General features: G+C 56.9%; 47 protein-coding genes and 1 pseudogene (2 of these 48 running past the window's edge). 16 read left to right on the top strand and 32 right to left on the bottom strand.

The features are described 5' to 3' along the window. Nucleotides 1–2,311 carry the 5' portion of a bifunctional aconitate hydratase 2/2-methylisocitrate dehydratase gene (gene acnB / locus HMPREF1024_RS07125; protein ID WP_002888735.1) on the bottom strand. It extends 287 nt beyond the left edge of the window, so the window shows 2,311 of its 2,598 coding nt (coding positions 1–2,311); the start codon lies at nt 2,309–2,311; the stop codon falls past the left edge of the window. A gap of 431 nt (nt 2,312–2,742) precedes the next feature. Between acnB and HMPREF1024_RS07130 the strand changes: the two genes are divergently transcribed. Together HMPREF1024_RS07130 and HMPREF1024_RS07135 are read left to right on the top strand one after the other, a co-directional pair. Further along, nucleotides 2,743–4,350: a DUF3300 domain-containing protein gene (locus HMPREF1024_RS07130; protein WP_009309254.1), complete on the top strand. Its 1,608-nt coding sequence runs from the start codon at nt 2,743–2,745 to the stop codon at nt 4,348–4,350. A gap of 11 nt (nt 4,351–4,361) precedes the next feature. Then, nucleotides 4,362–5,168, top strand: coding sequence for a DUF2950 family protein (locus HMPREF1024_RS07135; protein WP_009309253.1), 807 nt, complete (start codon nt 4,362–4,364; stop codon nt 5,166–5,168). 44 nt (nt 5,169–5,212) lie between these two features. On the opposite strand, the gene HMPREF1024_RS07140 is transcribed toward HMPREF1024_RS07135, so the two are convergent. The 5 genes from HMPREF1024_RS07140 to pdhR all read right to left on the bottom strand — a co-directional run bounded on the left by HMPREF1024_RS07140 (nt 5,213) and on the right by pdhR (nt 12,785). Continuing rightward, the gene (locus HMPREF1024_RS07140) at nt 5,213–5,497 is read right to left on the bottom strand and encodes a hypothetical protein (RefSeq protein ID WP_004177403.1); all 285 of its coding nucleotides are present in this window, start codon (nt 5,495–5,497) and stop codon (nt 5,213–5,215) included. Between the two features lie 164 nt (nt 5,498–5,661). Beyond that, entirely contained in the window at nt 5,662–7,086 is a 1,425-nt protein-coding gene (lpdA, locus tag HMPREF1024_RS07145) for a dihydrolipoyl dehydrogenase (RefSeq protein WP_002888731.1), read from the bottom strand. Nucleotides 7,087–7,292: 206 nt separating this feature from the next. After that, nucleotides 7,293–9,191 (bottom strand): pyruvate dehydrogenase complex dihydrolipoyllysine-residue acetyltransferase, encoded by a 1,899-nt coding sequence (aceF, locus tag HMPREF1024_RS07150; protein WP_004147092.1) that lies wholly within the window; start codon nt 9,189–9,191, stop codon nt 7,293–7,295. A gap of 14 nt (nt 9,192–9,205) precedes the next feature. Next, nucleotides 9,206–11,869: a pyruvate dehydrogenase (acetyl-transferring), homodimeric type gene (gene aceE, locus HMPREF1024_RS07155; protein WP_002888700.1), complete on the bottom strand. Its 2,664-nt coding sequence runs from the start codon at nt 11,867–11,869 to the stop codon at nt 9,206–9,208. A gap of 136 nt (nt 11,870–12,005) precedes the next feature. After that, nucleotides 12,006–12,785, bottom strand: coding sequence for a pyruvate dehydrogenase complex transcriptional repressor PdhR (gene pdhR, locus HMPREF1024_RS07160; protein ID WP_002888699.1), 780 nt, complete (start codon nt 12,783–12,785; stop codon nt 12,006–12,008). A gap of 644 nt (nt 12,786–13,429) precedes the next feature. Between pdhR and aroP the strand changes: the two genes are divergently transcribed. From aroP to HMPREF1024_RS07175, 3 genes are all read left to right on the top strand, one after another. Further along, nucleotides 13,430–14,800 (top strand): aromatic amino acid transporter AroP, encoded by a 1,371-nt coding sequence (gene aroP / locus HMPREF1024_RS07165; RefSeq protein ID WP_004147090.1) that lies wholly within the window; start codon nt 13,430–13,432, stop codon nt 14,798–14,800. A 184-nt stretch (nt 14,801–14,984) separates the two neighbouring features. Continuing rightward, nucleotides 14,985–16,391, top strand: coding sequence for a glycoside-pentoside-hexuronide (GPH):cation symporter (locus HMPREF1024_RS07170; protein WP_004145929.1), 1,407 nt, complete (start codon nt 14,985–14,987; stop codon nt 16,389–16,391). Beyond that, the gene (locus HMPREF1024_RS07175) at nt 16,391–17,341 is read left to right on the top strand and encodes a family 43 glycosylhydrolase (protein ID WP_004177405.1); all 951 of its coding nucleotides are present in this window, start codon (nt 16,391–16,393) and stop codon (nt 17,339–17,341) included. Before HMPREF1024_RS07170 ends, HMPREF1024_RS07175 begins: the two co-directional genes overlap by 1 nt. A gap of 235 nt (nt 17,342–17,576) precedes the next feature. Here the strand turns inward: HMPREF1024_RS07175 and ampE are convergent, their stop codons facing one another. After that, nucleotides 17,577–18,431, bottom strand: a complete 855-nt coding sequence (gene ampE, locus HMPREF1024_RS07180) for a beta-lactamase regulator AmpE (RefSeq protein ID WP_004177406.1) — start codon at nt 18,429–18,431, stop codon at nt 17,577–17,579. Beyond that, on the bottom strand, nt 18,428–18,991 hold the full coding sequence (ampD, locus tag HMPREF1024_RS07185; protein WP_002888692.1) for a 1,6-anhydro-N-acetylmuramyl-L-alanine amidase AmpD: 564 nt from the start codon (nt 18,989–18,991) through the stop codon (nt 18,428–18,430). The genes ampE and ampD overlap by 4 nt, the downstream gene beginning before the upstream one ends. Nucleotides 18,992–19,124: 133 nt before the next feature. On the opposite strand from ampD, the gene nadC reads away from it, so the two are divergent. The 4 genes and pseudogenes from nadC (at nt 19,125) to hofC (ending at nt 23,221) form a co-directional block, all read left to right on the top strand. Beyond that, entirely contained in the window at nt 19,125–20,018 is an 894-nt protein-coding gene (nadC, locus tag HMPREF1024_RS07190; RefSeq protein ID WP_002888684.1) for a carboxylating nicotinate-nucleotide diphosphorylase, read from the top strand. 181 nt (nt 20,019–20,199) lie between these two features. After that, a complete protein-coding gene (gene ppdD, locus HMPREF1024_RS07195) occupies nt 20,200–20,631 on the top strand; it encodes a prepilin peptidase-dependent pilin (protein ID WP_009309252.1) in 432 nt (143 codons plus the stop codon). A gap of 10 nt (nt 20,632–20,641) precedes the next feature. Continuing rightward, nucleotides 20,642–22,027 carry a type II secretion system protein GspE gene (gspE, locus tag HMPREF1024_RS07200; protein ID WP_009309251.1) on the top strand — a complete coding sequence of 462 codons (1,386 nt, stop codon included), beginning with the start codon at nt 20,642–20,644 and terminating at the stop codon, nt 22,025–22,027. Further along, nucleotides 22,017–23,221, top strand: a pseudogene (gene hofC, locus HMPREF1024_RS0127120) (protein transport protein HofC). Before gspE ends, hofC begins: the two are co-directional and overlap by 11 nt. 36 nt (nt 23,222–23,257) lie before the next feature. Here the strand turns inward: hofC and HMPREF1024_RS07205 are convergent. Further along, nucleotides 23,258–24,301 (bottom strand): GMP reductase, encoded by a 1,044-nt coding sequence (locus HMPREF1024_RS07205; protein ID WP_009309248.1) that lies wholly within the window; start codon nt 24,299–24,301, stop codon nt 23,258–23,260. Between the two features lie 343 nt (nt 24,302–24,644). Here HMPREF1024_RS07205 and coaE point away from each other — a divergent pair, with 343 nt between their 5' ends. Genes coaE through yacG form a run of 3 tightly spaced genes read left to right on the top strand, consistent with a single transcriptional unit; the run spans nt 24,645 to nt 26,212 of the window. Then, nucleotides 24,645–25,265 carry a dephospho-CoA kinase gene (gene coaE, locus HMPREF1024_RS07210; protein ID WP_002888649.1) on the top strand — a complete coding sequence of 207 codons (621 nt, stop codon included), beginning with the start codon at nt 24,645–24,647 and terminating at the stop codon, nt 25,263–25,265. Next, nucleotides 25,265–26,008, top strand: coding sequence for a cell division protein ZapD (gene zapD / locus HMPREF1024_RS07215; RefSeq protein WP_004178596.1), 744 nt, complete (start codon nt 25,265–25,267; stop codon nt 26,006–26,008). The genes coaE and zapD overlap by 1 nt, the downstream gene beginning before the upstream one ends. Before the next feature lie 9 nt (nt 26,009–26,017). Beyond that, nucleotides 26,018–26,212 (top strand): DNA gyrase inhibitor YacG, encoded by a 195-nt coding sequence (yacG, locus tag HMPREF1024_RS07220; protein ID WP_002888644.1) that lies wholly within the window; start codon nt 26,018–26,020, stop codon nt 26,210–26,212. A 52-nt stretch (nt 26,213–26,264) separates the two neighbouring features. On the opposite strand, the gene mutT is transcribed toward yacG, so the two are convergent. The 23 genes from mutT to leuO form a co-directional block, all read right to left on the bottom strand. Next, nucleotides 26,265–26,657: an 8-oxo-dGTP diphosphatase MutT gene (gene mutT, locus HMPREF1024_RS07225; RefSeq protein WP_004145942.1), complete on the bottom strand. Its 393-nt coding sequence runs from the start codon at nt 26,655–26,657 to the stop codon at nt 26,265–26,267. 58 nt (nt 26,658–26,715) lie between these two features. Further along, complete coding sequence (secA, locus tag HMPREF1024_RS07230) at nt 26,716–29,421, bottom strand: preprotein translocase subunit SecA (RefSeq protein WP_002888638.1); 2,706 nt, start codon at nt 29,419–29,421, stop codon at nt 26,716–26,718. Between the two features lie 62 nt (nt 29,422–29,483). After that, nucleotides 29,484–29,981, bottom strand: a complete 498-nt coding sequence (gene secM, locus HMPREF1024_RS07235; protein ID WP_002888635.1) for a secA translation cis-regulator SecM — start codon at nt 29,979–29,981, stop codon at nt 29,484–29,486. A 322-nt stretch (nt 29,982–30,303) separates the two neighbouring features. Further along, on the bottom strand, nt 30,304–31,221 hold the full coding sequence (lpxC, locus tag HMPREF1024_RS07240; protein WP_002888632.1) for a UDP-3-O-acyl-N-acetylglucosamine deacetylase: 918 nt from the start codon (nt 31,219–31,221) through the stop codon (nt 30,304–30,306). Nucleotides 31,222–31,321: 100 nt separating this feature from the next. Continuing rightward, nucleotides 31,322–32,473 carry a cell division protein FtsZ gene (gene ftsZ, locus HMPREF1024_RS07245; RefSeq protein ID WP_002888628.1) on the bottom strand — a complete coding sequence of 384 codons (1,152 nt, stop codon included), beginning with the start codon at nt 32,471–32,473 and terminating at the stop codon, nt 31,322–31,324. 62 nt (nt 32,474–32,535) lie between these two features. Further along, the gene (gene ftsA / locus HMPREF1024_RS07250; RefSeq protein WP_002888625.1) at nt 32,536–33,798 is read right to left on the bottom strand and encodes a cell division protein FtsA; all 1,263 of its coding nucleotides are present in this window, start codon (nt 33,796–33,798) and stop codon (nt 32,536–32,538) included. Beyond that, on the bottom strand, nt 33,795–34,625 hold the full coding sequence (gene ftsQ, locus HMPREF1024_RS07255) for a cell division protein FtsQ (protein ID WP_002888624.1): 831 nt from the start codon (nt 34,623–34,625) through the stop codon (nt 33,795–33,797). Before ftsQ ends, ftsA begins: the two co-directional genes overlap by 4 nt. 1 nt (nt 34,626) lies before the next feature. Next, entirely contained in the window at nt 34,627–35,547 is a 921-nt protein-coding gene (locus tag HMPREF1024_RS07260) for a D-alanine--D-alanine ligase (protein WP_009309247.1), read from the bottom strand. Next, nucleotides 35,540–37,015, bottom strand: a complete 1,476-nt coding sequence (gene murC / locus HMPREF1024_RS07265; RefSeq protein WP_004192000.1) for a UDP-N-acetylmuramate--L-alanine ligase — start codon at nt 37,013–37,015, stop codon at nt 35,540–35,542. Before murC ends, HMPREF1024_RS07260 begins: the two co-directional genes overlap by 8 nt. A 47-nt stretch (nt 37,016–37,062) precedes the next feature. Continuing rightward, the gene (gene murG, locus HMPREF1024_RS07270; protein WP_002888566.1) at nt 37,063–38,133 is read right to left on the bottom strand and encodes an undecaprenyldiphospho-muramoylpentapeptide beta-N-acetylglucosaminyltransferase; all 1,071 of its coding nucleotides are present in this window, start codon (nt 38,131–38,133) and stop codon (nt 37,063–37,065) included. Then, the gene (gene ftsW / locus HMPREF1024_RS07275; protein WP_002888565.1) at nt 38,130–39,404 is read right to left on the bottom strand and encodes a cell division protein FtsW; all 1,275 of its coding nucleotides are present in this window, start codon (nt 39,402–39,404) and stop codon (nt 38,130–38,132) included. Before ftsW ends, murG begins: the two co-directional genes overlap by 4 nt. Then, nucleotides 39,404–40,720 (bottom strand): UDP-N-acetylmuramoyl-L-alanine--D-glutamate ligase, encoded by a 1,317-nt coding sequence (gene murD, locus HMPREF1024_RS07280; RefSeq protein WP_004151364.1) that lies wholly within the window; start codon nt 40,718–40,720, stop codon nt 39,404–39,406. The genes ftsW and murD overlap by 1 nt, the downstream gene beginning before the upstream one ends. A 2-nt stretch (nt 40,721–40,722) precedes the next feature. Beyond that, nucleotides 40,723–41,805, bottom strand: coding sequence for a phospho-N-acetylmuramoyl-pentapeptide-transferase (gene mraY, locus HMPREF1024_RS07285; protein ID WP_002888562.1), 1,083 nt, complete (start codon nt 41,803–41,805; stop codon nt 40,723–40,725). Next, complete coding sequence (gene murF / locus HMPREF1024_RS07290; RefSeq protein ID WP_004177411.1) at nt 41,799–43,157, bottom strand: UDP-N-acetylmuramoyl-tripeptide--D-alanyl-D-alanine ligase; 1,359 nt, start codon at nt 43,155–43,157, stop codon at nt 41,799–41,801. The genes mraY and murF overlap by 7 nt, the downstream gene beginning before the upstream one ends. Continuing rightward, nucleotides 43,154–44,641 carry a UDP-N-acetylmuramoyl-L-alanyl-D-glutamate--2,6-diaminopimelate ligase gene (murE, locus tag HMPREF1024_RS07295; RefSeq protein ID WP_004147071.1) on the bottom strand — a complete coding sequence of 496 codons (1,488 nt, stop codon included), beginning with the start codon at nt 44,639–44,641 and terminating at the stop codon, nt 43,154–43,156. Before murE ends, murF begins: the two co-directional genes overlap by 4 nt. Next, the gene (locus HMPREF1024_RS07300) at nt 44,628–46,394 is read right to left on the bottom strand and encodes a peptidoglycan glycosyltransferase FtsI (RefSeq protein WP_002888559.1); all 1,767 of its coding nucleotides are present in this window, start codon (nt 46,392–46,394) and stop codon (nt 44,628–44,630) included. The genes murE and HMPREF1024_RS07300 overlap by 14 nt, the downstream gene beginning before the upstream one ends. A 15-nt stretch (nt 46,395–46,409) precedes the next feature. After that, on the bottom strand, nt 46,410–46,775 hold the full coding sequence (gene ftsL / locus HMPREF1024_RS07305) for a cell division protein FtsL (protein WP_002888550.1): 366 nt from the start codon (nt 46,773–46,775) through the stop codon (nt 46,410–46,412). After that, nucleotides 46,772–47,713: a 16S rRNA (cytosine(1402)-N(4))-methyltransferase RsmH gene (gene rsmH, locus HMPREF1024_RS07310; RefSeq protein WP_002888547.1), complete on the bottom strand. Its 942-nt coding sequence runs from the start codon at nt 47,711–47,713 to the stop codon at nt 46,772–46,774. Before rsmH ends, ftsL begins: the two co-directional genes overlap by 4 nt. A gap of 2 nt (nt 47,714–47,715) precedes the next feature. Continuing rightward, nucleotides 47,716–48,174: a division/cell wall cluster transcriptional repressor MraZ gene (mraZ, locus tag HMPREF1024_RS07315; protein ID WP_002888541.1), complete on the bottom strand. Its 459-nt coding sequence runs from the start codon at nt 48,172–48,174 to the stop codon at nt 47,716–47,718. Nucleotides 48,175–48,814: 640 nt separating this feature from the next. Beyond that, nucleotides 48,815–49,819 carry a catabolite repressor/activator gene (gene cra / locus HMPREF1024_RS07320; protein ID WP_004145952.1) on the bottom strand — a complete coding sequence of 335 codons (1,005 nt, stop codon included), beginning with the start codon at nt 49,817–49,819 and terminating at the stop codon, nt 48,815–48,817. Nucleotides 49,820–49,999: 180 nt separating this feature from the next. Continuing rightward, entirely contained in the window at nt 50,000–50,491 is a 492-nt protein-coding gene (gene ilvN / locus HMPREF1024_RS07325) for an acetolactate synthase small subunit (RefSeq protein ID WP_002888536.1), read from the bottom strand. Between the two features lie 2 nt (nt 50,492–50,493). After that, nucleotides 50,494–52,218 carry an acetolactate synthase 3 large subunit gene (ilvI, locus tag HMPREF1024_RS07330; RefSeq protein ID WP_002888534.1) on the bottom strand — a complete coding sequence of 575 codons (1,725 nt, stop codon included), beginning with the start codon at nt 52,216–52,218 and terminating at the stop codon, nt 50,494–50,496. Nucleotides 52,219–52,612: 394 nt separating this feature from the next. Continuing rightward, nucleotides 52,613–53,581 (bottom strand): transcriptional regulator LeuO, encoded by a 969-nt coding sequence (gene leuO, locus HMPREF1024_RS07335; protein WP_004192013.1) that lies wholly within the window; start codon nt 53,579–53,581, stop codon nt 52,613–52,615. Nucleotides 53,582–54,194: 613 nt separating this feature from the next. On the opposite strand from leuO, the gene leuL reads away from it, so the two are divergent. The 4 genes from leuL to leuC all read left to right on the top strand — a co-directional run. Next, entirely contained in the window at nt 54,195–54,281 is an 87-nt protein-coding gene (gene leuL, locus HMPREF1024_RS29135) for a leu operon leader peptide (protein ID WP_004222662.1), read from the top strand. Nucleotides 54,282–54,376: 95 nt separating this feature from the next. Next, nucleotides 54,377–55,948, top strand: coding sequence for a 2-isopropylmalate synthase (gene leuA / locus HMPREF1024_RS07340; RefSeq protein ID WP_004178594.1), 1,572 nt, complete (start codon nt 54,377–54,379; stop codon nt 55,946–55,948). Beyond that, the gene (leuB, locus tag HMPREF1024_RS07345) at nt 55,948–57,039 is read left to right on the top strand and encodes a 3-isopropylmalate dehydrogenase (RefSeq protein WP_002888487.1); all 1,092 of its coding nucleotides are present in this window, start codon (nt 55,948–55,950) and stop codon (nt 57,037–57,039) included. Before leuA ends, leuB begins: the two co-directional genes overlap by 1 nt. A 2-nt stretch (nt 57,040–57,041) precedes the next feature. Further along, on the top strand, nt 57,042–57,671 hold the beginning of the coding sequence (gene leuC, locus HMPREF1024_RS07350) for a 3-isopropylmalate dehydratase large subunit (protein WP_004177417.1). The gene runs 771 nt beyond the window's last position; 630 of the gene's 1,401 nt are visible here — the first part of the coding sequence; the start codon lies at nt 57,042–57,044; its stop codon lies beyond the right edge, outside the window.

Raw genomic sequence — 57,671 nt, 5'->3', positions numbered from 1 at the left:
GGGAACAGCCAGGGATTTCGATACGCGCCCCGCTCTTACCAAACACGCTATAGTAGCCTTCTTCGGTCAGCTGCGCGGCATCCATACGGGTTGGCGGCGCCACCCACAGGCGAGTCGGCAGTTGGCCTTTGTGGCTGTCCAGCAGCTTACCGGCGGCACGGAAGTGGCCGATGTTGGTCATGCAGGAGCCGATGAACACTTCGTCGATCTTCTCGCCCTGCACATCAGACAGCAGGCGGGCATCGTCCGGATCGTTCGGCGCGCACAGAATCGGCTCTTTAATATCCGCCAGATCGATGTCGATCACTGCCGCGTATTCCGCGTCAGCATCGGCTTCCAGCAGCTGCGGATCCGCCAGCCATTTTTCCATGCCCTGGATACGACGCTCCAGGGTACGGCGGTCGCCGTAGCCTTCGGCGATCATCCACTTCAGCAGAACGATGTTAGAGTTCAGATACTCAACGATCGGCTCTTTATTCAGTTTGATGGTGCAGCCGGCGGCAGAACGCTCAGCCGAGGCATCGGTCAACTCGAACGCCTGCTCGACTTTCAGATCCGGCAGACCTTCGATCTCGAGGATGCGACCAGAGAAGATGTTTTTCTTACCTTTCTTCTCCACGGTCAGCAGGCCCTGCTTGATGGCGTACAGCGGGATGGCGTGGACCAGGTCACGCAGGGTGATCCCCGGCTGCATTTTACCTTTGAAACGCACCAGCACCGATTCCGGCATATCCAGCGGCATCACGCCGGTCGCGGCGGCGAAGGCCACCAGACCAGAGCCTGCCGGGAAGGAGATGCCGATTGGGAAACGGGTGTGGGAGTCACCGCCGGTACCCACGGTATCCGGCAGCAGCATGCGGTTCAGCCAGGAGTGAATCACGCCATCGCCCGGACGCAGAGAAACACCGCCGCGGTTCATGATGAAGTCCGGCAGAGTGTGGTGCGTGGTAACGTCAACCGGCTTCGGGTAGGCCGCGGTGTGGCAGAAGGACTGCATCACCAGGTCTGCAGAGAAGCCCAGGCACGCCAGGTCTTTCAGCTCATCACGGGTCATTGGACCGGTGGTGTCCTGAGAACCGACGGAGGTCATTTTCGGTTCGCAATAAGCGCCCGGACGGATACCGGCAACGCCGCAGGCGCGGCCAACCATTTTCTGCGCCAGCGAGAAGCCGCGGGTGCTTTCCGCCACGTCTTTCGCCTGACGGAAGACATCGCTGTGCGGCAGGCCCAGCGCTTCACGCGCTTTGGTGGTCAGACCACGACCGATGATCAGCGGAATACGGCCGCCGGCGCGCACTTCGTCGATCAGCACATCGGTTTTCAGCTCGAAGCTGGCCAGCAGTTCGTTGGTCTCGTGGTTACGCACTTCGCCTTTGAAGGGGTAAACGTCGATTACGTCGCCCATGTTCAGGTTAGACACATCAACTTCGATAGGCAGCGCGCCCGCATCTTCCATGGTGTTGAAGAAAATTGGCGCGATTTTACCGCCCAGACACAGGCCGCCGCCGCGCTTGTTCGGCACGTTCGGGATATCGTCGCCCATAAACCACAGCACCGAGTTGGTGGCGGATTTACGTGAAGAACCGGTCCCGACCACGTCGCCGACGTAGGCCAGCGGGTAGCCTTTCTGCTGCAGGGCTTCGATCTGTTTGATTGGGCCAACCACGCCCGGCTGATCCGGCTCAATGCCTTCGCGGGGGTTTTTGAGCATTGCCAGCGCATGCAGCGGGATATCCGGACGCGACCACGCATCCGGCGCCGGAGAGAGATCATCGGTGTTCGTTTCGCCGGTGACCTTGAAGACGGTAACAGTGATTTTTTCTGCCAGCTGCGGACGGTTCAGGAACCACTCGGCGTCAGCCCAGGATTGCATAACCTGTTTAGCATGCTCGTTACCCGCTTTGGCTTTCTCTTCCACGTCGTAGAAGTTATCGAACATCAGCAGGGTATGGGAGAGCGCTTTCGCGGCAATCGGCGCCAGTTTCGCGTCGTCCAGCGCATCGATCAGCGGATGGATATTGTAACCGCCCTGCATGGTGCCCAGCAGTTCAACGGCTTTTTCAGGGGTAACCAGGGGGGAGGTCGCTTCGCCTTTGGCGATCGCGGCAAGGAATCCAGCTTTAACATAGGCGGCTTCATCGACGCCCGGCGGTACACGGTTAATCAGCAGGTCTAACAGGAATTCTTCTTCGCCCGCAGGCGGGTTTTTCAGCAGTTCTACCAGCGCGGCCATTTGGGTTGCATCTAAGGGTTTGGCAACAATCCCCATGGCGGCACGCTCAGCTACGTGCTTACGGTATTCTTCTAGCACGACGGTTCTCCTCGCTCTCATTGTCATAATGCGGCCTACACGTCTTCAATCAATCTGCCTCTGTCCTGGCTTAGCTTGCCGCGTGACGCATCTTGAAGGATTTAGTGGCTGGGCGATTTTCTTCACGCTCCTGTGAGACAGCAGTTTGTAGGGTAAATGCCCGATACCGCGTCGGCAGCATAGCAGGATTTTTGAAAGGTGTTAATCTGTTTACAAAAAAGCAACATTAAAATTTAGCTGAATCGTTAAGGGCAGGATATTGCAGGCTTTCTGTTCAAATCCCGCGACAAAAATTCCTTTCCGCGTACAACGCCACGGGCCGATCCCAACAATAATCAATAAAAAGCCATACCGCTTACTTATACTCAGCAAACGCGCCGTTTTCGCAGATACTTTAGCGAGATGGGTTACTTTTTGGGTCAGGAGTTTCCATGTCACTGCCGTTCAAACCCCATATTATCGCCCTGCTCTGTAGCGCTGGCTTACTCGCGGCGGCAGGAACACTCTATGTGCAAAGCCGAACCCCAGCGACGATCGCTGAACCGCCTGCGCAGCAAGCTCCAGCGCCCGCAGCGTCGACGACACAGCCGGTGGCCGCCACTTACACCCAGGCGCAAATTGATCAGTGGGTCGCCCCTATCGCGCTCTACCCGGACAGCCTACTGTCGCAGGTGTTGATGGCCTCCACTTATCCCGACAACGTCCTGCAGGCGGTCCAGTGGTCCCAGGATAACCCCGCGATGAAAGGGGATGCGGCCGTGCAGGCGGTTGCCAGCCAGCCGTGGGACCCTAGCGTCAAATCTCTTGTCGCTTTCCCTGCCCTGCTGGCGATGATGGGCGAGAATCCGCCCTGGGTGGAAAATCTTGGCAATGCGTTTTTGGCCCAGCCGCATGATGTGATGGATTCAGTGCAGCGCCTGCGCGCCATTGCCCAACAAACCGGGACGCTGAAATCCACACCGCAGCAGAAAGTGATTGTCACCCCTGTCGCACCGGTTTCAGCCAGCAGCAGCACGGCAGCAACCGCAACCGCCCACACAGCGGCGCCTGCGCCCACGCAGGTCATTAAAATAGAGCCGACCAATCCACAGGTGGTCTATGTTCCCAGCTATAACCCCTCCACCGTCTATGGTACCTGGCCGAACAGCGCCTATCCGCCGGTCTATCTGCCGCCCCCTCCCGGGGAGCAATTTACCGATAGCTTCGTCAAAGGCTTCGGGTACAGCCTCGGCGTGGCCACCACCTGGGCGCTGTTCAGCAGTATCGACTGGGATGATGATGACCATCACCATCACGATGACGACTACCACCACGGCGATTACTCGCATAATGGCGATAACATCAATATTAATGTAAATAATTTCAATCATATAACAGGAGAAAACCTGCCGGGAAACCACGTTAACTGGCAGCACAATCCTGCCTATCGCGGACACACACCGTATCCCGATAATACGGTAGCTCAGCGCTTCCATCAGACCAACGTTTCCGGCGGACTGAGCGCGACCCAACATGCGCCAGTCGATCGCGAAGCGCAGCGCCAGGCAGCGATGACCCAGCTGCAGCATAACGTACCGACGGCCACAGCGGGCAATCTGGCGGCAAACAACACCTCACGCGACGCCCAGCGTCAGGCGGCCTCGGCGCAGCTGAAGCAAGCCACCCAACGCAGTAATTACCGCGGTTACGACAGTACGCCGACCCAACAGCAGCGTCGCGAGGCGGCAAAAACGCAGCTGAAAAACCCCACGCCGCAGCAACAGCAGCGTCGAGAAGCCGCCAGGAGCCACGAGCAGAACCGCACACCTCAGCAGCAGCAGCGCCGGCAGCAGTTCCAGTCCGCCACGCCAGCCCAGCGTCAGCAGACGCTCAGCCATCTGCGCGCCAACGCCCTTAGCGGCAACGAAAGCCGCGCCCCCTCCTGGCAAGCGCAGCAGGAACGAGGACTGCAGAGCCGCCAGTTTTCCGGCGTAAACCGCGAGTTACGCGATGGCGCCAGAGAACGTCTTTCCGAACACCATGAACTGCGTCGCCGCTAAGGATGAGCAGAATGAGAAACCCATTATCCGTTGCCCTGTTTACGTTAATGCTGTCGCCGCTTGCCGCCTTCGCCCAACAGCAGTTTGCCACGCCGGAACAGGCCGCAGCTGCGCTGGCCGAAGCGATCAGCCAGCCTAATGAAGCCGCGCTGAGCGAAGTACTCGGCGATAACTGGCAGCAGTTTTTACCCACGGACGGGATCGACCCTGCCGCCGTCGATCGCTTTCAACGCGACTGGCAGGTGAAACATGTCATCATCCTGCAGGGTGACAAAGCCTGGCTCGATGTCGGTAGCGAGGCATGGCGTCTGCCCGTGCCTATCGTAAAAACGTCTGAGGGATGGCGCTTTGATATGGCCGCTGGCGAAGAGGAGATCCTCACCCGCGCCATCGGCCGCAATGAGCTGTCGGCGATCGCCGCCATGCATGCCTATGTTGATGCCCAGCAGGACTATTATCATCTGAACCACCGCTGGGCGCAGAAAATCATCAGTAGCGAAGGCAAAAAAGATGGCTTGTACTGGCCAACTTCGCCGGGCGAAGCGCCAAGCCCGCTCGGTCCGGCCTTTAGCCCGACGGTGCCCGGTAGCGGCTACCATGGCTATCGCTTTCGAATTATCGCCGGTCGCGATGACCAGAGCGTCGCCTTGCTGGCCTGGCCGATAGCCTGGGGTGAAACCGGCGTGATGAGCTTTATGATCGATCAACAGGATAGGGTCTATCAGGCCAATCTCGGTGAAGAGAGCGCCGCAAAGGCACAGGAGATAACGCGCTTTACCCCCGACGCTGACGCCGGCTGGCAGGTGGCAGAACCTTAAAAAAACGCCCGGTTGCACTCACGCAACCGGGCGTTTTCATTCACTTAGCCCTGGTGAGGCATCAGAGAAGGATCGCCGGCAAAGGCTGGTTTTGTGCTGGATAATGCCGCTTCGTCAGCGCTGATGCTACCGGAATTCGCCGCCCATACCCCTTCATTGGTCTTCGTCACCTGCTGATGCTGGGCATTCAGATCTTGGCCCATCGCCGCAATGTGGGTCGTTTCCGTACCGCCGCTGTTGTCCGCCCAGGGAATGTTGGCGTCAGCGGCGTAAGCCACACCGGTAAAAAACGTTGCAGCGACCAGCGCTGTGGTTAAAAAGCGTTTCATCTCACACCTCATCGATATCGTTAACTGCCTATAAGTTTACTGAGTGACTATTTTCAAAGTATGTATGAGGTGTAGCGGTTTATGAACAGTGACATAGTTCTAAACATCAGGCATAAAAAAAGCGGCTCCCGGAGCCGCTTATGCTTTTTTCCTGAAAGAAAAAGTTACTTTTTCTTCGCTTTGGCGTTTGGCAGGTCGGTGATGCTGCCTTCGAACACTTCCGCCGCCAGGCCAACGGACTCGTGCAGAGTCGGGTGAGCGTGGATGGTCAGGGCGATGTCTTCAGCGTCACAGCCCATCTCGATAGCCAGGCCGATCTCACCCAGCAGCTCGCCGCCGTTGGTGCCGACAATCGCGCCGCCGATAACACGGTGGGTCTCTTTGTCGAAGATCAGTTTGGTCATACCGTCTGCGCAGTCAGAAGCGATAGCACGGCCGGAAGCAGCCCACGGGAAGGTGGCGGTTTCGTAGCTGATGCCTTTCTCTTTCGCTTCTTTCTCGGTCAGACCGACCCATGCCACTTCTGGTTCAGTGTAGGCGATGGATGGGATCACTTTCGGATCGAAGTAGTGTTTCAGACCGGAGATAACTTCTGCGGCAACGTGGCCTTCATGGACACCTTTGTGCGCCAGCATCGGCTGGCCGACGATATCGCCGATAGCAAAGATGTGCGGCACGTTGGTGCGCATTTGTTTGTCAACGCGGATGAAGCCGCGATCGTCAACTTCCACGCCCGCTTTACCTGCATCGAGGTTTTTACCGTTCGGGACGCGGCCGATAGCGACCAGCACTGCGTCGTAACGCTGCGCTTCCGCCGGTGCTTTTTTACCTTCCATGGAAACGTAAATACCGTCTTCTTTCGCTTCAACGGCAGTCACTTTGGTTTCCAGCATCAGGTTAAATTTCTTGCTGATGCGTTTGGTGAAGACTTTCACCACGTCTTTGTCGGCAGCCGGGATAACCTGGTCGAACATTTCTACCACGTCAATCTCTGAACCCAGCGCATGGTATACGGTACCCATTTCCAGACCGATGATACCGCCGCCCATCACCAGCATGCGTTTCGGTACAGATTTCAGTTCCAGCGCGTCGGTGGAGTCCCATACGCGCGGATCTTCATGCGGGATAAACGGCAGCTGAATCGGACGGGAACCCGCCGCGATGATGGCGTTGTCGAAGTTGATCACGGTTTTGCCGTTTTCGCCTTCCACTTCCAGGGTGTTAGCGCCGGTAAATTTACCCAGACCGTTAACCACCTTCACTTTACGACCTTTGGCCATGCCAGCCAGACCACCGGTCAGCTGAGTGATGACTTTTTCTTTCCAGGTGCGGATCTTGTCAATGTCAGTTTTCGGTTCGCCGAAAACGATGCCGTGTTCGGCCAGCGCTTTCGCTTCTTCGATAACTTTTGCCACGTGCAGCAGCGCTTTAGAAGGGATACAACCCACGTTCAGACAAACACCACCGAGGGTGCTGTAACGTTCTACGATGACGGTTTCCAGACCTAAATCAGCGCAACGGAAGGCTGCAGAGTAACCTGCGGGGCCTGCCCCAAGTACCACGACCTGAGTTTTGATTTCAGTACTCATCATGACCTCTGTAATTTATATCCGGCGGGTCTGACGCTATTATTCTTACGCCCAAGTCCACCGGGACGTTCTATCCGCGTGTATTTTACAAAATTGTTAACAATTTTTAAACAACAAACGGCAAACGATTTTGTCCTTTGTTGCTGATAATCCCCAACAGCCTGAGGTTATCAGAAAAAAGCCGGCCGTCAGGCCGGCTTTTTCGATTACATCACCAGGCGGCGAATGTCGCTCAGGGTGTTGTTAATGATGGTAATGAAGCGGGCACCATCAGCACCGTCGATGACGCGGTGGTCGAAGGACAGAGAGATCGGCAGCATCAGGCGCGGCACAAACTCTTTACCATTCCATACCGGCTCCATCGCGGACTTAGACACGCCGAGGATGGCCACTTCCGGCGCGTTAACAATCGGCGCGAAGTGGGTGGTACCCAGGCCGCCGATGCTGGAGATGGTGAAGCAACCGCCCTGCATTTCGCCAGCCGTCAGTTTGCCATCGCGCGCTTTCTTCGAGATGGTGGTCAATTCACGAGACAGCTCGGTGATGCTCTTCTTGTTCACGTCTTTGAAGACCGGAACCACCAGACCGTTCGGGGTATCCACCGCCACACCGATGTTGATGTATTTCTTCAACGTCAGGCGCTGACCATCTTCGGAGAGCGAGCTGTTGAAGCGCGGCATCTGCTCAAGCGCAGCGGCAACCGCTTTCATGATGAAGACCACTGGAGTGAATTTCACGTCCAGTTTACGCTTCTCAGCTTCGGCATTCTGCTGCTTGCGGAACGCTTCCAGATCGGTGATATCGGTTTTGTCGAAGTGGGTAACGTGTGGGATCATCACCCAGTTACGGCTCAGGTTGGCGCCAGAGATTTTCTGGATACGACCCAGCTCCACTTCTTCGACTTCGCCAAACTTGCTGAAGTCAACCTTCGGCCACGGCAGCATGCCCGGGATACCGCCGCCAGCGGCAGCCGCCGGTGCGGATTCAGCGCGTTTAACCGCGTCTTTCACGTAAGCCTGAACGTCTTCGCGCAGGATACGACCTTTACGGCCGGTGCCTTTCACTTTCGCCAGGTTAACACCGAACTCGCGCGCCAGGCGGCGAATCAGCGGGGTCGCGTGAACGTAGGCATCGTTTTCAGCGAATTCGCTTTTACCTTCTGCTTTCGCAGCCGGCGCAGCGGCAGGCTTAGCGGCCTGAGCCGGGGCAGCAGCTGGTGCCGGGGCAGCAGCCTGAGCCGGAGCGGCGGCAGGCGCAGCGCCTTCCACTTCGAAGACCATAATCAGGGAACCGGTTTTGACTTTATCGCCGGTGCTGATTTTGATCTCTTTAACGGTACCCGCGAACGGCGCCGGAACTTCCATAGAGGCTTTGTCGCCCTCTACGGTGATCAGGGACTGTTCCGCCGCGACTTTATCGCCGACTTTAACCATCACTTCGGTGACTTCAACTTCGTCGCCGCCGATGTCCGGGACGTTAACATCTTTCACGCCTGCTGCGGCAGCCGGAGCCGCAGCAGCCGGCGCGGCAGCCTGTGCCGGAGCGGCTGCAGGCGCAGCGCCCGCCACTTCGAAGATCATAATCAGGGAGCCGGTGGAAACTTTATCGCCGGTATTGATTTTGATCTCTTTGACGGTACCGGCGAACGGCGCCGGAACTTCCATAGAGGCTTTATCGCCTTCTACGGTGATCAGGGATTGCTCAGCGGCGATGGTGTCGCCCACTTTAACCATGATCTCAGTGACTTCGACTTCATCGCCGCCGATATCCGGGACGTGAACTTCTTTCGCTGCCGCGGCAGCCGCTGGAGCAGCGGCGGCCGGAGCGGCTTCTTTCTTCTCTTCCTGCGCAGGTGCAGCGGCGGCTGCACCTTCGGCGGAATCGAAAATCATAATCAGTTTGCCAGTCTCGGTTTTGTCGCCGACGGAGACTTTAATCTCTTTCACGACGCCAGCCTGCGGAGACGGGACTTCCATAGAGGCTTTGTCGCCTTCTACGGTGATCAGCGACTGTTCAGCTTCTACTTTGTCGCCAACTTTGACCAGGATCTCGGTGATTTCAACTTCATCAGCCCCGATGTCCGGTACTTTGATTTCGATAGCCATTATTCTTTTACCTCTTACGCCAGACGCGGGTTAACTTTTTCTGCATCGATGTCGAATTTCGCGATAGCGTCAGCCACCACTTTCTTATCGATTTCACCACGTTTAGCCAGTTCGCCCAGCGCTGCTACGACCACATAGGAAGCATCGACTTCGAAGTGGTGACGCAGGTTTTCACGGCTGTCGGAACGACCGAAGCCATCGGTACCCAGTACGCGGTAATCATCAGCCGGTACGTAAGTACGAACCTGCTCAGCGAACAGTTTCATATAGTCAGTGGATGCCACTGCCGGAGCGTCGTTCATTACCTGAGCGATATACGGCACGCGCGGGGTTTCCAGCGGGTGCAGCATGTTCCAGCGTTCGCAATCCTGGCCATCACGCGCCAGTTCGGTGAAGGAGGTAACGCTATACACGTCGGAACCCACGCCGTAGTCTTTCGCCAGGATCTGCGCTGCTTCACGCACGTGACGCAGGATAGAACCGGAGCCCAGCAGCTGAACTTTACCTTTGCTACCTTCGATGGTTTCGAGTTTGTAGATACCTTTACGGATACCTTCCTCGGCGCCTTCCGGCATGGCCGGCATGTGGTAGTTTTCGTTCAGCGTAGTGATGTAGTAGTAAACGTTCTCTTGCGCTTCGCCGTACATACGGACCAGACCATCATGCATGATGACAGCCACTTCATAGGCGTACGCCGGGTCGTAAGAGATACAGTTCGGGATAGTCAGCGACTGAATGTGGCTGTGACCATCTTCGTGCTGCAGACCTTCGCCGTTCAGGGTAGTACGACCGGAAGTCCCGCCAATCAGGAAGCCGCGAGCCTGCTGATCGCCAGCCGCCCAGCACAGATCGCCGATACGCTGGAAGCCGAACATCGAGTAGTAGATGTAGAACGGGATCATCGGCAGGTTGTTGGTGCTGTAAGAGGTCGCAGCAGCCAGCCAGGATGCGCCTGCGCCCAGCTCGTTGATCCCTTCCTGCAGAATCTGGCCTTTCTCGTCTTCTTTGTAGTAAGCAACCTGCTCACGGTCCTGCGGGGTATACTGCTGGCCGTTCGGGCTGTAAATACCGATCTGACGGAACAGACCTTCCATACCGAAGGTACGCGCTTCGTCGGCGATGATCGGCACCAGACGATCTTTGATCGACTTATTCTTCAGCATCACGTTAAGGGCGCGAACGAAAGCGATAGTGGTAGAGATTTCTTTGTTTTGCTCTTCCAGCAGCGCGCTGAAGTCGGCCAGGGTCGGCAGCTCGAGTTTCTCAGTGAACTTCGGCTGACGAGTCGGCAGATAGCCGTTCAGCTTCTGACGCTGAGCGTGCAGGTAAGTGTGCTCTTCGGAACCTTCCGGGAAGGTTACGTACGGCAGTTTTTCGAGATCGGCATCCGCCACCGGCACATTGAAACGATCGCGGACGTAGCGAACACCGTCCATGTTCATTTTCTTAACCTGGTGCGCGATGTTCTTACCTTCAGCGGTATCGCCCATACCATAACCTTTAATGGTATGCGCCAGGATCACGGTCGGCTGACCTTTGGTCTCCTGCGCTTTCTTCAATGCAGCGTAGACTTTCTTCGGATCGTGACCACCGCGGTTCAGAGCCCAGATCTGCTCGTCAGTCCAGTCAGCGACCAGGGCAGCGGTTTCCGGATATTTGCCGAAGAAGTGCTCACGAACGTAAGCGCCGTCTTTGGATTTGAAGGTCTGGTAGTCGCCGTCAACGGTTTCGTTCATCAGCTGAATCAGCTTACCGCTGGTGTCTTTACGCAGCAGCTCATCCCAACGGCCGCCCCAGATAACCTTGATAACGTTCCAGCCAGCACCACCGAAGATGCCTTCCAGTTCGTTAATGATTTTGCCGTTACCGGTGACCGGGCCGTCCAGACGCTGCAGGTTGCAGTTGATGACGAAGACCAGGTTGTCCAGTTTTTCACGGGTGGCGATGGTGATAGCGCCTTTTGATTCCGGCTCATCCATCTCGCCGTCGCCCAGGAAGGCGTAAACGGTTTGTTCGGAGGTGTCTTTCAGACCGCGGTGTTCCAGATATTTCAGGAATTTGGCCTGATAGATAGCGCCCAACGGCCCCAGACCCATGGATACGGTCGGGAACTGCCAGAATTCCGGCATCAGTTTCGGGTGCGGATAAGAGGACAGCCCCTTGCCGTGAACTTCCTGGCGGAAGTTGTCCATCTGCTCTTCGGTCAGACGGCCTTCCAGGAACGCACGTGCATATACGCCCGGAGAGATGTGACCCTGGAAGTACACCAGATCGCCGCCATCTTTCTCAGTGCGCGCACGGAAGAAGTGGTTGAAGCAGACTTCGTAGAAGGTCGCGGAAGACTGATAGGACGCCATGTGGCCGCCCAGTTCGAGATCTTTTTTCGACGCGCGCAGAACGGTCATGATGGCGTTCCAGCGAATCGCAGAACGAATGCGACGTTCCAGATCCAGATTGCCCGGGTATTCCGGCTCATCTTCAACGGCAATAGTGTTGACGTAGTTGCCGGCGGAAGCGCCTGCAGCAACCTTCACTCCGCCTTTACGGGCTTCAGAAAGGAGTTGGTCAATCAGATACTGAGCGCGCTCAACACCTTCTTCACGGATGACCGATTCGATCGCCTGTAGCCAGTCGCGAGTTTCGATCGGATCCACGTCATTGTGTAAACGTTCTGACATGGGGGTATTCCTTATCTATCTAATCGTTGATTAATCTGGAACCTGTCCCATTGAACTCTTCGTTCTTCACGCTGGAACAACCAAAAATTCAATAAGACAGGTTCTGCGTTTAGTTGCCGCGCTCTAAAAATGGCGCTTAAGAACCAGAGTTCTCGTCCTTTCGTTGCTGTAAACGACGCAGTGAGCGCTCTCGACGGCTCTGCTCACGACTACGATCCAGCAAAATTTCCTCAATGAACGCCAGGTGACGGTGCGACGCTTCACGCGCCTGCTCCGGCTCCCCGGCCATTATCGCCTCGAAAATGCGAGTGCGATGGTTGCTGACCAACGGGAGCATTTCCCGCCGGGCATACAGCAATTCAAAGTTCTGACGCACGTTTTGCGCCAACATCGGCTCCATACACCTTAGCAGATGAAGCAACACCACATTGTGTGCCGCCTCGGTGACGGCGATTTGATACTGGACGACGGCGCCGGACTCAGCGTCCAAATCGCCCGACTGCTGAGCGCGTTCAATAGCCTGATGCAGCTCACGGATACGGTCGCGATCCTCATCATTGCTGCGCAGCGCCGCGTAATAGGCCGCGATGCCTTCCAGCGCGTGACGGGTCTCAAGCAGATCGAATTGGGATTCAGGGTGATCGGACAGCAGCTCAACCAGCGGATCGCTGAAGCTCTGCCACAGGCGGCTCTGAACAAACGTTCCACCTCCCTGACGACGAAGCAACAAGCCCTTGGCTTCGAGGCGTTGAATCGCCTCACGCAGCGAGGGGCGGGAAACGTCGAACTGTTTAGCCAGTTCGCGTTCTGGCGGGAGTTTTTCACCGGGGCGCAAGGTCCCCTCAAGAATCAGAAACTCCAGCTGCTGCTCTATCACATCGGATAATTTTGGTTGGCGGATTTTGCTGTAGGCCATATTCCCTGTCTCTGCCATTAGCCCGGAGTCAATTGGTCTTACCAATTTAAAGTTCGTAGCGCTAAAGTAACAAAGTATTCACCTTCTGTCCATACAGGTTTTGATTGAAATCAGTAAACCCGGGACATTTTAACAACCTTACAGAAATAACATTTCAGAAATGTAACCTTGCACAAATGTTACTTTTACTCACAAAGAGGTAGCCTTAACTTAATAGAAACGAAAAATTACGCTTTCTGAACCGATTCAACGCTGCAATAAATGAATACAAAGTCATTTATATTGAATAAATAATGACAAAGCAGCATGCATCAAAATACGACAGATTGTGACTATTGATGTCTTTTTAGACACATCGTCATCATCCCTTCATAAAGCAGGTGCATTCAAACGCGCTTACCACTATTCTGCCGGAGACGAAAGGCCTTTTTTCGGAATTACCACACAGCCTTCCGTAAACAAAACAATACAGAAACGGAAGTTCCTGAATACACAAACACAACAATATGTGCGCGCCATCACTCAGGTAAAAAGTGGGCCACTTCGCCCAAATTTTCGCTAGCTATGCTTTCAGGCAGGGACAGCAGTGAAGCAGCAACCTGACGGATGACGTACACAAAAAATAACCACACACGAGGTTTCATATGGAAGGTCAACAGCACGGCGATCGGCTGAAGCGCGGCCTGAAAAACCGTCACATTCAGCTCATCGCGCTGGGCGGGGCTATCGGCACCGGCCTGTTTCTGGGGAGCGCGTCCGTCATTCAGTCCGCCGGCCCGGGTATCATTCTTGGTTACGCTATCGCCGGTTTTATCGCTTTCCTGATCATGCGTCAGCTGGGCGAAATGGTGGTGGAAGAGCCGGTGGCCGGCTCATTTAGCCACTTTGCTTACAAATACTGGGGCGGTTTTGCCGGCTTCGCCTCCGGCTGGAACTACTGGGTACTGTATGTCCTGGTGGCCATGGCGGAACTGACCGCCGTTGGCAAATATATCCAGTTCTGGTGGCCGGAAATCCCTACCTGGGCCTCGGCGGCGGTCTTCTTCATCGCCATCAACGCCATTAACCTGACCAATGTCAAAGTGTTCGGTGAAATGGAATTCTGGTTCGCGATTATCAAAGTGGTCGCCGTAGTGGCGATGATTTTGTTCGGCGGCTGGCTGCTGTTCAGCGGCAACGGCGGCCCGCAGGCGACGGTACGTAACCTGTGGGACCAGGGGGGCTTCCTGCCGCACGGCTTTTACGGGCTGGTGATGATGATGGCGATCATCATGTTCTCCTTTGGCGGCCTGGAGCTGGTGGGGATCACCGCCGCGGAAGCGGATAATCCGGAGCAAAGCATTCCTAAAGCCACCAATCAGGTTATTTACCGTATTCTGATCTTCTATGTTGGTTCGCTGGCGGTGCTGCTCTCCCTGCTGCCGTGGACCCGCGTCACCGCGGACACCAGTCCGTTCGTCCTGATCTTCCATGAACTTGGCGATACGCTGGTGGCAAATGCTCTGAACGTGGTGGTGCTGACGGCAGCGCTGTCGGTTTATAACAGCTGCGTGTACTGCAACAGCCGTATGCTGTTCGGCCTTGCTCAGCAGGGCAACGCGCCAAAAGCGCTGCTCAGCGTCGACAAACGCGGCGTGCCGGTGAATACCATTCTCGTCTCGGCCCTGGTCACTGCGCTGTGCGTGCTGATCAACTACCTGGCGCCTGAATCTGCTTTCGGTCTGCTGATGGCGCTGGTGGTCTCGGCCCTGGTCATCAACTGGGCGATGATCAGCCTCGCGCATATGAAATTCCGTCGTGCCAAAAAGCAGCAGGGCGTGGTCACGCGTTTTCCGGCCCTCTTCTATCCGCTGGGCAACTGGCTGTGCCTGCTGTTTATGGCGGCGGTGCTGGTGATTATGCTGATGACCCCGGGGATGGCGATTTCCGTCTGGCTGATCCCGGTATGGATTGCGGTGCTGGGCGTGGGCTACCTGTTTAAAGAGAAAGCCGCCGCCACCATAAAAGCACAATAATACATCTCATCAATACTTCACTTTGCTCTGCGCCCTCCCCTGAATAATGGGCGCAGAGCATTGTTATCTGCTTCACACTTTCCCCTCCATAGCTTATTTATCCATATCGTCAACGAGTTCCTGCAACGTATTTCTGCCAACCGCAGCCAATAATTCTCTCCATACTGCAACGGAGAGACCGCACATGGCAGAGAACACGCTTTCAATAAGAGAAAAGATTGGTTACGGGATGGGTGATGCCGGATGCAATATTATCTTTGGCGCCATCATGCTGTTTGTGAACTATTTTTACACTGATATATTCGGACTGGCGCCGGCGCTGGTCGGCGTACTTCTGCTCTCGGTGCGAGTCATCGATGCGGTAACCGACCCTATCATGGGCGCTCTTGCCGACCGCACCCGTAGTAAATATGGTCGCTTTCGTCCATGGCTGCTGTGGATCGCCTTCCCCTACGCCCTGTTCAGCGTCCTGATGTTCACCACTCCTGAGTGGACCTACAATAGCAAAGTCATCTATGCGTTTGTGACCTACTTTCTGCTGTCGATTACCTATACCGCGATTAATATTCCCTACTGCTCGCTGGGAACGGTGATGACCGCCGATCCGAAAGAGCGTGTTGCCTGCCAGTCTTATCGTTTCGTCATGGTGGGTATCGCCACGCTCCTGCTGTCATTGACGCTGCTGCCAATGGCCGACTGGTTCGGCGGCGCCGATAAAGCGAAGGGCTACCAGATGGCGATGACCGTGCTGGCCTTTATCGGTATGTGTATGTTCCTGTTCTGCTTCGCCACCGTGCGCGAACGTATCCGCCCGGCGGTGCAGACGAATGACGAACTGAAAAAAGATCTGAAAGACGTCTGGAAAAATGACCAGTGGGTGCGCATCCTGCTGCTCACGCTGTGCAACGTCTGTCCGGGCTTTATCCGCATGGCCGCCACCATGTACTACGTCACCTGGGTGATGGGACAAAGCACCCATTTTGCCACCCTGTTTATCAGCCTCGGCGTAGTTGGGATGATGATTGGCAGCATGCTGGCGAAAGTCCTGACCGACCGCTGGTGCAAACTGCAGGTTTTCTTCTGGACCAATATCGTGCTGGCCGTGTTCTCCTGCGCCTTCTATTTCTTTAATCCACACGCCACCACGCTGATTATGGTGCTCTACTTCCTGCTCAACATTCTGCATCAAATCCCTTCCCCGCTACACTGGTCGCTAATGTCCGACGTTGATGACTACGGCGAATGGAAAACCGGCAAGCGCATCACCGGTATCAGCTTCTCCGGTAATCTGTTCTTCCTCAAGGTCGGCCTGGCGGTCGCCGGGGCAATGGTCGGTTTCCTGCTGTCATGGTACGGCTACGACGCCGGCGCGAAAGCGCAAAGCGCCTCCGCGCTGAACGGTATCGTGCTGCTATTCTCAGTCATTCCCGGCGTCGGCTATCTGATCACCGCCGGCGTGGTGCGCCTGCTGAAGGTTGACCGTACCCTGATGCGCCAGATTCAGAGCGATCTGGAGAAGCGCCGCAGCAACTACAGCGAGCTGAACGAATACCAGGAACTGAAAACCAGTGAACACGTAAGGAAAGCCTGATGAACAACTGGCCAAACCCCTTTATTGAACAGCGTGCAGACCCCTTTATCCTGCGCCATCTTAGCCACTACTACTTTATTGCCTCGGTGCCGGAATACGACCGGCTGGAGATCCGGCGCGCGGTAACCCTTGAAGGATTACGCGATGCTGAGCCGGTCGTGGTTTGGCGCGCGCCGCAAAGCGGGCCGATGAGCCAGCTGATTTGGGCGCCGGAGCTGCATGAAATAGACGGTAAGTGGTATATCTATTTTGCCGCCACCCATACTCACGATCTGGATGCGCTGGGGATGTTCCAGCATCGCATGTTCGTTCTCGAGTGCGCTGACAGCGATCCGCTGACCGGCCGCTGGCAGGAAAAAGGCCAGGTGGTCACGCCTTTCGATACCTTCGCCCTCGATGCCACCACTTTTACCCATCAGGGGAAACGCTGGTATCTGTGGGCGCAAAAATCCCCGCATATCGAAGGCAACTCAAACCTGTATCTCGCCGAAATGGCTAACCCGTGGACGTTAAAAGGCGAGCCGGTCATGCTGAGCAAGCCGGAGTTCGACTGGGAGTGCCGGGGATTTAAGGTCAACGAAGGGCCTGCGGTACTGATGCATGGCGATAAGCTATTTATCAGCTATTCCGCCAGCGCCACCGATGAAAACTACTGCATGGGGTTGTTATGGATCGACCGGCAGGCCGATCCGCTGCAGCCGGCAAACTGGCATAAAGCTCCGCAGCCGGTGTTCCGCACCAGCTATGAAAACCGCCAGTATGGCCCAGGTCATAATAGTTTTACCCAAACGCCGGAAGGGGAAGATGTGCTGGTGTATCACGCGCGGAATTACACTGAGATAGAAGGCGACCCGCTGTATGATCCCAATCGCCATACGCGGTTAAAGCTGGTCAGCTGGCGGGAAGACGGGATGCCCGACTTCGGTATTCCACCGGCGGATACGCTGTAGCGGTTCGGAATGTTACCCGCTGGCGCGGGTTCTCCAGGCCGGGTCAGGCGAAGCCGCCACCCGGCAACATGACCAGCACGGCGTCTGATATATCGCCCGGCGGCGCTGTTGCTTGCCGGGCCTACGTGACGTGAGCCTGCGGGTGACTCGCCAGGCCGGATAAGCGCAGCGCCATCAGGCAACAAAAGCCCCGCAGGTACGTACATCGTGGCAGGCAGCGCGCGGGCTCAGGCCGTTAAACCAGGGTACCGTAAATCGTCAGCAGCGCCATAATCACCACTACCACCAGCGAAGTCTTCTTAGCCATCGATACCGCAGCCTTCGGCGTCGCTACTTTATCCACGTGCGGCTCACGGGCCAGGGAATACTGCGCCAGGCGGGTCAACACCTGATACTGCGACGAATGGCGGTCGCCCAGCGAAGCAAACCACGCCGGGAGCGCTTTTTCACCATGGCCCACCAGGGCATAGACCACCCCCACCAGACGCACCGGCAGCCAGTCCACAATATGCAGGATACCATCGATCCCGGACTGCAACCGGTGGTGCGGCGTCTGGTAGCGCGCCAGCCATGTCTGCCAGGCGCGCAGTACGCTGTAGGCGATAAGCGTCAGCGGGCCCCAGGCGCCCCCCACGACAAACCAGAAAAGCGGCGCCAGATAGTATCGATAGTTAATCCACAGCAGCGCATTTTGCAGTTCGCTAAGGTACTCACGCTCATCACAGCCCGGCGGCACGCCGTGAATAAGCGTCAGCTCGCTGGCCATGGCATCGCAGGCGCGACTGTCATTGCGCGACGCCGCTTTCAGATAGGCATGGTAGTGCAGCCGAACTTTGCCGGCGCCAATGCATAGCAGGCCCAGTAAAATCCAGAACACCAGCAGCGGTATGTTAAACAGCTGCCCCTGCAGCAGACGCTGAATGATATACACGACCGCGACAGCCACCAGCGTCATCAGCAGCGTGCCCGGTAACGAGAAATGTTTTATCCGGCGAAACGCCACCTCCAGCCGATGATCAAGCTGCCAGTGTTCGCCCAGCTTAAACAGCCGTTCGGCGATAAGCACCAACAGCGTCGTAAACAGCGTCATGAGGTCTCCTTTTCTGACGGGGCGCTGAGCAGCGCACGGTATTTTATCCAGTCAAAGGCCGGTCCTGGATCGGTTTTCCGCACGGGCGCGATATCGCTGTGGCCCGCAATGTTTTCGGCGATAGCCGGATAAAGCGCGATCAGCAGATCCGTCACCGCCGCCAGCTGCCGGTACTGCGCGTCGGTATACGCCAGAGTATCGGTGCCTTCCAGCTCTATGCCGATGGAAAAGTCATTGCAGCGTTCGCGTCCCTGATAACAGGAGACGCCCGCATGCCACGCCCGCTTATCGAAAGGCACATACTGCACGATTTCGCCATCACGGCGAATCAGACAATGCGCCGAAACGCGCAGATGAGCAATCTCGGCAAAGAAAGGATGCGCGTGCGGATCCAGGGTACCAGTGAACAGCGCATCAATCCACGGACCACCAAATTCCCCCGGTGGCAGGCTAATGTTATGCACCACCAGTAAGGAAGGGGTCTCTTCATCCGGACGGCAGTCATGGTGCGGCGAGGGAACCCGACGCGCGCCGACCAACCACCCCTCGTTCAACTGCATGCGGGATCTCCTTTCGCGAACTCATGCTTCCGGGCCACACGCCGGCCCAAAGGATGAAGTGTGTATGGTACTGAAACGTCGTTCAGGTTAGCATGTTTCCCACTTCTGAATCTTATCTATCTGGAGCTTTATCATGTCGCCTCGTCGTTACAACCCCGACCGCCGCCGTGACGTGCTGCTGGAACGTATTAATCTCGATATTACCGATGCTGTCGCACACTCCCTGCGGGAAGATCTGGGCGGCGAAGTCGACGCCAACAACGATATTAGCGCGCAATTATTGCCGCAGGATGCACGCTCCCATGCGGTGGTCATTACTCGTGAAGATGGCGTCTTCTGTGGCAAACGCTGGGTGGAAGAGGTTTTTATTCAGCTCGCCGGTGACGACGTGAATATCACCTGGCACGTGGCCGACGGCGATGCGGTCAAAGCCGACCAGCCGCTGTTCGAATTGGAAGGCCCGTCGCGTATTCTACTCACCGGCGAACGCACGGCGCTGAACTTTGTGCAAACCCTCTCCGGCGTCGCCAGCGTCGTCCGTCGCTATGTCGACCTGCTCGCCGGCACCAAAACCCAACTGCTGGATACGCGCAAAACGCTGCCAGGGCTGCGTACCGCGCTGAAATACGCGGTACTCTGCGGCGGCGGCGCCAACCATCGACTGGGCCTGTTCGACGCGTTCCTGATTAAAGAAAACCACATTATCGCCTCCGGATCGATCCGTCAGGCAGTGGAAAAGGCGTTCTGGCTGCATCCTGATGTGCCGGTGGAAGTGGAAGTGGAAACCCTGGATGAACTGGAGCAGGCGTTAAAAGCCGGGGCCGATATCATTATGCTCGATAACTTCACCACCGACCTGATGCGCGAGGCGGTGAAAATTACCGCAGGCCAGGCGGCGCTGGAGGTCTCCGGCAACGTTACCTTTGACACCATCCGCGAATTCGCCGATACCGGCGTCGACTATATTTCCGTCGGCGCCCTGACCAAACATGTGCAGGCGCTCGACCTGTCGATGCGCTTCCGCTGAGCAACAGGCCTTCACGCTTCCGGGCGTGAAGGCCTGAATTTGCGGCCCGCCTCGCAGTCGCCCGTGCTCACCATGAAATCCAGATAAAAACCCTGGAACCCGCTTTCCCGGATCGTTTTCGCCCCCTCGCCTGCGCCCCTCAATCCCTTCACAGTGCTCCTGTCACAACAAGGAGCGACTTATGGATAAACAACGAGGTTTTACCCTGATTGAACTGATGGTGGTTATCGGAATCATCGCCATTCTTAGCGCCATCGGCATCCCGGCCTACCAGAACTACCTGCGTAAAGCCGCCATCACCGACCTGCTGCAGACCTTTGTCCCTTACCGGACAGCCATCGAACTTTGTGCGCTCGATCATGGCGGCCTAACGCCATGCGACGGCGGCAGCAACGGCATTCCCTCGCCGACAACCACGCGCTACCTCTCCGCCATGAGCGTGGCCAAAGGGGTCGTCACCCTTACCGGTCAGGAGAGTCTGAACGGACTGGGGGTCACCCTGACGCCGACCTGGGACAATGCCGAGGGCGTCACCGGCTGGCAGCGCGTCTGCACCATCACCGGCAATAGCGCGCTTCAGCAGGCCTGCGAAGACGTTTTCCGGGTGAAGTGAGGGCGAATGCATGAAAACAGAACAGCTGATCCCCCTCTGCCGTCGCTACCACGCCATGCTGCTGCATAGCGATGAACAGACAATCTCTATTGCGGTGGTTAATACCCCGCCGGCGGAGTTGATGGAGGCGCTACGCTTCGCGACGCAAAAGCGGATCGACATTGAATGCTGGAGCCAGGAGCAGATGGATAAGCGTCTGCAGGCCCAGGAAAAGCAGGCGCAACTGGCGCAGAACGACGGGCCGGAAAATATCGCCGAACGGGTCAACCAGATCCTCGAACAGGCCCTGCGTCAGCGGGCGTCTGATATTCATATCGAGCCCACGGAAACGCACTTACGCATCCGCCTGCGGGTCGATGGCGTCCTACACGCCCTACCGTTGCTGGCTCCCGAACTGGCCGCACCGGTTATCGCGCGACTCAAGGTCCTGGCCAGTCTCGATATCGCCGAGCACCGTTTACCGCAGGATGGCCAGTTCGCGCTGAATCTTGCGGGACGACCGCTCTCTTTTCGCATCGCCACTCTGCCCTGCCGCTATGGCGAAAAGATTGTCCTGCGCCTTCTGCATCAGGTTGACCAGGCGCTGGATCTGGAAGCACTCGGACTCTCATCCTCCCAGCTGGCGGCCTTTCGCCAGGCGCTGAACCAGCCGCAGGGTCTGCTGCTGGTCACCGGCCCAACCGGAAGCGGGAAAACGGTGACCCTCTACAGCGCCCTGCAGGCCAGAAACCGTGAGCAAGTGAATATCTGTAGCGTGGAGGATCCACTGGAGATCCCCATCGCCGGGATGAACCAGACGCAAATCAATCCCCGCGCCGGACTCACTTTTCACAGTGTGCTGCGCGCCCTGTTACGCCAGGATCCGAATATTGTCATGGTGGGCGAGATCCGCGATGCCGAGACCGCTGAAATCGCGCTCAAAGCCGCCCAGACCGGTCATCTGGTGCTCTCCACCCTGCACACCAATTCCACCAGCGAAACCCTGACCCGCCTGCAGCAAATGGGCATCGCCCGCTGGATGATTTCCTCTGCGCTCTCGCTGGTCATCGCCCAGCGTCTGGTCCGCAAGCTGTGTCCCCACTGTCGGCGTAATGCCGGCAGCGCCGCCGACCTGCCGCACAGCCTGTGGCCCCGCCCGCTGCCACGCTGGCAGGCAGCGGGCTGCGAACATTGTTACCACGGATATTACGGCCGGCTGGCGCTGTTCGAAGTGCTGCCTGTTACCCCCGGGCTACGCCAGGGGATAGTCCAGGGACTTAACGCCATTGAGATTGAATCTCTGGCGCGAGCCGCAGGGATGATGACGCTTTTTGAAAGCGGCTGTCAGGCTATCGAACAGGGATTGACCAGCCTCGAAGAGGTGGTGCGGGTGCTGGGGATCCCCCATGGCGACTAAGCGTCTCTGGCGCTGGCGCGGTATTGATGTGCAGGGCGCCCCTTGTCAGGGGATGCTATGGCAAACCAAGCGTCTGGAGGTCCTGCAGCACCTTCAACAGCAGCGAGTTATACCGCTGGCCGTACGCCGCTGTGCGGTGAAGCAGAGCCTCTGGCACCCGCGCTACAGTTGCGAAACGATCCGCCAGCTGGCGACCCTGCTGCAGGCCGGCCTGCCGCTGGCGGAAGGGTTATCGCTGCTGGCGCAGCAGCAGTCGCATGCCCAGTGGCAGGCGCTGCTTGAGGCGCTGGGCCGCGAGCTGGCCCAGGGCGTGGCGTTCTCTGCCGCGCTGGCGCAGTGGCCCCAGGCTTTTCCGCCACTATATCTGGCGATGATTAGCACCGGCGAACTGACGGGCAAGCTCGATATCTGCTGCCTGCAGTTGGCGAATCAGCAGCAGGAGCAGCAGCGGCTCGCCAGCAAAGTTAAAAAGCGCTGCGCTACCCGCTGATCGTGCTCTCTCTGGCGCTGTTGGTGGTGCTGGGGATGCTCTATTTTGTCCTGCCCGAGTTCACCGCCATCTACCAGACGTTCAGTACGCCGTTACCGCTGTTGACGCGGATGGTCGTTGCGGCAGGCGACATGCTAAGTCGCGGCTGGCCGCTGCTGCTGGCCTTGCTGCTGAGCCCGCTGCTGCTCAACCAGCTGATCCGGCGGCGCAGCGACTGGTTGCTGCGCCGCCAGCGGTTGCTTAACGCGCTTCCTCTCATTGGCTCCCTGATCGGCGGACAACAGCTGAGCCTGATCTTCACCATCCTGGCGTTAACCCAAAGCGCCGGTATTAGCTTTCTGCAGGGGCTGCAAAGCGTTGAAGAGTCCCTGTCGTGCCCGCTATGGCGCCAGCGTCTGGCGCAGGCCCGCGCGCTGATCGTTCAGGGGGAGCCGATTTGGCAGGCGTTAAGCCGCTGCGGCGGTTTTACACCGCTGTGCCTGCAGCTCATCCGCACGGGGGAAAGCGCGGGAGCGCTGGATCAGATGCTGGAAAACCTGGCGCATCACCATCGCCAGCAAACCTATCAGCGAGCCGATAGTCTGGCTGCGCATCTTGAACCCATGATGCTGGTGATAACCGGCTCGCTGGTCGGGATTCTGGTGGTGGCAATGTATTTGCCCGTTTTTCACCTGGGCGATGCCATTGGCGGGGCGGGAGGATGAGAAACACTGGCGCCGCGCAGGCGCCAGTGCAGCCGATTACAGGCTATTGAATACCCGGTTCTCTTGTTCCTGAACGCGGATAAAGGTCGTACGCTTGGTCAGCTCTTTCAGACGCGAGGCGCCAACGTAGGTGCAGGCAGAACGCAGGCCGCCGAGAATATCACGTGCGGTATTCTCCACCGGTCCACGCAAAGGCAGCTTAACGGTTTTGCCTTCCGCCGCGCGGTATTTCGCGACACCGCCCACATGGCGGGTCATTGCCGACTCGGAGCTCATGCCGTAGAACAGCATGAATTTCTCTCCGTTCTCTTCAACGATGGTTCCGCCGCTCTCTTCATGGCCCGCCAGCATGCCGCCAAGCATCACGAAATCAGCGCCGCCGCCGATGGCTTTCGCCACATCGCCCGGCATGGTGCAACCGCCGTCGCTGATGATCTGGCCGCCAAGGCCGTGCGCCGCATCGGCACACTCAATCACGGCGGAGAGCTGCGGATAGCCGACCCCGGTCTTAACGCGGGTGGTGCAGACGGATCCCGGGCCGATGCCAACTTTGACGATATCTGCGCCGGAGAGGATCAGCTCTTCGCACATTTCACCGGTGACCACGTTCCCGGCGATGATAGTTTTTTGCGGCCAGGCTTCGCGCGCCTTCGCCACGAACTGTACAAAGTGCTCGGAGTAGCCGTTGGCGACGTCGATACACACAAAATTCAGCTGTGGGTTCTGAGAGAGGATCTGCTGGGTTTTTTCGAAATCCGCATCGGACGTGCCGGTGGAAACCATCACATGCTTGAGTACGTCTGCGGATGCGCCCTGGGTAAACGCCAGCCATTCTTCAGCGGTGTAGTGCTTATGTACCGCGGTCAGAATACCAAAAGTGGCCAGCGCTTTAGCCATGCTGAAGGTGCCGACGGTATCCATGTTAGCCGCAATAATCGGCACGCCGGACCAGGTCAGGCCTGAATGTTTAAAGGTGAATTCACGTTCCAGCTCAACATCAGAACGGCTTTTGAGGGTAGAGCGTTTCGGGCGGATAAGAACGTCTTTGAAACCAAGCTTCAGATCTTCTTCAATACGCATGTGCGAATTCCTGGGGTTAATGGCATGAATGTGAGAGCACAACTCCAGTGACGTTATCATACGCGCGAATCAGGCCCGCGCAAGACTGCGATTTTCACTTTTTTTACGCTACAATCGTATAAATTTACCTGGTGAATGGAGAAAAAGGCGCCTATGCCTTCCCCTGCCGGAGTATTGTTTTTAACCATTTGATTTGCTTGATTAAAACAAACAGTATAGCGGACGGCGATCCCGGTTGGCGCGGGGCCCTCACGACATGCTCACTGTCGCCTCCCCGGCGCGCTGCCAGTCATCGCTGTCTGCCTGCAAAAAATACGAGCAATCCGTTTCAGGGTCAGAAGATATGGGGTACACAGTCGCGTTAACAGGCGGGATCGGCAGCGGTAAAAGTACGGTCGCCGACGCCTTCGCGCAGCTTGGGGTTAAGGTTATCGATGCCGATGTTATCGCCCGTCAGGTGGTCGAGCCCGGTACCCCGGCGCTCCAGGCCATTGTCGGCCACTTTGGACCACAGATGATTGCCCCCGACGGCACGCTGAACCGCCGCCTGCTGCGGGAAAAAATTTTTGCTCACGTGGAGGAAAAAGCCTGGCTCAATGCGCTGTTGCACCCGCTGATTCAGCAGGAAACGCGCCGCCAGATGCAGGCCGCCACCTCCCCTTATCTCCTCTGGGTCGTACCTTTGCTGGTCGAAAACCGCCTGTCCGGCCAGGCCGATCGCGTACTGGTCGTCGATGTGCCGAAAGAGACGCAAATCGAACGCACCATGCTGCGCGATAAGGTCAGCCGCGAACATGCTGAACATATTCTTGCCGCCCAGGCCACGCGCCAGCAGCGCCTGGCCGTCGCGGACGATGTTATTGAAAACACTGGCACGCCGGATGCAGTGGCATCGGATGTTGCCCGCCTGCACGAAAAGTATTTAACGCTGGCATCGCAGGCCGCCTCACAGGAAAACTCGTAATGCATACCCCCGTTCTGTTTGAACATCCTCTTAATGAGAAAATGCGCACCTGGCTGCGCATCGAATTTCTGATCCAGCAGATGGCTTTCCGTCCGCAGATTGCCAGCCATGCCGATGCGCTCCATTTTTTCCGTAACGCCGGCGATCTGCTGGATGTCCTGGAGCGCGGCGAGGTGCGCACTGACCTGGTTAAAGAGCTGGAACGCCAGCAGCGTAAGCTCCAGTCATGGGCAGAAGTGCCGGGCGTCGATCAGGAGCGCATTAACGAGCTGCGCCACCAGTTGAAGCAGTCCTCCAGCACCCTGATGGCCGCGCCGCGCATTGGTCAGTTTCTGCGTGAAGATCGCCTGATTGCGCTGGTGCGTCAGCGCCTGAGTATTCCTGGCGGCTGCTGCAGCTTCGATTTACCGACCCTGCATATCTGGCTCCATATGCCACAGGCGCATCGCGATGAGCAGGTGGCCAGCTGGCTTGCCAGCCTCGATCCGCTGGTCCAGTCCCTGAGCCTGATCCTCGATCTTATCCGCAACTCCGCGCTGTTCCGCAAACAGACCAGCCTCAACGGCTTTTATCAGGATAATGGCGAAGATGCCGATCTGCTGCGCCTGCGTCTCGATCTGGCTCACCAGCTTTATCCGCAAATTTCCGGCCATAAGAGCCGTTTCGCCATCCGTTTCCTGGCGCTGGACAGTGAATATGGGATCGTGCCGGAGCGCTTTGATTTTGAACTGGCCTGCTGTTAAGGAGATAACATGTCAGAAGAGACTATCGTCAACTGCCCGACCTGCGGCAAAACTGTGGTGTGGGGCGAGCAGAGTCCGTTTCGTCCGTTCTGTAGCAAGCGCTGCCAACTGATCGATCTGGGAGAATGGGCTGCGGAAGAGAAGCGCATCCCCAGCGCGGGGGATCTCTCCGATAGCGATGACTGGAGCGAGCAGCAACCCTGATTTGATGGCAAGCTAACCCGGCGCCTGGCGGGTTAGCCTCGCGACCCGGGGCTCAGCCCTGGGCGATAAGTTTGCTGATAACCGGTTCATTCGCCGGAGGAAACGCCGCCGGATCCAACGTTGGTCCCGCCATCCACCGACCCGGCTGCCCTTCTTTACCCCACGGCTCGCCTTGCCAACTTTCCACGAGGAAAAACCACAGCGTAATATGGCGATCGGGGAACTGATACTCCAGCTTATCAAAGAGCGAAGAGGTGGTGACCGTAATCCCAACTTCCTCCTGCAGTTCGCGGATTAGCGCCTGCTCAGGCGTCTCATCAGATTCAATCTTCCCGCCCGGGAACTCCAGCTTATTCGCCATATGGGCATCGGCGGCGCGCTGGGTAATAAAGATTTCGCCTTGCGGATTGCGAATTATCCCGACGGCGATTTGCAGTTTTTTCATTGAATGCGCTCCATAAAAAAGGCGCAGAACTCTGCGCCTTTGTTTGTTTTATCAGACCTTAGCTCAGACGGCCGTGGCACTGTTTGTACTTTTTGCCGGAGCCGCACGGGCACGGATCGTTACGGCCCACTTTACGTTCGCCGGTTTGCGCCGCCAGATCCTGGGCTGCGGCTTCATCATCGCTCTGATGGCTGAGCTGCTGCATCTGCGCCAGGCGCTCGGCCTCTTCACGACGCTGCTGTTCCATCGCCTCGACTTCTTCCGGCATCCGCACCTGGACTTTGCTCAGGGTGCTGATCACTTCATACTTCAGTGACTCCAGCATCGCGGCAAACATTGAGAACGATTCGCGCTTGTACTCCTGCTTCGGATCTTTCTGCGCATAGCCGCGCAGGTGGATACCCTGGCGCAGGTAATCCATCGCCGCCAGGTGCTCTTTCCACAGCGAATCCAGAGTCTGCAGCATCACGCCTTTCTCGAAGTGGCGCATCATCTCGGCGCCGACCACTTCTTCTTTACGCTGGTAGGTTTCTACCGCGCTCTGCAGAATACGTTCGCGCAGGGTCTCTTCATGCAGCTCCGGCTCTTTATCCAGCCACTCTTTGATTGGCAGGTCGAGGTCGAAGTCGTTTTTCAGACGCTCCTGCAGACCTTCGATATCCCACATCTCCTCCAGCGACTGCGGCGGAATATGGGCATCGATCGTCGCCTTAAAGACGTCTTCGCGGATGCTGTTGATGGTTTCGCTGACGTCAGACACGTCCAGCAGCTCGTTACGCTGGGTGTAGATCGCCCGGCGCTGGTCGTTGGCCACATCATCATATTCCAGCAGCTGCTTACGGATATCGAAGTTACGGCTTTCCACTTTACGCTGGGCGTTGGCGATCGCCTTGGTGACCCACGGGTGCTCAATCGCCTCACCTGGTTTCATTCCCAGTTTACGCATCATGCCAGACACGCGATCGGAGGCGAAGATACGCATCAGGGCATCTTCCATTGACAGGTAGAAGCGGGAAGAACCGGCATCCCCCTGACGACCAGCACGGCCGCGCAGCTGGTTATCGATACGGCGAGATTCATGACGCTCGGTACCGATGATGTGCAGACCGCCTGCGGCCAGTACCGCATCGTGGCGTACCTGCCAGTCGGCTTTGATTTTCTCAATCTGCTCTGGCGTTGGGTTTTCCAGCGCAGCGACTTCCGCCTGCCAGCTACCGCCGAGCATAATATCGGTACCACGACCCGCCATGTTGGTGGCGATGGTCACCGCGGAAGGGTAGCCCGCCTGGGCGACGATATCCGCCTCGCTGGCGTGGAATTTGGCGTTCAGGACGTTGTGCTTGATGCCGGCTTTAGTCAGTTCGCGGGAAACCACTTCAGATTTTTCGATCGAGATAGTCCCCACCAGCACCGGCTGACCGGCAGCGGTACGAGTTTTGATATCTTCGATAATTGCCTGAATTTTTTCCGCTTCGGTCATATAGACCAGATCCGCCATGTCTTTACGGATCATCGGACGGTTGGTCGGTACAACCACGGTATCCAGCTTATAGATAGAGCTGAATTCAAAGGCTTCGGTATCGGCTGTACCGGTCATCCCCGCCAGCTTCTCGTACAGACGGAAGTAGTTCTGGAAGGTGATAGAGGCCAGAGTCTGGTTCTCGTTTTGGATCTCCACGCCCTCTTTGGCCTCAACGGCCTGGTGCAGACCATCGGACCAGCGGCGGCCCTGCATCGTACGGCCAGTGTGCTCATCGACGATGATAACTTCGCCATCTTTGACAATGTAGTCAACGTCGCGGGTGAACAGCGCATGGGCGCGCAGCGCGGCGGTAACGTGGTGCATCAGCATAATGTTGGTTGGAGAGTACAGGGACTCACCTTCATCCATAATGCCTTCCTGTACCAGCAGCTCTTCAATCAGCACCAGACCACGTTCGGTCAGGTTAACCTGACGCGCTTTTTCATCCACCGAGAAGTGGCCTTCGCCAGTGAAAGTATCCGAATCCTCTTTTTCCTGGCGGATCAGATGCGGGATGATTTTGTTTACCTTGCGGTACATTTCAGAGCTGTCTTCCGCCGGGCCGGAAATGATCAGCGGCGTACGCGCCTCATCGATCAGGATGGAGTCCACCTCATCCACCAGCGCATAGTGCAGTTTACGCTGAACGCGCTCTTCCGGGCTGAAGGCCATGTTGTCGCGCAGGTAGTCGAAGCCGTATTCGTTGTTGGTGCCATAGGTGATATCGGCAGCGTAAGCTTCACGCTTCGCCGGCGCCGGCAGGCCGGACATGTTGATGCCAACTGTCATGCCCAGGAATTCAAACAGCGGGCGGTTATTTTCGGCGTCACGCTGGGCCAGATAGTCGTTGACGGTCACTACGTGAACGCCTTTGCCGGTTAGCGCGTTGAGGTACGCCGGCAGGGTCGCGGTCAGGGTTTTACCTTCACCGGTACGCATCTCGGCGATGCAGCGATCGTTAAGCACCATACCGCCCAGCAGCTGGACGTCGAAGTGGCGCATGCCGAATACGCGCTTACTGGCTTCGCGAACGACGGCGAAAGCTTCAGGGATCAGGCTTTCCAGCGTTTCGCCTTTTTCCAGGCGCGCGCGGAATTCAGCGGTTTTCGCTTTCAGCTCGTCATCAGAGAGTTTTTCCATCGCCGGTTCCATGCCGTTGATGATATTGACGACTTTGCGCATACGACGCAGCGTACGGTCGTTACGGCTGCCGAAAACCTTGGTTAACATTTTGATAAGCATAATAAAATCTCAAACGCCCCGCGGTGCGGAGTCACAAAAAATAGGATGGTCCGTGGTTATTTTCAGCTGAGACGTTGAGGCCCTGCGCGGATCCCCGCCACCTGGCTTATCCAGGCGCTGACGCGGAAGGCAGAATATGAAGAAGGGATGTAACCCGCCTGGCGGATCACCACCGGCGGCGTGCTGTCCTGCGTCAGCAGCGCGCTGAGGGTGTCGAGCAGCGCCAGATGCTGAGCCTGCAGCGGGGAAGTTTCTTCCGCGACCGGCAGCGCCTGCGGCGCCATGGCGAAGGAGAGATGACGAATAACGGTGCGAATGGCGTGCTGATGCCAGTAGTCGACGGTAAAGCTGGGCCGGCGATTCGTCTCCAGCAGCGCCAGCTGAGAGAAATTAACCTTGCTCGGATTGTGATTGCTGGCGGTCGCCTTCGCTGGCGCCGCGGTCTCGTGACCGTTGCTTAGCGCAGGCAGGCCGAGGCTGGCCGCGACCATCCCCAACAGGAGATGCGGCCAAAAATACCGTCTGCCAAACTGTCGCCAGCGCGTCAGCAATCCACTCACGTTCATTACCTTTCTTTGCTAGACCCGTCGTCGTTCAGGCTGTCTCTTTATTGATGTTTTTCGCAGGACAACCTGATGTCCACGGGGTAAAGCAACCCTGAGAAATAATTTTGCGCTCAAATACTAACATTAATACCGGCCTGAGGCAGCATGAATGAAGGCGATTGCCCGGCGAAAACGCTTAATAAAGCAGCGAACGCACGCTAATTATTATCCAGGGATCGCAGCGAAAATAACTGGAGGGTGCTATAAAAGAAAAACGACTGGCTCCCTGGTCGGAGAGAGTACCAGGTTACCAGTCGAATTTACTGAATGGTCAGGCTTACGCCAGAACCATCGACGGTGCGCGGAACGCCATTGGCAGTTTTGCGTCGTCTTCGAAGGTCACATACTCCCAGGCTTCCTGTTTTGCCAGAACCGCCTGCAGCAGTTTGTTGTTCAACGCGTGACCCGATTTGTACGCCGTGAATGCGCCGATAATGTTGTGACCACACATAAACAAGTCACCGATCGCATCCAGCATTTTGTGGCGAACAAATTCGTCTTCAAAGCGCAGACCGTCTTCGTTCAGTACGCGATAATCGTCAACAACGATGGCACAATCGAAGCTGCCGCCCAGGCACAGGCCGCGGGACTGCAGATATTCGATATCGCGCATAAAACCGAAGGTACGCGCACGGCTAATCTGACGCATGAACGCATCGGCCGAGAAGTTCAGCGTATAGCGCTGGGTGCTGGCATCAATCGCTGGATGGTTAAAATCGATGGTGAAGTCCAGCGAAAAACCATTGTACGGTTTGAATTCAGCCCATTTGTCGCCATCTTCGACGCGAACCGTCTCTTTGATACGTACAAATTTCTTGGCGCAGTTCAGTTCATCAATGCCGGCGTCCAGCAACAGATAAACGAACGGAGCCGCACTGCCGTCCATAATCGGGATTTCCGGCGCATCGACTTCAACAATAATGTTGTCGATACCCAGGCCAGCCAATGCGGCGTTCAGGTGTTCAACCGTAGAAATCCGCACGTCATGCTCATTAACCAGGCAAGTACAGAGCATGGTATCACGCACAGATTTGGCATCAGCCGGAAAATCTACCGGTGGATTCAAGTCGGTGCGACGATAGATGACCCCGGTATTTGCCGGCGCAGGGCGTAACGTCAGTGTGACTTTCTTGCCGGTATGCAAACCGACGCCAGTCGCCTGAACGATACGTTTAAGAGTCCTTTGTTTGATCATCGTATAATCTCGCCAATTTACCTATCCAACCGAAGTGTACACCACTATCGGGAGGCCAGTTTAGCACAAAGAGCGCAGATGCCCAACTTCCAGTCGATTCTTAATCGGCTTGCTTACGCAGGAAGGCTGGGATATCCAGATAATCCGGCTCTTTCGCGGTTTGCGGCGTATTGTCGTTCACCACTTTGGCTGCCGGCTTCTGCTCTTGCGTCAGCGGCGACATACCATGCTGCTGGTAACGATCCATCACCGGCTGCTGAACCTGCTTGTTGGTTACCAGGGTGATTTCCGGACGCTTATCCATGCCAATACCGGTCGCCACTACGGTCACGCGCAGCTCGTCGTTCATATCCGGGTCCAGAGAGGTACCGATAACCACGGTCGCATTATCCGAGGCAAAAGCACGGATGGTGTTACCCACAGTTTCGAACTCGTCCAGACGCAGGTCGAAGCCCGCAGTAATGTTGACCAGCACGCCGCGCGCGCCTGACAGGTCGATATCTTCCAGCAGCGGAGAAGAGATAGCCATTTCAGCCGCTTCTTCCGCACGGTCTTCACCGCTCGCCACCCCGGAGCCCATCATCGCGTAGCCCATTTCAGACATCACGGTACGGACGTCCGCGAAGTCGACGTTCATCAGACCCGGACGGGTGATCAGTTCGGCGATACCCTGCACCGCGCCTTTCAGGACGTCGTTTGCCGCGCCGAATGCGTCGAGCAGGGAAATTCCACGACCCAGGACCTTCAGCAGCTTGTCGTTCGGGATGGTGATCAGTGAGTCAACGTGCTTGGACAGCTCGGTGATCCCCTGCTCAGCGAACGCCATGCGCTTCTTACCTTCAAAATTAAACGGCTTAGTGACCACCGCAACGGTGAGGATCCCCAGATCTTTCGCCACTTCCGCGACTACGGGCGCCGCGCCGGTACCGGTACCGCCGCCCATGCCTGCCGCGATGAACACCATGTCTGCGCCATCAAGGGCTGCGCGCAGCGCTTCACGGTCTTCATCAGCCGCGTTACGGCCGACTTCCGGGTTCGCGCCCGCGCCCAGACCTTTGGTAATACCGCTACCGATCTGGATAGTCTGGCCAACCGCCGTCTTACGCAGCGCCTGCGCATCGGTATTTACCGCGAAGAATTCAACACCCTCAATGCGCTCGCGCACCATGTGTTCAACGGCGTTACCGCCGCCGCCACCGACGCCGATGACTTTAATCACCGCGTCGTTGGTCAGTTCCATAGGTTCAAACATAGTTTCTCTCCGTCTTGTGCCTGTCGCCTGAGAACGCTAATTGTCTGCGTTCTCTTAAAAAATTAAAACTCTTTTCGCAGCCAGCTGTTGAGTCGCTTAATCCACGAGCCCACTGAGGCCGTCACGCGTTTTTCTACTTCCGCTTCACCACTGAGATGTGACTCTTTTCCGTAGTGCAGCAGCCCCACCGCCGTTGAATAATACGGCTCCTGGGCATAGTCGGTTAAACCGGTGATGTTCAGCGGCGCGCCAATGCGCACCTGAGTATGGAACACGCGCTGCGCACAGGCCGCCAGACCTTCAATTTGCGCCGCGCCGCCGGTTAACACAATCCCCGCCGCCAGATGATGTTTAACACCCTGCTGGCGGAGCTGTTCCTGCAGCTGCAGGATCTCTTCATTGACCAGGTTAAGCAGCTCGGTATAGCGCGGTTCAATCACCTCTGCCAACGTCTGACGCTGCAGGCTACGCGGAGGACGTCCACCGACGCTCGGTACTTCGACGTTTTCGTCTTTACCGACGATGGAACCCAATGCGCATCCGTGACGAACCTTGATGGCTTCGGCATCGCTCGGCGGCGTACCGAAGGCATAGGCGATATCGCTGGTCACCACGTTACCGGCATACGGGATCACTTTGGTGTGACGCAATGCGCCGCCGGTGTAGACGGCGATATCCATTGTACCACCGCCGATATCCACAACGCAGACGCCCAGCTCACGTTCGTCTTCTGTTAATACCGAATAACTGGCCGCTAACCCGGCGAAAATAAGTTGGTCAACTTTCAGACCACAACGTTCCACTGCTTTAACAATGTTTTTTGCCATATCGTTATGGCAGGTGATCAGATGCACCTTCGCCTGCATACGCACGCCGGACAGCCCTACCGGGTTTTTAATCCCTTCCTGGTAGTCGATAGCATATTCCTGCGGAATCACGTGCAGGACACGATGTTCATCGCGAACGCGAACCGACTTCGCGGTGTGGACCACGTTCTCGACGTCGTCCTGCGTCACTTCTTCTTCCGAAATCGGTACCATCCCGATTTCATTCTGACAGCTTATATGTTTACCCGAAAGTGCCAAATAAACTGATGAAATCTGGCAATCCGCCATCAGTTCGGCCTGGTCGATGGCGCGCTGTACGCATTTCACCACCGACTCGAGGTCGTTCACACCGCCTTTATCCATACCACGCGATGGGCAACTGCCCACGCCGATGATATTGATCATGCCGTCGGGCAGAACTTCCCCTACTAAAGCGGCCACCTTGGCGGTGCCAATCTCCAGTCCAACTACCAGTTTTCTGTCCGTCGCCTTGATCATTGTTGTTCTGCCTGTGCCTGATTCTGTTGTTGATTAGTTTCCTCTGCGGGAGCAGGTACCCAGCCCACTGCCGCACCCGAGTCATAACGCAAATCAACGTAGCTAATCCGTTTGCCGTCGGTCTGCGCCTGCTGCTGAAGAACCGGGTAGAGTTCCATAAAGCGCTGAAGCCGTTTCATGGTATCGCCACGGCCAAGGTTGAGCTTGATGTCATTATTAAGCGTCAACTGCCAGGAGCGACGGGCGGTCATCGCCGCCACTTTCAACGTGAATTTATCCTTTGCCAGCACCTGCCCCATGTCACGATACCCCTGCAGCACTTCGTTCTCGCTGCCTTCGGGACCGTATAACATCGGTAAATTCTGTTTGCTGGTGCGATCCGCCGGCACGCTGAAGGCATTTCCTTCTGCATCCACCATATGTTGATCATTCCAGCGCGCAATCGGCACATATTCAACCAGATGAATCTTCAATTCATCGGGCCACTGCTTTCGGACGCTCGCCTGCTTAATCCACGGCAGACGTTCAATCTGGCTCTGGATGATGTTCACATCCTGAGTCATAAAGGTACCCGGCGAACCCAGCGCCAGGATCGCCTGACGGATGTCATCATTGCGCGTATAGTGACGCTCGCCGGTCACCACCATCTTCGACAGCGGTAAGCGCTGCGCATCTTCCATCCAGCCAAGAACCATCCACCCGCTGACCAGCACGGTAAACAGCACCGCCAGCAGGAAAACGATCCCTGCCAGCCGCGTTCCATTACTCCGACGCGAAGAAGAAGCCTCTTCTTCATGGTTCCGCGTATTCAGCGCAGCCTGCGACATATCACCCCGCCAGGTCCAGAATTCGTACAACAAGCTGGGAGAAGCTCATTCCTGCCTGACGCGCCGCCATTGGCACAAGGCTATGGCTGGTCATGCCCGGGGAAGTATTCGCTTCCAGCAGATAAAACTGGCCATCGCTGTCCAGCATCACGTCAATACGGCCCCAGCCTTTGCAACCCAGAACATTCCAGGCTTTAAGCACCAGGTTCTGAATAGCTGACTCACGCGCGGGATCTTCAAATCCTGGGCAGAAATATTGCGTCTCATCAGAGAGATACTTCGCCTCATAATCATAGAAGGTTCCCGCGGCCTGGATACGTATTGACGGTAAAATTTCTTCACCGACTATGGCGACGGTAAATTCCGGTCCACTGAGCCATTTTTCGACCAAAACTTCATCATCATGCTGAAAAGCCAACGCCAATGCACTCGCTAAATCACAACTTTCGCTGACTTTCGACATCTCGACGCTGGAGCCTTCACGGCTCGGCTTGATGATGACCGGCAGACCCAGCGCCGCAATTTGCTGTTCGACGTCAGTAGACAGCCCGGCGGCAAACTGGGCGCGGGTCAGCGCCACCCACGGCGCGACCGGTAATCCGGCGCCCTGCCACAGCCACTTGCTGCGCAGTTTATCCATTGAAATCGCCGAAGCCATCACGCCGCTGCCGGTATAAGGCAGCTGGATTAACTCCAGCAGCCCCTGCAGAGTGCCATCTTCCCCGCCGCGGCCGTGGAGGGCAATAAACGCTTTCTTAAAGCCCTGCTTTTTTAGCTGGGTAATATCAACATCGCGCGGGTCGACCGGATGGGCGTCCACCCCGCCTTCACGCAGCCCGGCCAGCACCGCCGCGCCTGAATTCAGCGACACTTCACGTTCAGCGGAGGTTCCACCGAAAAGCACCGCGATTTTATCAGCCATGGCGCTCCTCCTCCGTTTTTTGCGGGATCAGTTTGATTTCAGCCAGGTGGCGGGCGATTTTACCGATGTTACCGGCGCCCTGCACCAGTACTAAATCGTTACCGGTCAGGACTGATGCCAGCATCTCCGCGGCCTGGGTCGAATCGGGCACCAGGATCGGATCCACTTTCCCGCGACCGCGAATGGTGCGGCACAGCGAGCGGCTGTCGGCGCCCGGGATCGGCGCTTCGCCCGCCGGATAGACGTCCAGCATCAGCAGGGCATCCACCTGGGTCAGCACGTTGGCAAAATCATCATACAGATCGCGGGTACGGGTATAACGGTGCGGCTGGAATACCATCACCAGGTTTTTATCCGGCCAGCCGGCGCGCGCTGCTTTAATGGTGGCGTCCACTTCCGTCGGGTGGTGACCGTAATCATCGATCAGCATCGCGCTGCCCGGTTTGCCGTTGACTTCGGCCAGCGGAAACTCGCCAAGAAAATCAAAGCGGCGTCCAGTTCCCTGGAAGCTCTCCAGTGCGCGCAGAATAGCCCGATCGTCAATCCCCTCTTCCGTCGCCACGGCGACGGCCGCCGCCGCGTTCAGCGCGTTATGGCGTCCCGGGGCATTGAGCGTCACCTGCAGGATCGCTTTATCCTGGCGCACCAGGCGGAAATGCCCCTGCGCCCCAACCTGACGATAGTCCTCGACGCGTACGTCGGCGTCGTCGCTAAAACCGTAGGTGGTGATCTGCCGGCCAACGCGCGGCAACAGTTCCCGGATCACCGGATCGTCCACGCACATCACCGCGCGTCCGTAGAACGGCAGGTTGTGCAGGAAGTTGATAAAGGTCTGCTTCAGATTCTCGAAGTCGCCATGGTAGGTATCCATGTGATCGGCTTCGATGTTAGTGACAATGGCCACCATCGGCTGCAGATGCAGAAACGACGCGTCGCTCTCATCCGCTTCCGCGATCAGGTAACGGCTATGGCCAAGACGGGCATGTACGCCCGCCGCTTTTACCAGTCCGCCGTTGACGAAGGTCGGGTCCAGCCCGGCCTCGGCGTAAATGCTGGATACCATCGCGGTGGTGGTGGTTTTGCCGTGGGTCCCGGCAATGGCGATCCCGTGGCGAAAGCGCATCAGCTCCGCCAGCATTTCGGCACGACGGATCACCGGGATACGCGCCTCATGCGCGGCAACGATTTCCGGGTTATCTGCCGAAATCGCGCTGGAAACGACAACCACGCTGGCATCACGCACGTTTTCCGGGCGATGGTTGAAATAAATGGTGGCGCCAAGCTGCGACAGCTGCTGGGTCACCGGATTCGGCGCCAGGTCGGAGCCGCTGATCTGGTAACCTTCGTTAGCCAACACTTCGGCAATACCGCCCATACCGGCACCGCCGATGCCGACAAAGTGAATGTGCCGAACGCGACGCATCTCGGGCACTATGGAACGCAGTTTTGCCAAATCTTGTGTATTCATTCTTTACGCCATCAACTTCTGTATTCGGGCGGTGAAAATCACCGCAATTAGCGCGCCAAAGCTACGGCGCTGACCTCTTCTGCTACCCGCTCGGTAGCGTCCGGAATCGAAGCGCCACGCGCTCGTTCCGCCATATCCAGCAAGGTTTCCCGATCCCAGCTCGCCAGGGTAGAGGCAACCGCCTCTACCGTGAACTCAGGCTGTTCAAGAATTTTCGCCGCGCCGGCTTTCTCCAGCGGCAGCGCATTCCAGTACTGCTGACGATCTTTGTGCTGGAACGGGACAAACAGCGCTGGTAAACCTGCGGCCGCGATTTCGCTAACCGTCAGCGCGCCGGAACGGCAAACCACAACATCTGCCCAGGCATACGCCGCGGCCATGTCATCAATAAATTCCGTCACTTTATGCTGCGGCTGTCCGGCGGCGGCATAGGCCTGCTGCACGGTTTGCTGGCCGCCTTTGCCGCTTTGATGCCAGATGGTCACCGTAGCGCCGAGCTTCGCCGCCACCTGCGGCATCGTCTGGTTCAGGACGCGCGCGCCCTGAGAGCCACCGACCACCAGCACGCGAATCGGTCCCTGACGGCCAACCAGACGCTGACCTGGCAGCGGTAGCGCCAGTACATCTGTGCGCACCGGGTTCCCAACGACGTCCGCATGCGGGAACGCGCCGGGAAACGCCTGCATCACTTTCTTCGCAATCTTCGCCAGCCACTTGTTAGTCAGGCCGGCAATGCCGTTTTGCTCGTGGAGGACCACCGGGATCCCCAGCGACCACGCCGCCAGACCGCCAGGCCCGGAAACATAGCCGCCCATGCCCAGCACCACGTCCGGCTGGAAACGCTTCATGATCGCCCGCGCCTGACGCCAGGCGTTAAAGATACGCACCGGCGCCAGTAGCTGCGCTTTGATACCTTTGCCACGCAGGCCGGAGATGCGGATAAAATCAATTTCGATGCCGTTTTTCGGCACTAAATCCGCTTCCATACGATCGGCGGTACCCAGCCAGCGAACCTGCCAGCCCTGGTCCATTAAATGGTGCGCGACCGCCAGTCCCGGGAACACATGCCCGCCGGTACCGCCCGCCATCACCATCAACCGCTTTTCCTGACCGCTCATCGCACACCCCGTGTAAACGCCTGGGCTTTTTCCAGACGCGTTTCATAATCAATTCGCAACAACAACATAATGGCCGTCGACATAATCAACAGACTGGAACCACCATAACTGATCAGCGGCAGCGTCAGACCTTTCGTCGGCAGCATCCCCGCCGCCGCGCCGACGTTAACTAACGCCTGGAAGCTAAACCAGATACCAATCGCACAGGCGAGGAAGCCGGAAAAGCGATGATCGATCTCCAGCGCTTTACGGCCAATCGACATGGCGCGGAAAGCGACGAAGAATACCATTAAAAGCGCCAGTACCACACCGATATAACCGAGTTCTTCGCCGATAATGGCGAAGATAAAGTCAGTGTGCGCTTCCGGTAAATACTCCAGTTTTTGCACCGAGTTGCCGAGGCCCTGCCCCCACATCTCGCCGCGGCCAAAAGCCATCAGCGACTGGGTCAGCTGGTAGCCGCTGCCGAACGGGTCTTCCCACGGGTTCCAGAAGGAGGTCACGCGGCGAATACGATATGGTTCGGCGAGGATCAGCAGGACCACCGCCGAAATACCCATGCCGATAATGGCGATGAACTGCCACAGCTTCGCGCCGGCGAGAAACAGCATCGCCAGCGTGGTGACGAACAGGACCACCACGGTACCGAGGTCAGGCTGCGCCAGCAGCAGGATGGCCAGTACGAAAATCACGCCCATCGGTTTTAAGAAGCCGCGCAGGTTGTTACGCACTTCGTCGGCTTTACGCACCAGATAGTTGGCGATGTAGCAGAACAGCGACAGCTTGGTGAACTCCGCCGGCTGAATACGCAGCGGACCAAGGGCTATCCAGCGCGATGCGCCGTTTACCGAGCTGCCTACTACCAGTACGATCAGCAGCATGACGATCGAGGCGATCAGCATCGCGGTACTGTGGCGCTGCCAGAAATCCATCGGCAGACGTAGCGTAATCATCGCCAGCGCGAAGGCCAGCACAATGTACAGGCCGTCACGCTTGGCGAAGAGGAAAGGATCGTTCGCCAGGCGCTGTCCGACCGGCATCGACGCCGAGGTCACCATAATAAAGCCGATCGCCGCCAGGCCGAAGGTCAGCCATAGCAGCATCCGGTCATACATCACCAGACTGTCGTTATCTTTCGGGCGCGAGCCCATCACCCAGCCTTTCAGCGCAGCGAATAGCCAGGCGAAAATAAACATCCCCGGCAATCGCGGCAGTCTCAGCCGAGGCAGGCTCAGCTGCGGCATTCTCAGGCGTGGGAGAGAGAAACGCATCAACCTAACTCCTTCGCCAGACGGGCAAACATCTCGCCCCGTTGTTCAAAGTTCTTAAACTGATCCAGGCTAGCGCAGGCCGGCGACAGGAGCACCATGTCCCCCGCTTTCACCAGGGGAGCAATCTGACGCATCGCCTGTTCCATAGTCTCAGTTTGTACCGCCACCTCAGGACGCAGCTCAGCGAGCTCGGCGCCATCGCGACCAAAGCAGTACAGGCGAATACGATCGCCGCCGAGGTAGCGCTTCAGCGGGGTAAAATCAGCGGACTTGCCGTCGCCGCCCAGCAGCAGATAGAGCGTGCCGTCCAGCTGCAGGCCGTTCAGTGCCGCCTCGGTGCTGCCGACGTTGGTCGCCTTCGAGTCGTTAATCCAGCGTACGCCGTTGTGATCCAGCACCAGCTGGAAACGGTGCGCCAGACCGGTAAAGGTGGTCAGCGCCTTCAGGCTGCTGGCCCGCGGCAGACCCGCGGCATCGGCCAGCGCCAGCGCCGCCAGGGCGTTGCTGTAGTTATGCTGACCGGTGAGAGGCATCTCTTTCACATTGAGGACTTTCTCACCTTTAACGCGCAGCCAGGTTTCGCCCTGCTGGCGGTTAAGGTGGTAGTCACCGACATCGACGCCAAAGCTAATGCAGCGTTCGTCCGCCCCGCGTACCGGCATGGTGAGCGCATCGTCCGCATTCACCACGCAGGTCTTCGCATTCTCGTAAATCCGCAGCTTCGCCGCGCGATACTGCTGCAGCCCCAGCGGGTAGCGGTCCATATGGTCCTCAGTCACGTTGAGGATGGTTGCCGCCACCGCCTGCAGGCTGGAGGTGGTTTCCAGCTGGAAGCTGGAGAGCTCCAGCACATACAGCTCTCGATCGGTGTCCAGCAGCATCAGCGCCGGCAGGCCGATATTGCCGCCCACGCCGACGTTAACTCCAGCGGCTTTCGCCATCTCGCCCACCAGGGTAGTAACAGTGCTTTTGCCGTTAGAACCGGTAATGGCGATAATCGGCGCCTGCGCTTCGCGGCAGAACAGTTCGATATCGCCAACGATCTCTACGCCAGCGTCGGCCGCTGCGCTGAGCGAAGGATGGGCCAGCGCAATCCCCGGACTGGCGACAATCAGGTCCGCCGCCAGCAGCCAGGTATCATTGAGTCCGCCGACATGGCATTCGACCGATTCGGGTAATTTATCCAGCCCCGGAGGCGCGACGCGGGTGTCCATCACGCGCGGGGTTACGCCGCGCGCCATGAAAAAGTCCACGCATGACAGGCCGGTCATACCCAGCCCAATAATGACGACTTTTTTACCCTGATAATCTGCCATGATTAACGTACCTTCAGCGTCGCCAGGCCAATCAGCACCAGCATCAGCGAAATAATCCAGAAGCGCACGATAACGCGCGGCTCCGGCCAGCCTTTCAGTTCATAGTGGTGGTGGATCGGCGCCATGCGGAAGATGCGCTGACCGCGCAGCTTAAAGGAGCCGACCTGCAGAATAACCGACAGCGTTTCCACCACGAAAACCCCGCCCATGATCACCAGCAGGAACTCCTGACGCAGCAGCACGGCGATAATGCCCAACGCGCCGCCGAGCGCCAGTGAACCGACGTCGCCCATAAAGACTTGCGCCGGGTAGGTGTTGAACCACAGGAAGCCCAGCCCCGCCCCGACAATCGCCGTACAGACGATCACCAGCTCGCCGGCGTGGCGCAGATACGGGATATGCAGGTAGTTGGCAAAATTCATGTTGCCGGTGGCCCATGCCACCAGCGCAAAGCCTGCCGCGACGAAAACGGTCGGCATAATCGCCAGGCCGTCGAGGCCGTCGGTCAGGTTGACGGCGTTGCCGGTACCGACGATAACGAAGTAGGCCAGCAAGATATAGAACAGCCCCAGCTGCGGCATTACGTCTTTAAAGAACGGCACCACCAGCTCGGTTGCCGGGGTATCTTTCCCCGCCAGATACAGCGCGAAGGCCACGCCCAGGGCGATCACCGACATCCAGAAATACTTCCAGCGGGCGATCAGGCCTTTGGTATCTTTGCGCACGACTTTACGGTAATCATCAACGAAACCGATGATGCCGTAGCCGATTAATACCGTCAGTACGCACCAGACGTACGGGTTAGATGGATAGGCCCACAGCAGAACGGAAACGGTGATCGCGGTGAGGATCATGATCCCGCCCATGGTCGGAGTACCGCGTTTACTGAAATGAGACTCCGGGCCGTCGTTACGTACGACCTGGCCAAAGGCGAGTTTTTGCAGACGGGCGATCATGCGCGGGCCCATCCACAACGAGATGAACAACGCGGTCAGCAGGCTGACGATGGCGCGAAACGTCAGATAAGAAAAGACGTTAAAGCCGGAATAATATTTGACCAAGTGTTCGGCCAGCCATACTAACATGTCCCAGTCTCCTGTAATGCGCGTACTACCTCTTCCATGGCGGCACTACGTGAACCCTTCACTAAAATGGTCATTATTTTGTGCTCCGCCAGCAGCTCGCGCAGGCGAGCCACCACGGCGGCTTTATCGTTAAAATGTTCGCCCACGCCGCTGGCGCGGCTGATATCCGCGCTCAAGGCGCCGACGCTGAGGACGCAATCCAGCCCCGCCGCTTTCGCCGCTTCGCCGACTTCGCGATGGCAGGCCGCGCTCTCCGCGCCAAGCTCTGCCATATCGCCGACCACCATCGTGCGAAAGCCGGGCATCTCTGACAGCACCTGCACCGCCGCGGTCATCGAACCAACGTTAGCGTTATAGGAATCATCCAGCAGCAGCTGGCTCTCGGTCAGCCGGATCGGGAACAGACGTCCCGGAACGGCCTGCAGCTGCGCCAGTCCGGCTTTCACCGCCGCCAAATCGGCGCCTACCGCCATCGCCAGCGAAGTGGCGGCCAGCGCATTAGCGATGTTGTGGCGTCCCGGCAGCGGCAGCAGTACGTCAACGTTGCCGGTTGGGGTCTGCAGCGTAAATTCGGTGCCGTGGCTGGTGATCTGCACGTTGGTCGCCGTGAAATCGCTGTTCGCCGCGTTCGGCGAGAAGCGCCACACTTTGCGATCGCCAATCACCGCCTGCCAGTTCAGCCAGTCGTTATTGTCGGCATTGAGGATGGCGATGCCATTTTCCGGCAGACCGGTATAGATTTCGCCCTTCGCCTTCGCCACGCCCGCCAGCGAACCGAAACCTTCCAGGTGCGCCGCAGCAAGGTTGTTGACCAGCGCCGCTTCCGGACGCGTCAGGCTGACGGTCCAGGCGATTTCGCCCTGGTGGTTGGCGCCGAGTTCGATCACCGCGTACTGATGCTCTTTGGTCAGCCGCAGCAGCGTCATCGGGACGCCGATATCGTTGTTCAGGTTGCCGGCGGTATACAGCGTGTTGCCGCACTGGCTGAGGATCGCCGCGGTCATCTCTTTAACCGAGGTTTTACCGGACGAGCCGGTCAGGGCGACGACGCGAGTCGGCACCTGCTGACGCACCCAGGCGGCTAACTCACCGAAAGCCTGCCGGGTATCGTTCACAATCACCTGCGGGAGATCGCAGGCCAGCGGACGACTCACCAGCAGCGCGCCGGCGCCCGCCGCTTTCGCCTGTTCGGCAAAATCATGGGCGTCGAAACGCTCCCCTTTCAGCGCCACAAACAGGCAGCCCGCCGTCACTTTACGGGTATCGGTGGTCACCTCGTCGATAGCGACATCGCTACCCTGCCGTTCGCCATGGGCGATCGCGGCAAGTTGACTTAACGTAAAGCGAATCATGCTACCGCTCCCAGCAGACGCGCGACGGTCACGCGGTCGGAATAATCCAGACGGCGGTTGCCGACGATCTGGTAATCTTCATGGCCTTTACCCGCCACCAGCACCACGTCGTTCTCTTTCGCCTGCATCACGGCGTTGGTCACCGCTTCCGCGCGGCCTTCCATCACCTTCGCCTGACCTGCATCGAGCATGCCGGCCAGAATATCGTTGATAATCGCCCGCGGCTCTTCGGTGCGCGGGTTATCGTCAGTAACGACCACGATGTCGGCAAATTCTTCCGCGATAGCGCCCATCAACGGACGTTTACCTTTGTCGCGGTCGCCGCCGCAGCCGAAGACGCACCACAGCTTGCCGCTGCAGTGCAGGCGTGCCGCCTGCAGCGCTTTTTCCAGCGCGTCAGGCGTATGGGCATAATCCACCACCACGGCAGGTTTACCCGGCGCGCTGAACACTTCCATACGGCCGCACACCGGCTGTAAACGCGCTGCGCTCTTCAGCAGATCGGCCAGCGGATAGCCCAGCGCCAGCAGCGTGGCCAGCGCCAGCAGCAGATTGCTGACGTTAAAGGCGCCCATCAGGCGGCTTTCGATTTCGCCCTTGCCCCAGCTGGAGTCAAACTGGATGGTCGCCCCGCTGTCGTGATAGTTCACCGCGGTGGCCTTTAGCCAGCGGCCGTGGCAATTCGGGTTGATATGATCTTCCATCGATACCGCCACCGCGTCCGGCAGTTTTGCCAGCCAGCGACGACCGACTTCATCGTCAGCATTGACGATGGCCTGACCGCAATGATGGGTGGAGTACAGCAGCCATTTCGCCGCTTCGTAGTGCTCCATGTCGCCATGGTAGTCGAGATGATCGCGGCTGAGATTGGTAAACACCGAGGCGGCAAACTGCAGGGCCGCTACGCGGTGCTGTACCAGACCATGGGAGGAGACTTCCATCGCGCCGAAGGTAGCCCCCTGCCCGACCAGACTGGAGAGCACATGTTGAACGTCTACCGCGGAACCGGTGGTGTTTTCAGTTGGAACGACTTTATCCAGCAGACCGTTACCGACGGTCCCCATCACCGCGCTGGTTTCGCCGAGCAGCTTTGCCCACTGCGCCAGCAGCTGAGTGGTGGTGGTTTTCCCGTTGGTGCCGGTGACGCCCACCAGACGCAGCTGCTGCGACGGCTGATGATAAAAACGCCCGGCCAGCGCCGATAAGCGTTCGTTAAGCTGGCTCAGGTAGATAACCGGCACGCCGTGCATTTCACGGATCTCACCGTCTTTAGCTTCGCCCTGCGCTTCAGCAATAATGGCAGCCACACCTTGCGCTATCGCCTGCGGGATATAACGACGCCCGTCCGCCTGATGACCCTGTACCGCGATAAAGAGATCGCCGGAAGCAGCCACCCGGCTGTCCAGCGTCATCTCTCGCAGAATGCGCTCCGGTGCGTTTGGCACCCATGGAGCGAGTAGGTCGCGCAAATTACGATCTGCCACCTGTTCCCTCGCCTTGATTAATTACAAATTCACTTTTTTCGCCCGTTGCCAGCGCATCCGGCTCGATGTTCATGGTGCGCAATACGCCGCCCATGATGGCACCGAAGACCGGCGCGGAAACGGCGCCACCGTAGTATTTACCTGCCTGCGGGTCGTTGATCACCACCACCAGCGCGAAGCGCGGATGGCTGGCGGGCGCAACGCCTGCGGTGTAAGCAATATATTTGTTGATATAGCGGCCATCCGGCCCCACTTTTTTCGCCGTACCGGTTTTAATCGCGATGCGATAGCCTTTGATCGCCGCTTTCACACCGCCGCCGCCGGGCAGCGCCACGCTTTCCATCATATGAACGACGGTACGAACGAGTGATTCCGGGAAGACGCGCTCGCCCGGAACCGGAGGATCAACTTTGGTAATCGACAACGGGCGATAGATGCCATAGCTGCCAATCGTTGCGTAGACTCGCGCTAACTGTAACGGGGTTACCATTAGCCCATAGCCGAAAGAAAAGGTGGCCCTCTCTATGTCAGACCACCGTTGTTTTTGAGGATATAAGCCACTGCGTTCTCCGACCAACCCCAAATTGGTCGCCTTTCCAAGCCCAAAACGTGAGTAAGTATCTACTAACGCTGAGGACGGCATCGCTAACGCCAGCTTAGAAACACCGACGTTACTCGACTTCTGTAGCACCCCGGTCAGGGTCAATTCGCTGTAGCGCGCCACGTCTTTGATTTCGTGGCCGTTAATTCGATAAGGCACGGTATTGAGCACGGTATTTTCGTTGACGATACCGCGCTGCAGCGCCGTCATGACCACCATCGGTTTCACCGTCGAACCCGGCTCAAACACGTCGGTAATCGCACGGTTACGCATGGTGTCTTTTGCCGTACCGGCGAAGTTGTTCGGGTTATAGGATGGGCTGTTGGCCATCGCCAGCACTTCACCGGTGTTAACATCCACTAACACGGCGCTGCCCGACTCGGCTTTGTTAAAGGCCACGGCGTTGTTTAGCTCGCGATAGACCAGCGCCTGCAGGCGTTCGTCGATACTCAGCGCCAGGTTGTGCGCTGCCTGGCTATCGGTAGAAGAGATGTCTTCAATTACCCGGCCATAGCGGTCTTTACGCACGATACGCTCGCCCGGCTGACCGGTAAGCCATTTATCAAAGCTTTTTTCAACCCCTTCAATCCCCTGGCTATCGACGTTGGTAAAGCCGATGAGGTGAGCGGTTACTTCCCCGGAAGGGTAGTACCGACGGGATTCTTCGCGCAGATGAATGCCCGGCAGCTTCAGCTTCTTGATGTAATCGGCCATGTCAGGGTTAACCTGACGCGCCAGATAGATAAACCGCATCCGCGGATTGGTATTGATGCGCGTCGCCAGCTGATCCAGCGGCATATTGAGGGCATCCGCCAGCGCTTTCCAGCGCGTATCCAGGGTAACCCCGCCGGCGTCATGGAGCTCTTTCGGGTCGGCCCAGATAGCCTTCACCGGCACGCTGACCGCCAGCGGACGTCCGGAGCGATCGGTAATCATCCCGCGCGCGGTGGACACTTCCTGTACGCGCAGAGAACGCATATCGCCCTGGCGCACCAGCATATCGGGGCTGATCACCTGTAGCCAGGCGACGCGACCCAGCAGAAAAGCCAGCGCCAGCAGAATACAGCCGCACAGCAACGCAAAACGCCAACTGATAAAGTTGGCCTGTTCTTCCTGACGTTTTGCTTTAGGCGTTTTTGGCGCTGCTTTCATCCGTCGCAATAATCCTTATTTCTGTACAACGATATTTTCTTGTGATGGATCGACGTGTTGCATCTGTAACTTCTCGGTCGCGATCCGCTCAACCCGACTGTGATCGCCGAGCGCGTTCTCTTCGAGGATCAGGTTGCGCCACTCAATATCCAGGGCGTCGCGCTCCAGAACCAGCTGTTCACGCTGCGCGGTCAACAGGCGCGTGTGATGCGCAGTGGTGACCACGGTAATCGCCGTAATAATGATGCAAATGAACAAGCAGAGTGGCAGTTTCCCAAACCGCAGAAGGTCGTCCCCGATCACGCCAGGCAAAGCATGGCGCTCGTTGCTTCCAATCGACCCTTTAACCTTGCTTAAGGCCTCTGTCACTCTGCCGATCATGCGTTCGTCCTCTCTGCGATACGCAGCACTGAACTACGGGCGCGTGGATTCTCTGCCACCTCTTCTTCGCCCGGCATCAACTTGCCTAGTGCTCGCAACTCACGGCCGCCCAGTTTTTTGAGCTGCGCTTCGGTCATCGGTATTCCCGCCGGAACCTGCGGACCGCGGCTTTGCTCACGCATAAAGCGCTTCACAATGCGGTCTTCCAGCGAATGAAAACTAATGATCGACAGCCGCCCGCCCGGGGCCAGCACGCTGAGCGAGCTTTTTAGCGCCTGCTCTATCTCCTCCAGTTCACTGTTTACCCATATGCGCACCGCCTGAAAGGTACGGGTCGCGGGATGTTTGTGCTTATCTTTTACCGGCATCGCCGCGGCGATGACTTCCGCCAGCTCTTTGGTGCGGGTCATCGGCTGAATGCGATTACGTTCGACGATCGCGCGGGCGATACGTTTGCCGAAACGCTCTTCGCCAAAGGTTTTAATCACCCAGGCGATATCGTCTTCTTCAGCCGTCTGCAGCCATTCGGCCGCGGACTGACCGCGCGTAGGATCCATGCGCATATCCAGCGGCCCGTCACGCATAAAGGAAAAGCCGCGTTCCGCATCGTCAAGCTGCGGGGAAGAGACGCCGAGATCGAGCAGAATGCCGTCGATCTTACCGGTAAGATTGCGCTCGCCGACGTACTCAGCGAGTTGTGAAAAGGGACCATGTACGATGGAAAAGCGGGGATCATCGATGGTTTGCGCGACGGCAATCGCCTGCGGGTCGCGATCGATAGCCAGCAAGCGTCCTTCCGCACCCAGCCGGGAGAGGATCAGGCGCGAGTGACCACCGCGGCCAAAAGTACCATCAATATAGATACCGTCTGGACGAATATTGAGGCCGTTGACGGCTTCATCCAGAAGTACCGTAGTATGTTTATAATTTTCCATCATTTTTATAAGGACAAATCCTGCAGGCGCTCCGACAGTTCACCGGTCGCGGACTGCTCAGCGTCGATATCTTCCTTGACCCGTTGATACCAGGTCGTTTCATCCCACAGTTCAAATTTATTAAACTGCCCGACCAGCATCACTTCTTTTGTCAGCCCGGCATGCTGCCGTAACACCGGCGCAATCAGCAAGCGGCCGGCATTATCCATCTGACATTCGCTGGCATGACCCAAAAGCAAACGCTGTACGCGCCGCTCAACGGGATTCATGCTCGATAAACGCGACAATTTCTGCTCGATGACTTCCCATTCAGGCAATGGATAAAGCAGCAGGCACGGGTGATGAATGTCAATGGTGCATACCAATTGACCGGCAGCGTCCTCGATCAGCCCTTCGCGATAGCGCGTTGGCACGGCCAGGCGGCCTTTGCTGTCGAGATTGACTAACGTTGCTCCACGGAACATGCCAGCCTCACCCCTTTTCGCCACTTTACCCCACAAATTCCCACCAGAAGGAGTTTACGGAGCGGAGGAAAAGCTTGTCAAGCCAGCACGGATGCCAACGGAGCTCAAAAACCCATTATTTACAGCCGACATTAGCCCTGATGAAAAAATCATCAACAGGCGAGGCAAATTAACGTTATGAATACGTGTAAGAAAATAACCAACAAACTCGTAACAGTTATAAACAACAGAATATCTTCGGCGGGAAAATATAAAGTGTCAGTTTGCGACGCGAGCGGCATTTTAGGCCATTATGCCGGCCGTTAACAGTACCTGTTGCTGGCAGAGGGACTGGCCAGGCGCGGGATATGACGGGGAAGAAAGCGTGGCGCGTACAAAATGAGTGTTAATTCAGCAATTAACCTGATGAATGTAACAAAATAATACAATTAAAGTCCGCGCAGTCATTTTTTGTACCCCATTTGGAGTCACAAAACGATGGTCAGTGAATAAAATAAAATAACGCGTAAAGAAGTTTAGGGATTTGTCTGAAATATATTCAGTTTTGCATTTTGCACGTCAATTGCCTGATTTATCGCCAGCGGCCTGCTTACGGTCAGGCCTGCCAGGTTTATACCTGGGCGCTGGCGATATAGCGACCTTAGCGGCGATTCAGGCTACCGCGACGATAGAGATTACGGCGAATACGGCTAAGACCCGGCTTCGGCTTGCGAGGTTCGTCGAGGCTGGCGAGGACGATCTCCAGCACCCGTTCAGCGACATCGCGATGACGCTGGGCCACGGCCAGTACCGGACACTGCAGAAAATCGAGCAGCTCATTATCACCGAAGGTGGCGATCGCCAGCTCGGAGGGCAGTTTACCCTCGCGACGCAAGGTCACATCCATTACGCCCTGCAGCAGCGGGAAAGAGGTGGTAAACAGCGCCTGTGGCATCGGATGGGTTTCAAGCCATTTCTCAAACAGCTGGGCCGCCGCTTCGCGCTCATAGCTGTTGGCATAGAGATAATGCACCTCACGCGGATCGTCCTGCCAGGCTTTACGGAAGCCCTGTTCACGCAGGAAGCTCACCGACAGCTCCGGCAGCGCGCCGAGATAGAGCACCGTTTCGCCAGGAAACGTCCGCAGCTCAGCTGCGAGCATCTCGGCGTCATCCTGATCAGCGCCAACCACGCTGGTGAAGTGCTCGCGATCGAGGGCGCGGTCGAGGGCGACAATCGGAAACGGGTCGTTAGCCCAGCGCTGATAAAAAGGGTGCTCCGGCGGCAGCGAAGTAGAGACAATGATAGCGTCCACCTGGCGCTGCAGCAGATGCTCGATACAGCGCATCTCGTTATCGGGCTGATCCTCCGAGCAGGCAATCAGCAGCTGATAGCCGCGCTGACGCGCCTGACGTTCGAGATAATTTGCAATCCGGGTATAGCTGGTGTTTTCCAGATCCGGGATCACCAGACCGATAGAGCGTGTGCGTCCTGCACGCAGGCCAGCAGCGACCGCATTTGGGTGATAGTTGTGCTCTCGCACCACAGCCATCACTTTTTCGACCGTTTTATCGCTTACGCGGTACTGCTTCGCTTTGCCATTAATCACATAGCTCGCGGTGGTTCTTGAAACACCGGCCAGCCGGGCGATTTCATCCAGTTTCACAATTGCCCCTTGGGTAAGAAGTGCCAAACATAACCATTATTCAGGTATGGAATCCTTTTTATAACATCTAAGCGCAGAATAGTTAGCGCAGCAACCGCTTTCGCTTACAGTTCCTACTGATTTCGCAAAAAAAAAGCCCGACAGTCTCTGCCGGGCTATTTTTACAGCAGTTCCCGATCCTTAGCGCATGATTTTATCACCGCGAGACAGGCCGACCACGCCGGAGCGAGCCACTTCCACAATCCGAGCGACATCGCGCAGCGAGGCCAGAAATGCATCCAGCTTATCGCTGGTGCCGGCGAGCTGGACGGTATAGATAGAAGGCGTCACGTCGATAATCTGTCCGCGGAAGATTTCGGTGTTGCGCTTCACTTCTTCACGGCCATAGCCGCTGGCCTGAACCTTCACCAGCATAATTTCGCGTTCAACATGAGCCCCCTGCCCCAGCTCGCTGACCCGCAGGACATCCACCAGCTTGTGCAGTTGCTTTTCAATCTGCTCAATCGCTTTTTCATCGCCCACGGTTTGAATGGTCATTCTGGAGAGAGTGGGATCGTCCGTCGGCGCGACAGTCAGGCTTTCTATATTATAGCCACGCTGGGAGAAGAGGCCGATAACGCGGGACAATGCACCCGATTCGTTTTCCAGTAATACCGATAATATCCGGCGCATAATCAGGTCCTCTCCGTTTTGCTCAACCACATTTCATCCATGCCGCCGCCGCGGATCTGCATGGGGTACACATGCTCACTGCCGTCGACGGTCACATCGACAAACACCAGCCGACGCTGGCGCACCTGCTCCAGAGCTTCAGCAAGCTTCGTCTCCAGCTCCTGCGGCTCGCTGATGCGGATCCCGACGTGGCCATAGGCTTCCGCCAGACGGACAAAGTCCGGTAGTGATTCCATATAGGACTGCGAGTGACGCCCGGAATAGAGCATATCCTGCCACTGCTTCACCATCCCGAGATAGCGGTTGTTGAGGTTAAGCACCAGGACCGGCAGCTCATACTGCAGCGCAGTGGAGAGTTCCTGAATGTTCATCTGGATACTGCCGTCACCGGTCACGCAGACCACCATTTCGTCCGGCAGAGCCATTTTGACCCCCAGCGCAGCCGGTAGGCCAAAGCCCATGGTGCCGAGACCACCGGAGTTAATCCAGCGCCGCGGTTTATCGAAGGGGTAATACAGGGCGGCGAACATCTGATGCTGACCCACATCGGAAGTGACGTAGGCATCGCCCTGGGTCAGCCGCCAGATAGTTTCAATTACCGCCTGCGGTTTGATTTTATCGCTCTGGTCGTCGTAGCGCAGACAATGACGGGCACGCCACTGCTCGATCTGTTGCCACCAGTCGCGAATGTCGTCCAGCGGCTGCTGCGCTTCCTCCTGCTCCAGCAGCTCCAGCATCTGCTCCAGCACCAGCCGGGCATCGCCGACGATCGGCACATCTGCCGGCACGGTTTTCGAGATTGAAGTCGGATCGATATCAATATGCAGTACCGTCGCGTTCGGACAATACTTGGCCAGGTTATTGGTGGTCCGGTCGTCAAAGCGAACGCCGACGGCAAAAATCACGTCCGAGTGGTGCATGGTCATGTTGGCTTCATAGGTGCCGTGCATCCCCAGCATCCCCAGCGCCTGCGAGTGTGTCGCCGGGAAAGCGCCAAGTCCCATCAAGGATGAGGCCACCGGCAGCTTCAGTTTTTCCACCAGCTCGCGCAGCTGAGGTTCGCAATGCGCATTGATCGCCCCGCCGCCGACGTATACGACCGGCTTACTTGCGGCCACCAGGGTCTGTAGCGCGCGTTTAATCTGCCCTTTATGGCCACTGGTGGTTGGGTTATAGGAGCGCATGCTCACTGCGTCCGGCCAGACGTAAGGCAGCTTCTTCGCCGGATTGAGAATATCCTTCGGCAGATCGACCACTACCGGACCGGGGCGACCGCTGGCCGCCAGCCAGAAGGCTTTCTTCAGCACGCCGGGAATATCTTCGGTCTGCTTCACCAGGAAACTGTGCTTCACCACCGGACGGGAAATCCCCACCATGTCGCACTCCTGGAAGGCATCGTAGCCGATAAGCGAGGTGGCTACCTGCCCCGAGAGGATCACCAACGGAATAGAGTCCATATAGGCTGTCGCAATGCCAGTGATGGCGTTCGTCGCCCCAGGCCCAGAGGTCACCAGCACCACGCCGACCTCCCCGGTCGCCCGCGCCAGGCCATCCGCCATATGCACCGCCGCCTGCTCGTGACGAACCAGCACATGATCGATACCGCCAAGGGTATGTAACGCATCATAGATATCGAGGACTGCGCCTCCGGGATAGCCGAATACTTGCTTGACGCCCTGATCGACAAGCGATTGGACGACCATCTCGGCTCCTGACAACATCTCCATGGTTTGCCTCCAGGCTTATTGTTTTACGACAGCGGAACTCAATTTCCGCGCGCTCGCACGATGCGAAGGAGTGGTCCTCCGCATTGAGGTGAATGTACTGCATGCCACTACCATAACTGCTCGCCAGCAGGCAGGCAATTCGCCGCAGCTGAGGCCTTATTTCTTGAATAAGAAGAAAAGAAAGCGGTGAGGGGAAAATATGGTGAATTGCTTCAGAGATAAGAAAAGAGAATGGTAAATACTCGGCGAAAAAGGGTGATAACAGGAATAGATCCATTTTTCACGAACACAACGAACTCCTCGCGCAAGGTAAACAGAATAAAATTCTGCTTTATTTGATTTATGTCATATAAAAAAAGGAGCCGAAGCTCCTTTGCTATCTATCGTCGTCGGGTCAGCGCTTGCAAATGTCCACCAGCAGCTCTTCCATCCACTGGTGGCCTTTATCACGACCAGCGGCTTCGTGCCAGGAGAGATAGCAGGTCCGACTGTTGACCTTCAACGGCAAAGGTAATATTTGCAGGGCAAGCTTGTCAGCAAACTCATCTGCCAGCCAGCGCGGGGCAATGGCCACCATCTGGGTTTGCGATACTACGTTTAATACGCTGACCATCGCATTACCCTGATAGGCGATACGCGCTTGTTTATCGGCCGTGTCATACCACGGCAAACTAAATGAGGCATACCGGTCGAGAGCAACGGCGGCATGCTCCTCGCGATAAATATCCGCCTCCATCATCGGCCCGGAAATACGCGGATGGTTGCGACTGGCGACCAGGACCATTTCGTCTTTAAATAACGGAACGCAGGCAAACTCAGGGCGACGGAACTCTTCATAACCGATTACGAATTCTGTTTCCTGATAACGTAGCTGATGTTCCGTATTTTGATTCAGCGCAGACTTAAAGACTAAATGAATATTGGGTGCTATCTCTGCAACTTTATTAAAAATAACCGACGTCAGGATGTTATCCAGCGGGCTGCAGACGCACAGATGGAACACGCGCTCACTGCTCAGCGGTTCAAAACCGGAGCCTGGCAATTCGTTTTGGACCAGCTGCAGCGCCTGGCGTACCGAGCCAAACAGCTGATAGGCGCGCGCCGTCGGCTGAATACCGCGGCCATAGCGCACAAAAAGCTCGTCATTAAACATCACTTTCAGTCGTGAAACCGCATTGCTCACCGCGGGCTGTGACATGCCGAGCGTATGGGCGGCACGAGTAATATTCTGCTCTTGCATAACCGCATCAAAAACGGTAAGCAGATTGAGATCAACCATCCGTAGTTGAGGTTTAACGACTTCCTGTCCGGGGGCTGATTTATATTCTGGAGTTTCAATTAACATATCTAATTCCGCCGTCACGATGAATTCCCTTCACTAAACCGCTATAATTAGCGCCGAAAATATCATTTACCATGCAAATGACATTTACAAAATAGCAAAAGAAATTTTTAGGAATATATCAAGGCTATGAGTGGCAGTGAAGAAACGGTCCTGATCAAAAAATTGAGCCGCTCAAACCATACTGATTACTTAATGATGATAAGTGTAACCATAATCCATAAAAATAAAAACAGCACCACGAGTTAACTGTAACTTAAGCAATAATAAAGTATTTTATTTTTCCCTCCATAAAATTAACAAACCCTTATCATTGAAAAATAATCCGCTAGCGTTCGAATACATTCACAGGAAAAATAAATTTAATATTTTCATCCAGATACCGTTTTTTGTCCCTTCATTGGCGAGACCTGTTCGACGATGCCTTGAATGCAAAGCACTTTTTCAAATGAAACAATTGGGGATAAACCGCCTTCGGTCCAAAATAGGATCTTCGGCAAAATGGGGCTTACATCAGCACATTTTGCTAATTCATTTAGTCAGCCCAAAACGCTTTTTCCATGCCAGGGGTTGACTTTAAAACGGCTATCCAGTAACTCTAAAAGCATAACGATTTCATCTGGAGTTTGACGCAATGATTCGCACCGCTCGTATCACCAGCCTACTACTACTAAACGCATGCCATTTGCGCGGTAGGCTGTTGGGCGACGTTCAGCGTTAAGTCATCTTCCAGCAAGACTATAAAACCCGCGCCTTGGCGCGGGTTTTTTTATGCTCGTCAACAAGGCGCCAGGACACAGACTAAGGATCCAAACCATGAGCCAGCAAGTCATTATTTTCGATACGACCTTACGTGATGGCGAACAAGCGTTACAGGCAAGCCTGAGTGTCAAAGAGAAGCTGCAGATCGCACTGGCCCTTGAGCGAATGGGGGTCGACGTAATGGAAGTCGGTTTCCCGGTATCCTCGCCGGGCGATTTTGAATCGGTGCAAACCATCGCGCGCACCATTAAAAACAGCCGCGTGTGCGCCCTGGCGCGCTGCGTTGAGAAAGATATCGACGTGGCGGCGGAATCGTTAAAAGTGGCCGAGGCTTTCCGTATTCATACCTTTATTGCCACCTCGCCGATGCATATCGCCACCAAACTGCGCAGTACGCTGGATGAGGTTATTGAGCGCGCGATCTATATGGTGAAGCGGGCACGCAACTACACTGACGACGTTGAGTTCTCCTGTGAAGACGCCGGCCGTACGCCGATTGCCGATCTGGCTCGCGTCGTGGAAGCGGCGATCAACGCCGGCGCCACCACCATTAATATCCCGGATACCGTCGGCTATACCATGCCGTTCGAATATGCCAACATCATCAGCGGCCTGTATGATCGCGTGCCGAATATCGACAAAGCAATTATTTCCGTCCACACCCATGATGATCTGGGCATCGCTGTCGGTAACGCCCTCGCCGCGGTCCACGCCGGTGCGCGCCAGGTAGAAGGTGCGATGAACGGTATCGGCGAACGCGCCGGCAACTGCGCACTGGAAGAAGTGATCATGGCGATCAAAGTGCGCAAAGACATCATGAACGTGCACACCAACATTAATCATCATGAAATCTGGCGCACCAGCCAGACCGTCAGCCAGATCTGCAATATGCCGATCCCGGCGAACAAGGCCATCGTCGGCACCGGCGCCTTCGCCCACTCCTCCGGCATTCACCAGGACGGCGTGCTGAAGAACCGCGAAAACTACGAGATCATGACCCCGGAATCTATCGGCCTGAACCAGGTGCAACTGAACCTGACTTCCCGCTCCGGCCGCGCGGCGGTGAAACACCGGATGGAAGAGATGGGCTACCAGGAGAGCGATTACAACCTGGATCATCTGTACGACGCATTCCTGAAGCTGGCGGACAAAAAAGGCCAGGTCTTCGATTACGATCTGGAAGCGCTGGCCTTTATCAACAAGCAGCAGGAAGAGCCAGAGCATTTCCGCCTGGATTACTTCAACGTCCAATCCGGATCCAGCGATATCGCCACCGCCTCGATCAAACTGGTCTGCGGGGATGAGATCAAAACCGAAGCCGCCAACGGCAACGGTCCGGTCGATGCTATCTACCAGGCGATTAACCGCGTCACCGACTACAACATTGAATTAGTGAAGTATGGCTTAAGCGCGAAAGGCCACGGCAAAGACGCCCTGGGCCAGGTGGATATCGTCGTTGACTACAATGGCCGCCGCTTCCATGGCGTTGGTCTGGCAACGGATATCGTAGAGTCGTCAGCCAAAGCGATGGTTCACGTGCTGAACAACATCTGGCGCGCCGCCGAAGTCGAAAAAGAATTGCAACGCAAAGCTCAGAATAAAGAGAACAATAAGGAAACCGTGTAATGTCGAAGAATTACCATATTGCCGTTTTGCCGGGTGATGGCATTGGCCCGGAAGTGATGAACCAGGCGATGAAAGTACTGGAAGCCGTGCGCCAACGTTTTGCCATGCACATTACCACCAGCCAGTATGACGTTGGCGGGGCGGCCATCGACCGTCAGGGAACTCCCCTGCCGCAGGCGACCGTCGCCGGATGCGAGCAGGCGGATGCGATCCTGTTCGGCTCCGTTGGCGGTCCGAAATGGGAGCACCTGCCGCCGGCGGAACAACCAGAGCGTGGCGCGCTGCTGCCGCTGCGTAAACACTTTAAACTGTTCAGCAACCTGCGCCCGGCCAAACTGTATCAGGGGCTGGAAGAGTTCTGCCCGCTGCGCGCCGACATCGCTGCTAACGGCTTCGACATTCTCTGCGTACGCGAACTGACCGGCGGCATCTACTTCGGCCAGCCGAAAGGCCGCGAAGGCAGCGGTCAGCATGAGAAAGCCTTTGATACCGAGGTGTATCACCGCTTTGAGATCGAGCGTATCGCGCGCATCGCTTTTGAATCCGCCCGCAAGCGTCGTCACAAAGTGACTTCCATCGATAAGGCCAACGTTCTGCAGTCCTCCATCCTGTGGCGCGAAATCGTCAGCGAGATCGGCAAGGAGTATCCGGACGTTGAGCTGGCGCATATGTATATCGATAACGCCACCATGCAGCTGATTAAAGATCCGTCCCAGTTCGACGTGCTGCTGTGCTCCAACCTGTTTGGCGACATCCTCTCCGACGAGTGCGCGATGATCACCGGCTCGATGGGTATGCTGCCGTCCGCCAGCCTCAATGAACAAGGTTTTGGCCTGTACGAGCCGGCGGGCGGTTCCGCACCGGATATCGCCGGCAAAAATATCGCCAACCCGATCGCGCAGATCCTCTCCCTGGCTCTGCTGCTGCGCTACAGCCTCGACGCTGACGAAGCGGCGACCGCCATTGAAAACGCGATCAACCGCGCCTTAGAAGAAGGGGTTCGAACCGGCGACTTAGCGCGCGGCACGGCGGCGGTCAGCACTGATGAAATGGGCGATATTATTGCCCGCTATGTCGCAGAAGGGGTGTAATCATGGCGAAGACGTTATACGAAAAATTATTTGATGCGCACGTAGTGTATGAGGCGCAGAACGAAACCCCGCTGCTGTATATCGACCGCCATCTGGTGCACGAAGTCACCTCTCCGCAGGCGTTTGACGGGCTGCGCGCCCATGGCCGCCAGGTGCGCCAGCCGGGTAAAACCTTCGCTACCATGGATCATAACGTCTCGACGCAGACCAAAGACATTAACGCGTCCGGTGAGATGGCCCGCATTCAGATGCAGGAGCTGATTAAGAACTGTAAAGAGTTCGGCGTTGAACTGTACGACCTGAACCACCCGTATCAGGGCATCGTCCACGTCATGGGCCCGGAACAAGGGGTTACCCTGCCGGGGATGACGATCGTGTGCGGTGACTCCCATACCGCCACCCACGGCGCGTTCGGTGCGCTGGCGTTCGGTATCGGCACCTCCGAAGTGGAGCATGTGCTGGCAACCCAGACCCTGAAACAGGGCCGCGCGAAGACCATGAAAATCGAAGTCCAGGGCAAAGCGGCGCCGGGCATTACCGCCAAAGATATCGTGCTGGCCATCATTGGTAAAACCGGTAGCGCCGGCGGCACCGGCCATGTGGTTGAGTTCTGCGGCGAAGCGATCCGCGAT

This window comes from Klebsiella sp. 4_1_44FAA, assembly GCF_000238715.1.
Lineage (GTDB): Bacteria > Pseudomonadota > Gammaproteobacteria > Enterobacterales > Enterobacteriaceae > Klebsiella > Klebsiella pneumoniae.
Note: the sequence above shows the minus strand (reverse complement) of the source record. Positions and strands in the feature narration are given on the sequence as shown.

Bases quoted from the DNA above. Each gene is read 5' to 3' on its own strand.
- lpxC (WP_002888632.1), bottom strand. From the start codon at position 31,221: ATGATCAAACAAAGGACTCTTAAACGTATCGTTCAGGCGACTGGCGTC.
- ftsZ (WP_002888628.1), bottom strand. From the start codon at position 32,473: ATGTTTGAACCTATGGAACTGACCAACGACGCGGTGATTAAAGTCATC.
- ppdD (WP_009309252.1), top strand. From the start codon at position 20,200: ATGGATAAACAACGAGGTTTTACCCTGATTGAACTGATGGTGGTTATC.
- ftsQ (WP_002888624.1), bottom strand. From the start codon at position 34,625: ATGTCGCAGGCTGCGCTGAATACGCGGAACCATGAAGAAGAGGCTTCT.
- yacG (WP_002888644.1), top strand. From the start codon at position 26,018: ATGTCAGAAGAGACTATCGTCAACTGCCCGACCTGCGGCAAAACTGTG.
- ampD (WP_002888692.1), bottom strand. From the start codon at position 18,991: ATGCAGTTGAACGAGGGGTGGTTGGTCGGCGCGCGTCGGGTTCCCTCG.
- ilvI (WP_002888534.1), bottom strand. From the start codon at position 52,218: ATGGAGATGTTGTCAGGAGCCGAGATGGTCGTCCAATCGCTTGTCGAT.
- murG (WP_002888566.1), bottom strand. From the start codon at position 38,133: ATGAGCGGTCAGGAAAAGCGGTTGATGGTGATGGCGGGCGGTACCGGC.
- HMPREF1024_RS07260 (WP_009309247.1), bottom strand. From the start codon at position 35,547: ATGGCTGATAAAATCGCGGTGCTTTTCGGTGGAACCTCCGCTGAACGT.
- aceF (WP_004147092.1), bottom strand. From the start codon at position 9,191: ATGGCTATCGAAATCAAAGTACCGGACATCGGGGCTGATGAAGTTGAA.
- ampE (WP_004177406.1), bottom strand. From the start codon at position 18,431: ATGACGCTGTTTACGACGCTGTTGGTGCTTATCGCCGAACGGCTGTTT.
- zapD (WP_004178596.1), top strand. From the start codon at position 25,265: ATGCATACCCCCGTTCTGTTTGAACATCCTCTTAATGAGAAAATGCGC.
- aceE (WP_002888700.1), bottom strand. From the start codon at position 11,869: ATGTCAGAACGTTTACACAATGACGTGGATCCGATCGAAACTCGCGAC.
- leuB (WP_002888487.1), top strand. From the start codon at position 55,948: ATGTCGAAGAATTACCATATTGCCGTTTTGCCGGGTGATGGCATTGGC.
- pdhR (WP_002888699.1), bottom strand. From the start codon at position 12,785: ATGGCCTACAGCAAAATCCGCCAACCAAAATTATCCGATGTGATAGAG.
- ftsW (WP_002888565.1), bottom strand. From the start codon at position 39,404: ATGCGTTTCTCTCTCCCACGCCTGAGAATGCCGCAGCTGAGCCTGCCT.
- HMPREF1024_RS07205 (WP_009309248.1), bottom strand. From the start codon at position 24,301: ATGCGTATTGAAGAAGATCTGAAGCTTGGTTTCAAAGACGTTCTTATC.
- HMPREF1024_RS07175 (WP_004177405.1), top strand. From the start codon at position 16,391: ATGAACAACTGGCCAAACCCCTTTATTGAACAGCGTGCAGACCCCTTT.
- ftsA (WP_002888625.1), bottom strand. From the start codon at position 33,798: ATGATCAAGGCGACGGACAGAAAACTGGTAGTTGGACTGGAGATTGGC.
- mraY (WP_002888562.1), bottom strand. From the start codon at position 41,805: ATGTTAGTATGGCTGGCCGAACACTTGGTCAAATATTATTCCGGCTTT.
- lpdA (WP_002888731.1), bottom strand. From the start codon at position 7,086: ATGAGTACTGAAATCAAAACTCAGGTCGTGGTACTTGGGGCAGGCCCC.
- HMPREF1024_RS07130 (WP_009309254.1), top strand. From the start codon at position 2,743: ATGTCACTGCCGTTCAAACCCCATATTATCGCCCTGCTCTGTAGCGCT.
- mutT (WP_004145942.1), bottom strand. From the start codon at position 26,657: ATGAAAAAACTGCAAATCGCCGTCGGGATAATTCGCAATCCGCAAGGC.
- ilvN (WP_002888536.1), bottom strand. From the start codon at position 50,491: ATGCGCCGGATATTATCGGTATTACTGGAAAACGAATCGGGTGCATTG.
- gspE (WP_009309251.1), top strand. From the start codon at position 20,642: ATGAAAACAGAACAGCTGATCCCCCTCTGCCGTCGCTACCACGCCATG.
- nadC (WP_002888684.1), top strand. From the start codon at position 19,125: ATGTCGCCTCGTCGTTACAACCCCGACCGCCGCCGTGACGTGCTGCTG.
- leuA (WP_004178594.1), top strand. From the start codon at position 54,377: ATGAGCCAGCAAGTCATTATTTTCGATACGACCTTACGTGATGGCGAA.
- mraZ (WP_002888541.1), bottom strand. From the start codon at position 48,174: ATGTTCCGTGGAGCAACGTTAGTCAATCTCGACAGCAAAGGCCGCCTG.
- coaE (WP_002888649.1), top strand. From the start codon at position 24,645: ATGGGGTACACAGTCGCGTTAACAGGCGGGATCGGCAGCGGTAAAAGT.
- murD (WP_004151364.1), bottom strand. From the start codon at position 40,720: ATGGCAGATTATCAGGGTAAAAAAGTCGTCATTATTGGGCTGGGTATG.
- murF (WP_004177411.1), bottom strand. From the start codon at position 43,157: ATGATTCGCTTTACGTTAAGTCAACTTGCCGCGATCGCCCATGGCGAA.
- murC (WP_004192000.1), bottom strand. From the start codon at position 37,015: ATGAATACACAAGATTTGGCAAAACTGCGTTCCATAGTGCCCGAGATG.
- HMPREF1024_RS07170 (WP_004145929.1), top strand. From the start codon at position 14,985: ATGGCAGAGAACACGCTTTCAATAAGAGAAAAGATTGGTTACGGGATG.
- HMPREF1024_RS07300 (WP_002888559.1), bottom strand. From the start codon at position 46,394: ATGAAAGCAGCGCCAAAAACGCCTAAAGCAAAACGTCAGGAAGAACAG.
- ftsL (WP_002888550.1), bottom strand. From the start codon at position 46,775: ATGATCGGCAGAGTGACAGAGGCCTTAAGCAAGGTTAAAGGGTCGATT.
- HMPREF1024_RS07140 (WP_004177403.1), bottom strand. From the start codon at position 5,497: ATGAAACGCTTTTTAACCACAGCGCTGGTCGCTGCAACGTTTTTTACC.
- HMPREF1024_RS07135 (WP_009309253.1), top strand. From the start codon at position 4,362: ATGAGAAACCCATTATCCGTTGCCCTGTTTACGTTAATGCTGTCGCCG.
- rsmH (WP_002888547.1), bottom strand. From the start codon at position 47,713: ATGATGGAAAATTATAAACATACTACGGTACTTCTGGATGAAGCCGTC.
- leuL (WP_004222662.1), top strand. From the start codon at position 54,195: ATGATTCGCACCGCTCGTATCACCAGCCTACTACTACTAAACGCATGC.
- secA (WP_002888638.1), bottom strand. From the start codon at position 29,421: ATGCTTATCAAAATGTTAACCAAGGTTTTCGGCAGCCGTAACGACCGT.
- aroP (WP_004147090.1), top strand. From the start codon at position 13,430: ATGGAAGGTCAACAGCACGGCGATCGGCTGAAGCGCGGCCTGAAAAAC.